This window comes from Pseudomonas sp. PICF141 (genome assembly GCF_002286815.1).
Taxonomy (GTDB): Bacteria; Pseudomonadota; Gammaproteobacteria; order Pseudomonadales; family Pseudomonadaceae; genus Aquipseudomonas.
Genome location: NZ_MUNM01000055.1, coordinates 111,520 through 168,533, shown reverse-complemented (window position 1 = coordinate 168,533; position 57,014 = coordinate 111,520). Strand labels below are relative to the sequence as shown.

General features: G+C 59.2%; 53 protein-coding genes (2 of these 53 only partly in view). 25 read left to right on the top strand and 28 right to left on the bottom strand.

The features are described from left to right. From BZL43_RS16125 to BZL43_RS16110, 4 genes are all read left to right on the top strand, one after another. Window positions 1–422, top strand: the end of a protein-coding gene (locus tag BZL43_RS16125; protein WP_095633236.1) for a pitrilysin family protein. The gene continues 934 nt to the left of window position 1, outside the view; the window shows 422 of its 1,356 coding nt (coding positions 935–1,356); the start codon falls outside the window, past its left edge; it ends in the stop codon at window positions 420–422. Beyond that, on the top strand, window positions 415–1,905 hold the full coding sequence (locus BZL43_RS16120; RefSeq protein ID WP_095633235.1) for a pitrilysin family protein: 1,491 nt from the start codon (window positions 415–417) through the stop codon (window positions 1,903–1,905). Before BZL43_RS16125 ends, BZL43_RS16120 begins: the two co-directional genes overlap by 8 nt. Continuing rightward, window positions 1,905–2,522, top strand: coding sequence for a 16S rRNA (guanine(966)-N(2))-methyltransferase RsmD (gene rsmD, locus BZL43_RS16115; protein WP_095633234.1), 618 nt, complete (start codon window positions 1,905–1,907; stop codon window positions 2,520–2,522). Before BZL43_RS16120 ends, rsmD begins: the two co-directional genes overlap by 1 nt. A gap of 73 nt (window positions 2,523–2,595) precedes the next feature. Continuing rightward, window positions 2,596–3,612, top strand: a complete 1,017-nt coding sequence (locus tag BZL43_RS16110; protein ID WP_095633233.1) for a hydrolase — start codon at window positions 2,596–2,598, stop codon at window positions 3,610–3,612. A 73-nt stretch (window positions 3,613–3,685) separates the two neighbouring features. On the opposite strand, the gene BZL43_RS16105 is transcribed toward BZL43_RS16110, so the two are convergent. Next, on the bottom strand, window positions 3,686–4,540 hold the full coding sequence (locus BZL43_RS16105) for a sulfurtransferase (RefSeq protein ID WP_095633232.1): 855 nt from the start codon (window positions 4,538–4,540) through the stop codon (window positions 3,686–3,688). 44 nt (window positions 4,541–4,584) lie between these two features. Beyond that, complete coding sequence (locus BZL43_RS16100; protein WP_095633231.1) at window positions 4,585–5,256, bottom strand: TetR/AcrR family transcriptional regulator; 672 nt, start codon at window positions 5,254–5,256, stop codon at window positions 4,585–4,587. Between the two features lie 146 nt (window positions 5,257–5,402). Between BZL43_RS16100 and BZL43_RS16095 the strand changes: the two genes are divergently transcribed. The 5 genes from BZL43_RS16095 (at window position 5,403) to BZL43_RS16075 (ending at window position 10,119) form a co-directional block, all read left to right on the top strand. Continuing rightward, window positions 5,403–6,833 carry a coniferyl aldehyde dehydrogenase gene (locus BZL43_RS16095; RefSeq protein ID WP_095633230.1) on the top strand — a complete coding sequence of 477 codons (1,431 nt, stop codon included), beginning with the start codon at window positions 5,403–5,405 and terminating at the stop codon, window positions 6,831–6,833. 28 nt (window positions 6,834–6,861) lie between these two features. Continuing rightward, window positions 6,862–7,407: a twin-arginine translocation pathway signal protein gene (locus tag BZL43_RS16090; RefSeq protein ID WP_095633229.1), complete on the top strand. Its 546-nt coding sequence runs from the start codon at window positions 6,862–6,864 to the stop codon at window positions 7,405–7,407. A 156-nt stretch (window positions 7,408–7,563) separates the two neighbouring features. Then, the gene (locus BZL43_RS16085) at window positions 7,564–9,159 is read left to right on the top strand and encodes a GMC family oxidoreductase (RefSeq protein WP_095633228.1); all 1,596 of its coding nucleotides are present in this window, start codon (window positions 7,564–7,566) and stop codon (window positions 9,157–9,159) included. A gap of 115 nt (window positions 9,160–9,274) precedes the next feature. Beyond that, window positions 9,275–9,754 (top strand): pantetheine-phosphate adenylyltransferase, encoded by a 480-nt coding sequence (coaD, locus tag BZL43_RS16080; protein ID WP_007897855.1) that lies wholly within the window; start codon window positions 9,275–9,277, stop codon window positions 9,752–9,754. Between the two features lie 113 nt (window positions 9,755–9,867). Next, entirely contained in the window at window positions 9,868–10,119 is a 252-nt protein-coding gene (locus tag BZL43_RS16075; protein WP_046487844.1) for a YfhL family 4Fe-4S dicluster ferredoxin, read from the top strand. A 92-nt stretch (window positions 10,120–10,211) separates the two neighbouring features. On the opposite strand, the gene BZL43_RS16070 is transcribed toward BZL43_RS16075, so the two are convergent. From BZL43_RS16070 to BZL43_RS16060, 3 genes are read right to left on the bottom strand one after another with little or no spacing between them, the layout of a single operon-like run. After that, window positions 10,212–10,535 carry a hypothetical protein gene (locus BZL43_RS16070; RefSeq protein WP_007897853.1) on the bottom strand — a complete coding sequence of 108 codons (324 nt, stop codon included), beginning with the start codon at window positions 10,533–10,535 and terminating at the stop codon, window positions 10,212–10,214. A 54-nt stretch (window positions 10,536–10,589) separates the two neighbouring features. After that, a complete protein-coding gene (mutM, locus tag BZL43_RS16065; protein ID WP_095633227.1) occupies window positions 10,590–11,402 on the bottom strand; it encodes a bifunctional DNA-formamidopyrimidine glycosylase/DNA-(apurinic or apyrimidinic site) lyase in 813 nt (270 codons plus the stop codon). Window positions 11,403–11,432: 30 nt separating this feature from the next. Further along, a complete protein-coding gene (locus BZL43_RS16060) occupies window positions 11,433–12,245 on the bottom strand; it encodes an HDOD domain-containing protein (protein ID WP_168185102.1) in 813 nt (270 codons plus the stop codon). Between the two features lie 354 nt (window positions 12,246–12,599). On the opposite strand from BZL43_RS16060, the gene BZL43_RS16055 reads away from it, so the two are divergent. From BZL43_RS16055 to BZL43_RS16030, 6 genes are all read left to right on the top strand, one after another. Further along, entirely contained in the window at window positions 12,600–13,796 is a 1,197-nt protein-coding gene (locus BZL43_RS16055; protein WP_095633225.1) for a class I SAM-dependent rRNA methyltransferase, read from the top strand. Window positions 13,797–14,232: 436 nt separating this feature from the next. After that, window positions 14,233–15,312 carry a SagB family peptide dehydrogenase gene (locus tag BZL43_RS16050; RefSeq protein WP_095633224.1) on the top strand — a complete coding sequence of 360 codons (1,080 nt, stop codon included), beginning with the start codon at window positions 14,233–14,235 and terminating at the stop codon, window positions 15,310–15,312. Continuing rightward, complete coding sequence (locus BZL43_RS16045) at window positions 15,309–16,283, top strand: diiron oxygenase (RefSeq protein ID WP_095633223.1); 975 nt, start codon at window positions 15,309–15,311, stop codon at window positions 16,281–16,283. The genes BZL43_RS16050 and BZL43_RS16045 overlap by 4 nt, the downstream gene beginning before the upstream one ends. Then, on the top strand, window positions 16,276–17,496 hold the full coding sequence (locus tag BZL43_RS16040) for a multidrug effflux MFS transporter (protein WP_095633222.1): 1,221 nt from the start codon (window positions 16,276–16,278) through the stop codon (window positions 17,494–17,496). Before BZL43_RS16045 ends, BZL43_RS16040 begins: the two co-directional genes overlap by 8 nt. 258 nt (window positions 17,497–17,754) lie before the next feature. Next, on the top strand, window positions 17,755–19,596 hold the full coding sequence (ilvD, locus tag BZL43_RS16035) for a dihydroxy-acid dehydratase (RefSeq protein WP_095633221.1): 1,842 nt from the start codon (window positions 17,755–17,757) through the stop codon (window positions 19,594–19,596). A 450-nt stretch (window positions 19,597–20,046) separates the two neighbouring features. Continuing rightward, window positions 20,047–21,801 carry an anti-phage dCTP deaminase gene (locus tag BZL43_RS16030; RefSeq protein WP_177409338.1) on the top strand — a complete coding sequence of 585 codons (1,755 nt, stop codon included), beginning with the start codon at window positions 20,047–20,049 and terminating at the stop codon, window positions 21,799–21,801. A 344-nt stretch (window positions 21,802–22,145) separates the two neighbouring features. Here the strand turns inward: BZL43_RS16030 and BZL43_RS16025 are convergent, their stop codons facing one another. After that, window positions 22,146–23,207, bottom strand: coding sequence for a phosphorylcholine phosphatase (locus tag BZL43_RS16025; protein WP_095633220.1), 1,062 nt, complete (start codon window positions 23,205–23,207; stop codon window positions 22,146–22,148). A gap of 238 nt (window positions 23,208–23,445) precedes the next feature. Here BZL43_RS16025 and BZL43_RS16020 point away from each other — a divergent pair, with 238 nt between their 5' ends. Further along, window positions 23,446–24,837 carry an L-cystine transporter gene (locus BZL43_RS16020; RefSeq protein ID WP_095633219.1) on the top strand — a complete coding sequence of 464 codons (1,392 nt, stop codon included), beginning with the start codon at window positions 23,446–23,448 and terminating at the stop codon, window positions 24,835–24,837. A 110-nt stretch (window positions 24,838–24,947) separates the two neighbouring features. Here BZL43_RS16020 and BZL43_RS16015 read toward each other — a convergent pair whose 3' ends face one another. Further along, window positions 24,948–25,460: a dihydrofolate reductase gene (locus BZL43_RS16015; protein ID WP_038980923.1), complete on the bottom strand. Its 513-nt coding sequence runs from the start codon at window positions 25,458–25,460 to the stop codon at window positions 24,948–24,950. A gap of 85 nt (window positions 25,461–25,545) precedes the next feature. On the opposite strand from BZL43_RS16015, the gene BZL43_RS16010 reads away from it, so the two are divergent. Both BZL43_RS16010 and BZL43_RS16005 read left to right on the top strand, forming a co-directional pair. Further along, window positions 25,546–26,925: a DUF2868 domain-containing protein gene (locus tag BZL43_RS16010; RefSeq protein WP_095633218.1), complete on the top strand. Its 1,380-nt coding sequence runs from the start codon at window positions 25,546–25,548 to the stop codon at window positions 26,923–26,925. Beyond that, window positions 26,918–28,294: a GTPase/DUF3482 domain-containing protein gene (locus BZL43_RS16005; RefSeq protein ID WP_095633217.1), complete on the top strand. Its 1,377-nt coding sequence runs from the start codon at window positions 26,918–26,920 to the stop codon at window positions 28,292–28,294. The genes BZL43_RS16010 and BZL43_RS16005 overlap by 8 nt, the downstream gene beginning before the upstream one ends. 145 nt (window positions 28,295–28,439) lie before the next feature. Here BZL43_RS16005 and BZL43_RS16000 read toward each other — a convergent pair whose 3' ends face one another. The 7 genes from BZL43_RS16000 to BZL43_RS15970 form a co-directional block, all read right to left on the bottom strand. Next, the gene (locus BZL43_RS16000) at window positions 28,440–28,997 is read right to left on the bottom strand and encodes a phosphonate degradation HD-domain oxygenase (RefSeq protein ID WP_095633216.1); all 558 of its coding nucleotides are present in this window, start codon (window positions 28,995–28,997) and stop codon (window positions 28,440–28,442) included. After that, entirely contained in the window at window positions 28,997–30,130 is a 1,134-nt protein-coding gene (locus BZL43_RS15995) for a TIGR03364 family FAD-dependent oxidoreductase (protein WP_095633215.1), read from the bottom strand. Before BZL43_RS15995 ends, BZL43_RS16000 begins: the two co-directional genes overlap by 1 nt. Before the next feature lie 70 nt (window positions 30,131–30,200). Beyond that, window positions 30,201–31,226 carry a putative 2-aminoethylphosphonate ABC transporter substrate-binding protein gene (locus BZL43_RS15990; protein ID WP_095633214.1) on the bottom strand — a complete coding sequence of 342 codons (1,026 nt, stop codon included), beginning with the start codon at window positions 31,224–31,226 and terminating at the stop codon, window positions 30,201–30,203. Window positions 31,227–31,263: 37 nt separating this feature from the next. Further along, window positions 31,264–32,988 (bottom strand): putative 2-aminoethylphosphonate ABC transporter permease subunit, encoded by a 1,725-nt coding sequence (locus BZL43_RS15985; RefSeq protein ID WP_095633213.1) that lies wholly within the window; start codon window positions 32,986–32,988, stop codon window positions 31,264–31,266. Beyond that, a complete protein-coding gene (locus BZL43_RS15980) occupies window positions 32,988–34,064 on the bottom strand; it encodes a putative 2-aminoethylphosphonate ABC transporter ATP-binding protein (protein WP_095633212.1) in 1,077 nt (358 codons plus the stop codon). Before BZL43_RS15980 ends, BZL43_RS15985 begins: the two co-directional genes overlap by 1 nt. A 235-nt stretch (window positions 34,065–34,299) precedes the next feature. After that, window positions 34,300–35,163, bottom strand: a complete 864-nt coding sequence (locus BZL43_RS15975) for a LysR family transcriptional regulator (protein WP_095633211.1) — start codon at window positions 35,161–35,163, stop codon at window positions 34,300–34,302. Between the two features lie 16 nt (window positions 35,164–35,179). Continuing rightward, window positions 35,180–37,426 (bottom strand): heavy metal translocating P-type ATPase, encoded by a 2,247-nt coding sequence (locus tag BZL43_RS15970; protein WP_095633210.1) that lies wholly within the window; start codon window positions 37,424–37,426, stop codon window positions 35,180–35,182. Between the two features lie 85 nt (window positions 37,427–37,511). Here BZL43_RS15970 and cadR point away from each other — a divergent pair, with 85 nt between their 5' ends. Further along, entirely contained in the window at window positions 37,512–37,961 is a 450-nt protein-coding gene (gene cadR, locus BZL43_RS15965) for a Cd(II)/Pb(II)-responsive transcriptional regulator (protein WP_095633209.1), read from the top strand. Window positions 37,962–38,123: 162 nt separating this feature from the next. Here cadR and BZL43_RS15955 read toward each other — a convergent pair whose 3' ends face one another. From BZL43_RS15955 to BZL43_RS15945, 3 genes are all read right to left on the bottom strand, one after another. Then, on the bottom strand, window positions 38,124–39,095 hold the full coding sequence (locus BZL43_RS15955; RefSeq protein ID WP_095633207.1) for a thymidylate synthase: 972 nt from the start codon (window positions 39,093–39,095) through the stop codon (window positions 38,124–38,126). Window positions 39,096–39,159: 64 nt separating this feature from the next. Further along, window positions 39,160–39,966, bottom strand: a complete 807-nt coding sequence (gene lgt, locus BZL43_RS15950; RefSeq protein WP_095633206.1) for a prolipoprotein diacylglyceryl transferase — start codon at window positions 39,964–39,966, stop codon at window positions 39,160–39,162. 82 nt (window positions 39,967–40,048) lie between these two features. Continuing rightward, on the bottom strand, window positions 40,049–40,831 hold the full coding sequence (locus BZL43_RS15945; protein ID WP_095633205.1) for a sulfite exporter TauE/SafE family protein: 783 nt from the start codon (window positions 40,829–40,831) through the stop codon (window positions 40,049–40,051). A gap of 134 nt (window positions 40,832–40,965) precedes the next feature. On the opposite strand from BZL43_RS15945, the gene BZL43_RS15940 reads away from it, so the two are divergent. Beyond that, window positions 40,966–41,712, top strand: coding sequence for an NRDE family protein (locus tag BZL43_RS15940; protein WP_095633204.1), 747 nt, complete (start codon window positions 40,966–40,968; stop codon window positions 41,710–41,712). A gap of 129 nt (window positions 41,713–41,841) precedes the next feature. On the opposite strand, the gene ptsP is transcribed toward BZL43_RS15940, so the two are convergent. Further along, the gene (gene ptsP / locus BZL43_RS15935; protein ID WP_095633203.1) at window positions 41,842–44,121 is read right to left on the bottom strand and encodes a phosphoenolpyruvate--protein phosphotransferase; all 2,280 of its coding nucleotides are present in this window, start codon (window positions 44,119–44,121) and stop codon (window positions 41,842–41,844) included. Between the two features lie 22 nt (window positions 44,122–44,143). Beyond that, window positions 44,144–44,623: an RNA pyrophosphohydrolase gene (locus BZL43_RS15930; protein WP_007897732.1), complete on the bottom strand. Its 480-nt coding sequence runs from the start codon at window positions 44,621–44,623 to the stop codon at window positions 44,144–44,146. Between the two features lie 143 nt (window positions 44,624–44,766). Here BZL43_RS15930 and BZL43_RS15925 point away from each other — a divergent pair, with 143 nt between their 5' ends. After that, window positions 44,767–45,423 carry an HAD family phosphatase gene (locus BZL43_RS15925; protein WP_095633202.1) on the top strand — a complete coding sequence of 219 codons (657 nt, stop codon included), beginning with the start codon at window positions 44,767–44,769 and terminating at the stop codon, window positions 45,421–45,423. A 118-nt stretch (window positions 45,424–45,541) separates the two neighbouring features. Here the strand turns inward: BZL43_RS15925 and BZL43_RS15920 are convergent, their stop codons facing one another. After that, window positions 45,542–45,970, bottom strand: a complete 429-nt coding sequence (locus BZL43_RS15920; RefSeq protein ID WP_095633201.1) for a DUF2269 domain-containing protein — start codon at window positions 45,968–45,970, stop codon at window positions 45,542–45,544. Window positions 45,971–46,009: 39 nt separating this feature from the next. Continuing rightward, on the bottom strand, window positions 46,010–47,524 hold the full coding sequence (gene ilvA / locus BZL43_RS15915) for a threonine ammonia-lyase, biosynthetic (protein WP_095633200.1): 1,515 nt from the start codon (window positions 47,522–47,524) through the stop codon (window positions 46,010–46,012). A 277-nt stretch (window positions 47,525–47,801) separates the two neighbouring features. On the opposite strand from ilvA, the gene rpiA reads away from it, so the two are divergent. Beyond that, on the top strand, window positions 47,802–48,476 hold the full coding sequence (gene rpiA / locus BZL43_RS15910; protein ID WP_095633199.1) for a ribose-5-phosphate isomerase RpiA: 675 nt from the start codon (window positions 47,802–47,804) through the stop codon (window positions 48,474–48,476). Window positions 48,477–48,602: 126 nt separating this feature from the next. On the opposite strand, the gene BZL43_RS15905 is transcribed toward rpiA, so the two are convergent. The 4 genes from BZL43_RS15905 to BZL43_RS15890 all read right to left on the bottom strand — a co-directional run bounded on the left by BZL43_RS15905 (window position 48,603) and on the right by BZL43_RS15890 (window position 52,844). Beyond that, complete coding sequence (locus BZL43_RS15905; protein WP_095633198.1) at window positions 48,603–49,520, bottom strand: SdiA-regulated domain-containing protein; 918 nt, start codon at window positions 49,518–49,520, stop codon at window positions 48,603–48,605. 97 nt (window positions 49,521–49,617) lie between these two features. Further along, a complete protein-coding gene (locus BZL43_RS15900; protein WP_095633197.1) occupies window positions 49,618–50,547 on the bottom strand; it encodes an SdiA-regulated domain-containing protein in 930 nt (309 codons plus the stop codon). Between the two features lie 213 nt (window positions 50,548–50,760). Beyond that, on the bottom strand, window positions 50,761–51,426 hold the full coding sequence (locus BZL43_RS15895; RefSeq protein WP_095633196.1) for a fumarylacetoacetate hydrolase family protein: 666 nt from the start codon (window positions 51,424–51,426) through the stop codon (window positions 50,761–50,763). A gap of 23 nt (window positions 51,427–51,449) precedes the next feature. Next, window positions 51,450–52,844: an FAD-binding oxidoreductase gene (locus tag BZL43_RS15890; RefSeq protein ID WP_095633195.1), complete on the bottom strand. Its 1,395-nt coding sequence runs from the start codon at window positions 52,842–52,844 to the stop codon at window positions 51,450–51,452. A 204-nt stretch (window positions 52,845–53,048) separates the two neighbouring features. Between BZL43_RS15890 and serA the strand changes: the two genes are divergently transcribed. Then, the gene (gene serA, locus BZL43_RS15885; protein WP_095633194.1) at window positions 53,049–54,278 is read left to right on the top strand and encodes a phosphoglycerate dehydrogenase; all 1,230 of its coding nucleotides are present in this window, start codon (window positions 53,049–53,051) and stop codon (window positions 54,276–54,278) included. A 119-nt stretch (window positions 54,279–54,397) separates the two neighbouring features. On the opposite strand, the gene BZL43_RS15880 is transcribed toward serA, so the two are convergent. Further along, a complete protein-coding gene (locus BZL43_RS15880) occupies window positions 54,398–54,823 on the bottom strand; it encodes a DUF4399 domain-containing protein (protein WP_095633193.1) in 426 nt (141 codons plus the stop codon). A gap of 138 nt (window positions 54,824–54,961) precedes the next feature. Here BZL43_RS15880 and BZL43_RS15875 point away from each other — a divergent pair, with 138 nt between their 5' ends. Further along, the gene (locus BZL43_RS15875; protein WP_095633192.1) at window positions 54,962–55,540 is read left to right on the top strand and encodes a transporter substrate-binding domain-containing protein; all 579 of its coding nucleotides are present in this window, start codon (window positions 54,962–54,964) and stop codon (window positions 55,538–55,540) included. Window positions 55,541–55,668: 128 nt separating this feature from the next. Here BZL43_RS15875 and BZL43_RS15870 read toward each other — a convergent pair whose 3' ends face one another. Beyond that, window positions 55,669–56,154, bottom strand: a complete 486-nt coding sequence (locus BZL43_RS15870) for a DUF523 domain-containing protein (RefSeq protein ID WP_095633191.1) — start codon at window positions 56,152–56,154, stop codon at window positions 55,669–55,671. Between the two features lie 2 nt (window positions 56,155–56,156). Further along, the gene (locus tag BZL43_RS15865; RefSeq protein WP_095633190.1) at window positions 56,157–56,789 is read right to left on the bottom strand and encodes a 2OG-Fe(II) oxygenase; all 633 of its coding nucleotides are present in this window, start codon (window positions 56,787–56,789) and stop codon (window positions 56,157–56,159) included. Window positions 56,790–56,922: 133 nt separating this feature from the next. Here BZL43_RS15865 and BZL43_RS15860 point away from each other — a divergent pair, with 133 nt between their 5' ends. Next, window positions 56,923–57,014 carry the 5' portion of a DUF2059 domain-containing protein gene (locus tag BZL43_RS15860; RefSeq protein ID WP_095633189.1) on the top strand. The gene runs 661 nt beyond the window's last position, so only the first 92 of its 753 coding nucleotides appear in the window; it begins with the start codon at window positions 56,923–56,925; its stop codon lies beyond the right edge, outside the window.

Here is a 57,014-nt window from a genome sequence, read left to right as displayed (position 1 = left end):
GCGGCGAAGAGCTGGTGTCCGGCGGTTCGTCGAGCTACAACGCTTATACCCGCGGCGACAGCCTGTTTACCCTGTCGGCCACGCCCAACACCCAGAAAAAGAAAACCATGGCCCAGGCGGAAGCCGGCCTGTGGAAACTGCTTGAGCAGCTGAAAACCACGGCGCCGTCCAATGAAGAGCTGGAGCGCGTGCGGGCGCAGGTCATTGCCGGCCTGGTCTACGAGCGCGACTCGATCACCAGCCAGGCCACTGCCATCGGCCAACTGGAAACCGTAGGGCTGTCCTGGAAACTGATGGACACCGAGCTTGCCGATCTGGAAAGCGTGACCCCGCAGGACATTCAGAAGGCTGCCAAGCAGTATTTCACTCGCGCACGTCTCAGCGTCGCCCATGTACTGCCACAGGAGACGACTCATGAGTGAGCGTAAAACATCGCGCCTGGCCCTGATCGGCCTGATCGTCATTGCTTTGCTGGGGGCTGGCGTCTTCTATTTCTTCCAGTCTGACAAAACCAGCGCCAGCGAAGCCCTCGACAAGGCCAAGGCCAGCCAGAAACTGCAATCGTTGGCAGAACTCGACGGCAAGGCCCCAAGCCATCGCTCGCTGAACGTGCAAACCTGGAACACCGCCGAAGGCGCCAAGGTATTGTTCGTCGAAGCCCGTGAGCTGCCGATGTTCGATATGCGCCTGATCTTCGCTGCCGGTAGCAGCCAGGATGGCGATGCTCCCGGCCTGGCACTGCTGACCAATGCCATGCTCAATGAAGGGGTGGCCGGCAAGGATGTCAGCGCTATCGCCCAGGGCTTCGAAGGCCTGGGGGCCGACTTCGGCAACGGCGCCTATAAAGACATGGCGATTGCCTCGCTGCGCAGCCTCAGTGCCTTGGATAAACGCGAGCCTGCGTTGAAGCTGTTTGCTGAAGTGGTCGGCAAACCGACCCTCCCCGCCGATTCCTTTGCCCGTATCAAGAACCAGATGCTGGCCGGCTTCGAATACCAGAAACAGAACCCCGGCAAGCTCGCCAGCCTGGAGCTGATGAACCGCTTGTATGGCAATCACCCGTACGCGCATTCCAGCGACGGCACGGCGAAAAGCATTCCACCGATTACCCTGGCGCAGTTGCGGGCCTTCCATCAGAAAGCCTACGCCGCCGGTAACGTGGTGATTGCACTGGTGGGCGACCTGTCCCGCGCCGAGGCCGAGGCGGTTGCCGCACAAGTGTCCGCCGACCTGCCCAAAGGACCGGCCCTGGCGAAAATCGAACAACCGATCGACCCTAAGCCCAGCATCGGCCACATCGAGTTTCCGTCCAAGCAGACCAACCTGATGATCGCGCAACTGGGCATCGACCGTGACGATCCGGATTACGCAGCGCTGTCGCTGGGCAATCAGATCCTTGGCGGTGGTGGCTTCGGCACCCGGTTGATGAGCGAAGTGCGCGAGAAACGTGGCCTGGCCTACGGCGTGTATTCGGGTTTCAGCCCGATGCAGGTTCGCGGCCCGTTCATGATCAACCTGCAAACCCGCGCAGAGATGAGCGAAGGCACGCTGAAACTGGTGCAGGACGTACTCGCCGACTACCTTGAAACCGGCCCCACCGAGAAAGAACTCGACGACGCCAAGCGTGAACTGGCCGGCAGCTTTCCGTTGTCCACCGCCAGCAACGCCGATATCGTCGGGCAGCTCGGCGCCATGGGCTTTTACAACTTGCCGCTGAGCTACCTGGAAGACTTCATGCAACAATCCCAGAGCCTGACCGTCGAGCAAGTCAAAACCGCACTGAACAAACACCTGAGCACGGACAAACTGGTCATCGTCAGCGCTGGCCCGACCGTGCCACAAAAGCCGTTGCCGGCCCCTACTGACAAACCTGCCGAGCAACCGCTCGGGGTTCCGGAGCATTAATGGCCCGCCCATCGCGTCCAAAAAAACCTGTTCACAACGTGCATAACGGTGTGAACCAACTGCGCATCATCGGTGGCGAATGGCGCAGCCGAAAGCTGAGCTTCCCCGATGCGCCCGGTCTGCGCCCAACGCCGGACCGAGTCCGTGAAACCCTGTTCAACTGGCTCGCGCCCTATGTCGCCGGGGCCAAGGTACTCGATCCATTTGCCGGTAGCGGCGCGTTGTTTCTCGAGGCTTTGTCCCGTGGCGCAGCAATGGGCCAGGCACTGGATGCCAGCAACATCGCGGTAGCGAGCATCAAGGAACATCTGGGCACCCTGCGCTGCACAACCGGTCAGGTACAGACTGCCGATGCCTTGCGCTATCTCGAAACCCAACCGGCCACGGCGTTCGATCTGGTGTTTCTCGACCCGCCGTTCAATCAGAATCTGTTGCCTGCCGTTTGCACCTTGCTCGAGGGGCGTCAGTGGCTGAGTGACGATGCGTGGGTCTACACTGAAAGCGAAACGGCACCGTCGATATTGGGTTTGCCAGAAAATTGGCGCCTGCATCGGGAGCAAAAATCAGGACGGGTGTACTACGCGTTATGGCAACGTATGGCAGGGATCGCCGGTTAGTCCGGCCTGTAAAAACGGTGCGAAGCTCAGTCAGTTAACGCTGCGGGTAAGCACCGCTGCATCGAGAGCAATCGTGTCCCATCTGCCAGAACGTTTCACCCCCCAATTCAGCCCCGCCTACGGCCTGGGCAATCCACACTTACAAACCTTGTGGGGACCGCTATGGCGCAAAACCACGCATATCGACCGCGAACGCGAACGCTTGTGGCTCGAGGACGGCGACTTCCTTGACCTGGACTGGCACGGGCCCCACAGCACGAATGCGCCATTGGTGCTGGTGCTGCATGGCCTGACCGGCTCATCGAATTCGCCTTACGTGGCCGGTGTGCAGAAGGCGCTGGGCGCCCAGGGTTGGGCCAGCGTTGCGTTGAACTGGCGAGGCTGTTCCGGCGAACCCAATCTGTTGCCACGCAGTTACCATTCCGGGGCCAGTGAAGACCTGGCCGAAACCATCAAGCACTTGCGAACCCAGCGCCCTCTCGCACCGCTATACGCGGTCGGTTATTCCATGGGTGGCAACGTGTTGCTCAAGCACCTGGGCGAAACTGGCAGCAACAGCGGCGTACTCGGTGCAGTGGCGGTGTCAGTGCCGTTTCGGCTCGATCAGTGCGCCGATCGTATCAGCCAGGGTTTCTCCAAATTCTATCAAGCGCATTTCATGCGGGAGATGGTCGCCTACATCAAGAACAAGCAGCGCAGGTTCCAGCATGAAGGGCATCAGGATGGCTTGGCGGCATTAGCGGCGCTGGGCTCGCTGGAGAATATGCGCACCTTCTGGGATTTCGATGGCCGGGTCACCGCACCGCTCAATGGGTTCGCCGATGCAGCCGATTACTATCGCCGCGCTTCGAGTCGTTATTTCCTTGGGGAGATTCGCACACCGACCCTGATTATCCAGGCGGCCGACGACCCGTTTGTCTTTCCGCATAGCCTGCCGCAAGCCGACGAATTGTCTGCCTGCACCCAATTCGAGTTGCAGGCCAAGGGTGGGCATGTCGGCTTCGTCGAGGGCACGTTCCGGCAGCCGGGTTACTATCTGGAACGGCGCATTCCCCAATGGCTCGCCACCACAGGGCGCAGTAACCGATAGGGGTGGATCGGGCCTGGAATAACAATGTGCCGCTAAAAGATCGCAGCCTCGAAAGCTGCGATCTTTTGATCTTTCATTCGCCCTTGGCGACGCCTCGCGCAGGATCGTTGATCCACTCGCTCCACGACCCGGCATACAACGCTCCCAACGGATAACCCGCCAGGCACAGGGCGAACAAGTTGTGGCAAGCGGTCACACCGGAACCGCAATACGCGACCAACTCCGTTGGCGAACGATCACCGAGCTTGGCGGCAAAGCGCTGCTTGAGCTGTTCGGCTGGCAGGAATCGACCGTCGCTGCCCAGGTTGTCGGTGAACGCGGCACATTGTGCGCCGGGTATGTGCCCGGCAACCGGATCGATCGGCTCCACTTCGCCCTTGAAGCGCGGCAAGCCACGGGCGTCGAGCAAGGTCAACGCAGGCTGGCCGAGACGTTGCTGAAGTTGTTCGGCGCTGAGCACCAACGAAGCATCCGGCGTCCCGGTGAAGGTGCCGCGGGTGATCGACGGAGGATCAAGACTCAGGGGCAATCCGGCGGCGTGCCAGGCTTTCAGCCCGCCATCGAGAATGAACACGCCATCGCGCTTGCCCAGCCACGCCAGCAACCACCAGGCCCGCGCGGCGTAAGCGCCGGGACCGTCATCGTACAAAACCACTTCGCTGTCGGCATTGATGCCCCAGGCTTGAAAGCGTTCGATCAAATCGGCGGGCTTCGGCAAGGGATGACGTCCGGTAACCCCCTTGACCACTGCCCCGCTCAAATCACGCTCAAGATCGGCAAAGCTTGATCCGGCAATGTGCCCTTCGGCGTAGCTGCGCTGACCGTAATCAGGGTCTTCCAGGGCAAAACGACAATCCAGAATCACCAGCCCCGGCGTCTCCTTTTTCAGGTCCAACGCTTGCGGGCTGATCAATTGCGCAATGGGCATAACGGGCTCCTGTGATGTTGTCGGTTTCTGTCCTGCTGCACGCTTTATCTCACTTCTTCCAGCGCCTGGGCCAGCGGCACATAAAACTCCTGGAACAGCGCATTCACTGCCTCGCGAGCCTGATCGGTAACGAATCCAGCCTCGAGCACCAGCACCTGGTAAACGCCCCGCTTGATGGCCTGTTCACTCAGATGGTTGGAGTTTTCCCGCGTCGTGCACAGAAAGCGCACCCACGAGGTGAGGATGATCCAGGCGTTGAGGGTCAGGGATTCGATCTGAACCTTGTCCATGCACAGGATGCCGGCCTCAACGAAACCCGCATAGATGTGTGTGCCCTGGATCAGGCAGCGCTGGGAAAAACGCCGGTAACGGGCAGCCAGCTCAGGATCGCTGTCGAGCAAGTGCTCGAGGTCGCGATGCAGAAAGCGGTATTGCCACATGGCGGCGAGCAGTTCCTTGAGATAGAAGCGCTTGTCTTCGACCGTCGCGGCGCGGCCCTGGGGCGGGCGCAAAAAACTGTCCACCAGGTTTTCGTACTCACTGAACAACACAGCGATGATCGCCTGCTTGTTGGGGAAGTGGTAGTACAGGTTGCCCGGGGAAATTTCCATGTGGGCAGCAATGTGGTTCGTGCTGATACTGCGCTCGCCCTGTTGATTGAACAGCTCCAGGCTGTTCTGCACGATGCGCTCGCTGGTTTTGATCCGAGGGGCCATGGCTTGAGCTTTAATTCAGAGTGCGATGAGGGGCATCTTACGACCTATCCGCATGGGGTTAAAACAAAGCTGCACCAAAGTGTCATTTGACTTTCTAGAGCATAGACTCTAAAAAGTCCCTCATTCCAATAAATCCGGTGCCGACCATGCCTGCTGACATTGCTTACCTGAAGAACCTGCAGCAGCCCCTGGACGAGCTCCAATCTCTGTTCGATGCTCAGCGCGCAGCGTATGCCGCCAACCCGATGCCGCCCGCAGCTCAACGCCTGCAATGGCTAAAGGCGCTGAAGGCGTTGTTGAGTGATGAGCGCCAGGCCCTGATCAAGGCGATCAGCCAGGATTTCAGCCACCGCAGCGCCGATGAAACCCTGCTCGCCGAACTGATGCCCAGCCTGCACGGCATTCACTACGCCAGCCGGCACCTCAAAAGCTGGATGAAAGCTTCGCGGCGCAACGTCGGCCTCGCCTTTCAGCCAGCGTCGGCCAAAGTGGTGTATCAGCCGTTGGGCGTGGTCGGCGTGATTGTGCCGTGGAACTACCCGCTTTTCCTGGCCATCGGGCCGCTGGTGGGGGCGTTGTCGGCGGGTAACCGCGTGATGCTCAAACTCAGCGAATCGACCCCCGCCACCGGTTTGCTGCTCAAGGAATTGCTGGGGCGAATCTTTCCCCAGGACCTGGTCTGCGTGGTGCTGGGCGAGGCTGATATCGGTGTGGCGTTCTCGCGGTTGCGTTTCGATCACTTGCTGTTCACAGGCGCTACCAGCATCGGCAAACATGTGATGCGCGCGGCGGCCGAGAACCTGACCCCGGTGACCCTCGAGCTGGGCGGCAAGTCCCCGGCCATCGTTTCCCGCGATGTGCCGCTCAAGGACGCCGCCGAACGCATCGCTTTCGGCAAAACCCTCAACGCCGGGCAAACCTGTGTCGCGCCCGACTACGTACTGGTGCCGGAAGACCGCGTCGGCTCTTTCGTCGAAGCCTATCGCCAAGCGGTTCGCGGGTTTTATCCAACCCTGGCCGACAACCCGGACTACACCGCCATTATCAACGACCGGCAACTGGCGCGGCTCAATGGCTACCTCAGCGACGCCACCAGCAAGGGCGCGTTGCTGATTCCGCTGTTCGATAAGGGCCAGGGTCGGCGCATGAGCCATAGCCTGTTGCTCAATGTCAGCGACGACATGACAGTGATGCAGGATGAAATCTTCGGCCCGTTGCTGCCGATCGTGCCGTACAAGGATCTCGATGAAGCGTTTGCCTACATCAACCAACGGCCTCGCCCGTTGGCGCTGTATTACTTCGGCTACGACAAACGCGAGCAAAATCGCGTTCTCCACGAAACCCATTCCGGTGGTGTTTGCCTCAATGACACCTTGCTGCACGTTGCTCAGGACGATATGCCGTTCGGCGGCATCGGTGCCTCGGGCATGGGCCACTACCACGGCCACGAAGGCTTCCTGACCTTCAGCAAGGCCAAAGGCGTGCTGATCAAACAACGCTTCAATGCCGCGAAATTGATCTATCCGCCCTACGGCAAGGCTATTCAGAAACTGATCCAGAAGCTGTTTATCCGCTAAGCATCCTCACCGCCGGGTAATAACAATAATGAGCCCAAGCCTGTCCGATACACCCGCACTGTCACGGCGCGGCCTGCTCAAATTCAGCCTCGGCGCCAGCGCCTTTCTGGTCACGGCCGGATTCGGCGCGAGCCTCAGCGGCTGCTCATCGAGTACGCCGGCCAGCGGTTTCGCAATTCTGCGCAGTGACGACCTGCTGTTTCTGCGGGCAGTGATTCCGGTGATGCTCGACGGCGCCGTGGCCGTCGAAAAAATCCCGACCGCCGTCGCCCAGACCCTGCACAGCCTGGATAACGGCCTGAATCACCTGTCACCGGAAATGCTCAAACTGACCCTGCAATTGTTCGATGTGTTGGGGATGGCCGTGACTCGCGGACCACTGACCGGGATCTGGGGCAGTTGGGAGAACGCCAGCAGCGACCAGATCCGGCACTTTCTCGACCGTTGGCAAAACAGCTCATTGAGCCTGCTGCGCATGGGCCACAGCTCATTAGTGCAAATGGTGATGATGGCGTGGTACAGCCGGGCGGAGTCGTGGGCACATTGTGGGTACCCGGGGCCGCCTACGGTTTGAGACCGAGTCGACCCCTATCGCGGGCAAGCCACGCTCCCACAGGTTTTGAGTCGCTCACAAAAGGGTGGTCCATCTCAGAACCTGTGGGAGCGTGGCTTGCCCGCGAAGACGTCAGCCGCCTCACCACAGAACCCAAAATAATAAGAGAACCCAAGCATGCCCGTACCCGATCCATTCCGCGAAGGCCTGGCCCGAGGCTGGAAAACCTTCAATGGCGCCCGCCTGACCCAGGACCTGACCCTCGAAGCAGACGTGGCGATCATCGGCAGCGGGGCCGGCGGCGGGACCACCGCCGAAATCCTCAGCGCTGCCGGCTACAAGGTGTTGCTGATCGAAGAAGGCCCGCTCAAGACCAGCAGCGACTTCAAGATGCTCGAAGACCAGGCCTACACCAGCCTCTATCAGGAAGGCATCGGGCGCATGAGCAAGGACGGCGCAATTACCATCCTTCAGGGTCGGGCGGTGGGCGGCACTACGCTGGTCAACTGGACCTCAAGCTTTCGCACCCCGGACCCGACGCTGGAACATTGGGCCAAAGAGCACGACGTCATCGGCCACTCGCCCGCCGAGATGGCGCCCTGGTTCGAGAACATGGAACAACGCCTGGGTGTCGCCCCGTGGAGGGTGCCGCCCAATGCCAACAACGACGTCATCCGCAAGGGCTGCGAAAAACTTGGCTACGCCTGGCATGTGATTGCGCGCAATGTGCGCGGTTGCTGGAACATCGGCTACTGCGGCATGGGTTGTCCGACCAACGCCAAGCAATCGATGCTGGTCACAACCATCCCGGCAACCCTGGAAAGAGGTGGCGAGCTGCTCTATCTGGCCCGCGCCGAAAGGCTGTCGATCAAAGACGGCAGGGTTACGCAGCTGCAATGTGTAGCGATGGATGAGCGTTGCGTTGCACCCACCGGACGCATGATTACGGTCAAGGCGCGGCATTACGTACTGGCCGGCGGCGGGATCAACAGCCCGGCGCTGCTATTGCGCTCCGAGGCGCCGGATCCTCACGAGCGGCTGGGTAAACGGACCTTCCTGCACTTGGTGAACATGTCCGCCGGATTGTTCGATGAGGTAATCAATCCGTTCTACGGCGCACCGCAATCGATCTATTGCGACCATTTCCAATGGCAGGATGGCACCACCGGCAAGATGTCCTACAAACTGGAAGTCCCGCCATTGCACCCGGCACTGGCCAGCACCCTGCTTGGCGGCTTTGGCACGCAAAACGCCCGGCATATGGAAAACCTGCCGCACACCCACGCCATGCTGGCATTGCTGCGCGACGGTTTTCACCCGGACAGCCCTGGCGGCAGCGTTGAATTGCGCGGTGACGGCACACCGGTGCTCGACTATCAGGTTTCACCGTATGCCTGGGACGGGTTGCGCCGGGCTTTCCACAGCATGGCCGAGATCCAGTTCGCCGGTGGCGCCAACGCCGTGATGCCGGTGCACGCCGACGCGCGCTACGTGAAAACCCTGGCCGAAGCACGCACACTGATTGATGGCCTGAGCCTTGAGTTGTATCGCACACGTCTGGGCAGTGCCCATGTGATGGGCGGTTGTGCCATGGGTGAAGACCCGAAAAATGCCGTGACCAACAGCCTCGGCCAACATCACCAGCTCACCAACTTGTCGATTCATGACGGCTCGCTTTTCCCCACCAGCATTGGCGCAAACCCGCAATTGTCGGTCTACGGGCTGACGGCGCAATTGGCCACTTCGCTGGCCGAACGTTTGAAAAACCCATGAAAAGGCGGAATATTCCCATCGTCTATAGTGCTTTCTTACCCAACAGGCGACTTGGCCGACCGGGAAGGCTGCGATACCATCCGACTCCCCAACGGACTCCCGCCAGGACGACGCGATGAACCGAGTGTTGTACCCAGGTACCTTCGACCCTATTACCAAGGGCCATGGCGATCTGGTCGAACGCGCCTCGCGCCTGTTCGATCACGTGATCATCGCCGTCGCCGCCAGCCCGAAAAAAAACCCGCTGTTTCCTCTGGAACAACGTGTGGAGCTGGCTCGCGAGGTCACTAAACATTTGCCGAACGTTGAAGTCGTCGGTTTCTCGACGCTGCTCGCGCATTTCGCCAAAGAGAAGAACGCCAACGTGTTCCTGCGTGGTTTGCGCGCGGTATCGGACTTCGAATACGAATTCCAGCTGGCCAACATGAACCGTCAATTGGCGCCGGATGTGGAAAGCCTGTTTCTTACGCCGTCCGAGCGTTATTCGTTCATTTCCTCGACGCTGGTTCGTGAAATCGCAGCCTTGGGCGGCGATATCACCAAGTTCGTCCACCCGGCGGTGGCCGACGCCCTCACCCTACGCTTTAAAAAGTAGGAGCTGCCGAAGGCTGCACTTGATCGCGCCCGCGTGCACTGCGGGCGCCAATGCGGCACAATTGTGCGCATTGATTTATTGCGCCCGGGCCTGTCGCCCTGGCTGGAGTTAGCATGTCCCTGATCATCACCGACGATTGCATCAACTGCGACGTCTGCGAACCCGAGTGCCCGAACGCCGCCATCTCCCAGGGCGAAGAGATCTACGTGATCGACCCGAACCTGTGCACACAATGTGTCGGCCACTACGACGAACCGCAGTGCCAGCAGGTCTGCCCAGTGGATTGCATCCCGCTGGACGAGGCTCATCCAGAGACTGAAGAACAGTTGATGGCGAAGTACCGCAAGATTACCGGTAAGGCTTGAAAGCCTGAAAAGATCGCAGCCTTCGGCAACTCCTACCCTGTAATGCGTACACCAGTAGGAGCTGCCGAAGGCTGCGATCTTTTGATTCTGCCTCACTCCCGCTGCTCAAACCCCTCCCCGATACACCCCAAACACCGCACAAATGCGGCTTTCGCCGGGTCGACCACCAACGCCTGCCCCGCATCGCCAATGCCGCCGCCCAGCGCGGTAAACGGCAACGACAGCACAAATGCCCCGGCACCGATAACTGTCGCCGCCACTAACAAAGGTCGAGCAATCAGCAAGTCGCCAAGCATGGCGTAGGCCGGTGGGTTCTGGATGGTGTAACGCGGATCGCCGCTGCCGTTCTCAGCCGCCAGCGCGGATGCACCGACGCTCAGCAGCAGCGCAACAACAAGGGTTCGAAACAGATTCATGGCACGGTCCTTCGGCAAGGCAGTGAGAACACTGACTATAGACCGTAGCCGGTATCAGCTCTGACAACGCGGACAAAAGACGCTGGCGCGCTGCCCAAGCTTGATTTCCCGCAACCCTGTGCCACAGACCTTGCAGTGCTCACCACCACGGCCGTACACGAACAGTTCCTGCTGAAAGTAACCCGGTTGTCCGTCGCCACCGATAAAGTCCCGCAATGTAGTGCCGCCACGTTCGATGGCATGGGCAAGGATGCGCTTGATCTCGATTCCCAGCTTCAAATAGCGTGCCCGGGAAATGCTCTTGGCTTCGCGGCGCGGGTCGATGCCCGCCGCAAACAATGCTTCTGTGGCGTAGATATTGCCGACGCCGACCACCACCGCGTTGTCCATGATGAACGGTTTGACCGCCATGGAACGCCCGCGGGATTGCTCGAACAGCCGCTGGCCGTCAAACAGGTCGGTCAACGGCTCTGGCCCGAGGCGAATCAGCAGTTCATGGTTCAACGGGTCCAGGCTCCAGAGCATTGCGCCAAACCGTCGCGGGTCGGTATAGCGCAGGGCCAGGCCCGATTCCAGCTCAATGTCCACATGCTCATGCTTGGCCGCCGGCAGGCCGGCTTCCACCAGCCGCAGATTGCCCGACATCCCCAAATGACTGATCAGCGTGCCGACTTCGGCGTTGATCAGCAGGTACTTGGCGCGTCGTTCCACCAACACGATGCGCTGGCCGGACAGCCGCACATCCAGGTCTTCGGGGATCGGCCAGCGCAGACGGCGCTCACGCACGATCACCCGGCTGACGCGCTGGCCTTCCAGGTACGGTGCAATCCCGCGGCGGGTGGTTTCGACTTCCGGCAGTTCAGGCATGGGGCTCTCGAATCAGGCGAGGTTCGACACTCAACGCGTGGCGAGGTCGCGAATCTCTTGTTTCTGGGTTTCGAAATCGTATTCCGATAGACCGATGTAATCGAGCACAAGGGGCCCGACACTGTTCCACTCGTGGTCTTCGGACTGGTTGCCTAATACCCGGAAGGAGGCACAAATGTGTTCAGCCATCTTCAGGATCGCCAGCAAGTTTTTCAGCGGCGTGTTGCGTGACGATTCATCGCTGAAAATGGCCAGGGCGTTGTGATGGTTGGCAATGGCCTGGGTGACATGTTCCGGCAGGCGCCAGGACTTGGCGGTGTAATACCCGACCACGGCATGGTTGGTGTTGTATTGCCTGTTTTCGGTATCCACCACCCGGCATTCGACGCTGGCATTGGCATAGGCCTGTTCCAGCACTCTCATGTAGTCGGGGAATTTCTTGATCATCAACGGGATGCCGCAATCGTGGAACAGGCCCAGCGCATAGGCTTCATCACCGGCCTGGACACCGACACGCTTGGCCAGGGTCAGGCACGTCATCGCCACGTCCTGCGCCGTGTCCCAGAAACGGTTGAGTGTGACGATGGCATCGTCGCTCAGCTCGCCCTTGATCGACTGCGCATTGATCAGGTTGATGATCGAGCGGCTGCCCAACAGATTCACGGCTCGCTGGATTGCGGTGATCTTGTTGCTCAAGCCGTAGTACGGCGAATTGACGATTTTCAGCAAGGCGCCGGACAGGCCCGGGTCCTGGGAGATCAGCTTCGCGATCACTTCCAGATCCGGGTCGGGCATGTACTGCTCCATCTGCAGATCCACCATGATCTGTGGTTGGGGCGGCACACTGATGCCTTGCAGGGACTGTTGAATCTGTTCGGTCGTCAACTCTTGGGACATAAGTGCACACTCCGGGTCAGGCGGGGATTCTAACCTTTAAGAAGATGGGTCTGACACATCTGCCGGTGAGCCATCGACATTTCATTTATTGTCAGACAGGGACGCGCCCTGGTGGCGAAGGGGTTTACCCCCGTTGGGGCGCGAAGCGGTCTTGAAAGACTCAACAGACAAGCCGCATTGGGCGAATCTACGACTGCTTCGCAGCCGAACGGGGGTAAACCCCCTCGCCACATGTCCACTCGCCGGCCTATCCGGGATCTCAACACGCTATACTCCCGCTCTTTTTTCCGGAGCGACGTCATGTCCCTGCCTAGCCTGCGCCTCAAAGCCAACGCCGACCGTCGCCTGCGAAACGGCCACCTGTGGGTGTACAGCAACGAAATCGATGTAGCCGCTACGCCTTTGCACGGTTTCAAGGCCGGTGACCAGGCGATCCTCGAAGCCGCCAGCGGCAAGCCGCTGGGCATCGTTGCCATGAGCCCGAACAACCTGATCTGCGCCCGCCTGCTATCGCGCGATATCAAGTTGCCGCTGGACAAGTCGCTGCTGGTGCACCGCCTGAACGTTGCCCTGTCCCTGCGCGATCGCCTGTTCGACAAGCCGTTCTATCGCCTGGTCTACGGCGACTCCGACCTGCTGCCAGGCCTGGTGGTCGACCGTTTCGGCGACATCCTGGTGGTGCAGATTGCCTCCGCGACCATGGAAGTTCACAAAGACGACGTGATCGCGGCACTGACCCAAGTGCTCAAGCCAAGCGGCATTCTGTTCAAGAACGACTCCGCCGCCCGTGACGCCGAAGGCCTCAATCGCTACGTCGAAACCGTGTTCGGCCTGGTGCCGGAATGGGTCGCTCTGGAAGAGAACGGCGTGAAATTCGAAGCGCCCGTTATCCAGGGGCAGAAAACCGGCTGGTTCTACGACCACCGCATGAACCGCGCGCGCCTGGCACCTTATGCCAAAGGCAAGCGTGTCCTCGACCTGTACAGCTACATTGGCGGCTGGGGCGTGCAAGCGGCGGCGTTCGGCGCCAGTGAAGTGTTCTGCGTCGACGCTTCGGCCTTCGCCCTCGACGGGGTCGAGCGCAACGCCGCACTGAATGGCGTCGCCGAAAAAATGACCTGCATCGAAGGCGACGTGTTCGAAGCCCTGAAGGAGCTGAAAGCCAGCGAAGAGCGTTTCGACGTCATCGTGGCCGATCCTCCTGCCTTCATCAAACGCAAGAAAGACATGAAAAACGGTGAAGGCGCCTACCGTCGCCTGAACGAGCAAGCCATGCGCCTGCTTACCAAGGACGGCATCCTGGTCAGCGCTTCGTGCTCGATGCACCTGCCGGAAGATGATCTGCAGAACATTCTGCTGACCAGCGCCCGTCACCTGGACCGCAACATCCAGATGCTGGAACGTGGCGGTCAGGGCCCGGATCACCCGGTACACCCAGCGATTGCCGAGACTCGCTACATCAAGAGCATCACCTGCCGTCTGCTGCCAAACAGCTGAGTACGCCGGTTTGACGGGGAGCCAAGGCTCTCCGTCAGCCGTTTCAACGCCACAACATCCTCTCTTCTGGCTCTGCTTCTTACTCTTGCGGTCCTACAAACTTGCAGGACGTTTCCCTGCATCTCTTACTTAAAAGAATATAACTTACAACCTTTCCCCCAGCGCCAGATCGCTCCGACAAAATTACTAGAATATTCCTACTTAATATCCCCTTGATAAGGACTCATTACCGCCTATGATTGAGTTGTCACCGCGAAGTGACACTCACTATCAATGACAAGGAGTCAAAAAACATGAAAGCAATTACTCTGGAAACAAACAAAATCGCCAACCTGGCTTTTCTGGTTGCGCCAAAAACCCGCTAAGTAAATGAAGCGCTGGGGAGTGCCGGCTACCCAGCGTTTTCTATGGCATTACCCAGAGCGAACTGTCCATCATGCAGATAAATCCATATTTATTCATACTTCCCCGTACGCCAGGTCAAATAGTCTGGGATTATAAAAACCACAAACAATTTGAACTTAACCTTGAATATTCAACCCGGCTCGCACAACTTATCAACAACCCCAAACTGTATAACGACAGCAACAGCGTAGACACCCAACTTCTGAACTCAGGAATATTAACCCACTCTAAACAAAACACTGTTGAATGGGGCTGGGACGAACTGTCGAAGATATTCCATATCGGCACCAAGAACATTCCCTGCGAACATGTCCCTCAGAATGTTCATGAATGGTCGAAGCACTATCTGGACCATTGCAGCGAAGTACTGGCAACACCCGCGCCGGGCAACAGGCCCGCTGAATACCGGGCACGGGAGCTGATTGTCCTGCCAAAACCCTCCTGCCTGCCGCAAGGCTCGCTTGCCAACGTCCTGATCGGCCGCAAAACCTGCCGCACGTTCACAGATGCAGCGGTTTCACTGGAAGATCTTGGCACACTGCTTTACCTGTCCCTGGGCTACCTGCATGAACGGGAAAATGACGTCGATGATGGCCTCGTCGAAGGTCTCGATGCCCGGCGCAGCAGCCCCTCCGGTGGCGGGCTGAATGCCTGTGAAGGCTTTCTTCACATACGAAACGTCAGCGGCCTTGAGCCCGGGTTCTACGCCTATCATCCTGTCGACCACGCACTGAGTTTCGTCAACCCGGCACTTGATTCGTCACTGGGCCAATTGCTGTGTGGGCAGCACTTCATCAATAACCTGCCTGTGGGCCTGTTCATCACCAGTCGATTCGACAAGCTGTGGTGGAAGTATCAACACTCGCGAGCCTACCGAATGGCCTTCGTGGAAGCGGGGCACATTTCCCAGACATTCCAGCTGGTAGCCACTGCGCTGGGGCTGAACACCTGGCTGACGGGCGCACTGGCAGATGATCAGGTCGAGGCGTTGCTGGGGCTTGAAGACAGTGCAGAGCAACCGTTGTTTTTTGTCGGCTGTGGCAAAAGCGACGGTCAGGTCATGTGCAAGGAATTGAAGGCGCTGCTCAGCAGCCAGGAGCTGGCGCAATGAATGCCATCATCGAGCCCTCGGAGCGCCCCGTCTCCTGGGCCCTGCGTTTCACCCTCGGCGACTGGAATGCCCGCGCTTCGGTGCGAACCAGCGAGCACGACTATCTGTTGCCGCCAGACCTGGAACAGCAACTGGAAACACGCCACTGGTTTCCCCCGGCCTTCCTCGCTTATCTGAAGCACCCGGCGATCGAAGCGCTGGGCCAAACCGTCATTCATCGGCTGTCGGCCAATCACCTGGTGTATTTCCTCGACTACACCACCTTGCTCGAACACCGCATCGTCAACCGATCCGTGGAAACCATCATCCACGGCGAGCTGAAGGCCTACGTCTCCCCACGGATGAAGACCGCCGCACTTCAGCTTTATACCGACGAGGGTTATCACGCCCTGTTCTCCAACAGTCTTGCCGAACAGGTTGCCGGGGTTTACGGGATCAGTTCGCGCCCAGCCATGCCTCACCGCATCACGCGATTGAACGCCTTGCTCGACCACACACCTGAAAAAAACAGGGCACTGGCCTGGTTTCTCGTCGGATTCGTGTCGGAGACGATCATTGCCAAGGAGCTGCTCGACATCTGCCGTGATGAGCTGGTGTCCAGCGTGCAGGCAATGCTCAGGGATCATCTTTCGGACGAGGCGCTTCACAGCCGCTATTTCGCTGAAGTGTTCCATTACTTGTGGTTGACCCTGAACAGCCGCCAACGCACGTTCGCCAGCAGGCTCCTGCTGGACAGCATGCGGATTTTCTTCGAAACCGATGAGCGATGGTTGCGGGAAAGCCTGCACAGCGAGGGTGTTAACGAGACCGCCGTCACAGAAATTCTCGGAGAACTCACCAGCCGCCAAGCCACCCTTCAGCGTGCCCGAGCCGGCAGTGGCGCGACACTCGATGCGTTGAAAAAAGCCGGATTCTTCGCCCTGCCCTACAACCAGCAGCTGTTCGTGAAGGCAGGACTTATCGATGAATGAAGGACATCCTGCGGCAACTGCCAGACAGCGTCGTGGGGCGGTCAGCCTGTTGTTGGCGATGGTGCTGCTTGGCGTATTCCCGCTGGATGTCCTGCTTCCCTCATTCCCTGCACTGGCCGAACACTTTCGCAGCCCGCCCGCCGACATTGCGCTGTCGATCAGTCTGTTTGCCGTCGGTATCGCGGCCTCTCAATTGCTGATCGGGCCGCTGTCGGATGTGATCGGGCGCAAAGGGCTTTTGCTCGCCGGAATCACCGTTTCGATGCTGGGCGCGGTGGGCTGCGTACTGACCACCGACTATGTCCATTTTCTGCTGCTGCGTGTCGTTCAGGCGTTCGGCTGCGGATGTTTCGTGCTGTCACAAGCACTGATTCAGGATCTGTTCGGGGGTGAGGAACGTGACCGGTTGCGGATTCTGATGGTCACCGCCACCGGCATTTTCATTTCGGTTTCGCCGTTGGCCGGTGCATTCCTGCAAGCCACACTCGGCTGGCAGGGCAGCTTCTGGGTGTTTACCGCATTGGCCGGCGTGGTGCTGCTCAAAGCCTGGCTGTTTCTCGACAATACCCGCCCGCCAGCAACCCGCCCGCGACCAAACATCCTCCAGTCCTACCGTCGGGTCCTGCAGGATGCCGACTTCCTGCCTTACTGGTTGATTTCAGGCTTTGCGTTCGCCTGCCATTTCTCGTTCATCGTGATTTCGCCGCTGATCTTCATGGACCAACTCCAGTTATCGGCCCATGACTACGCGCTGATCCTGCTGGTATACGGCGGCGCCTACATCGTCGGCGGCATGGCTGCGGTTATGTTGGGCCAACATATCAGCCCCCGTCATCAGATCATCAGCGGGCTGAGCCTGATCCTGGTGTCCGGTCTCATCATGCTTTACCTCTCAAAGCATGTTGCACTGTCACCGGTCACCGTGCTGGTACCGATGCTCATCTGCACCGCAGGCACTACCATTGTCCGACCGGCCGCCACGTCCAAAGCCATGAGCCTGTTCCCCGAAAATTCGGGAACCTCGGCGTCGGCCGGCAGCACGGTGATTTTCATCTGCGGCGGGTTGATCAGTGCCCTTATCAGCTTGGGGCCGGGCAACCTGCAATCCACCCTTGGATACAGTTTCGTCATCCTGAGCAGCGTGGCGCTGGTGCTCAACCGTCGTATCAATCAACGAGCCAAAAGCCCAAAAGCCAACCCGGGCATCGAATAACGCCGCCGATCGTCACCCCATGCGCTTCATCGGCGCTGGATCAACGTTTTCCGGCATTCCCTCCTGACGCCAGCGGTGTAGAATCGCGAGATTCATCGCCAGTCATCCCCCGGCGGGTTTATGAGCTCAAGCTGAAGCGCGCGGCGATCCCGCAAAGTTATCGGCAACTTCCGGACACACGGCCATTTCTGAGTGTTCCAGACGTCAATAGAAGCTCACTTCCCTTTTTGATACCTGATTAGCCGCCCGGAGTGCTTCATGCCTGATTACCGCTCGAAAACATCCACCCACGGCCGCAACATGGCCGGTGCCCGCGCATTGTGGCGCGCCACGGGGATGAAAGATGACGACTTCAAGAAGCCGATCATCGCCATTGCCAACTCCTTTACCCAGTTCGTACCGGGCCATGTGCACCTCAAGGACCTGGGGCAACTGGTCGCTCGCGAAATCGAGCGGGCCGGCGGCGTCGCCAAAGAATTCAACACCATCGCCGTGGACGACGGCATCGCCATGGGCCATGACGGCATGCTCTATTCGCTGCCGAGCCGCGAGATCATCGCCGATTCCGTCGAATACATGGTCAACGCCCATTGCGCCGATGCTATCGTCTGCATCTCCAACTGCGACAAGATCACCCCCGGCATGCTGATGGCCTCCTTGCGCCTGAACATCCCGGTGATCTTCGTGTCCGGTGGCCCGATGGAAGCCGGCAAGACCAAACTGGCCAGTCACGGTCTTGACCTGGTCGACGCCATGGTGATTGCCGCCGACTCCAGCGCATCTGACGAGAAAGTCGCCGAGTACGAGCGTAGCGCCTGCCCGACATGCGGCTCCTGTTCCGGTATGTTCACCGCCAACTCGATGAACTGCCTGGTTGAAGCCCTGGGCCTGGCATTGCCGGGCAACGGTTCGACCCTGGCCACCCACAGTGATCGCGAACAGCTGTTCCTGCAGGCCGGCCGCACCATCGTCGAGCTGTGCAAACGTTATTACGGCGAGAACGACGAGTCGGTGTTGCCGCGCAACATCGCCAACTTCAAGGCATTCGAAAATGCCATGACCCTGGACATCGCCATGGGCGGTTCCACCAACACCATCCTGCACTTGCTGGCCGCGGCCCAGGAAGCCGAGATCGATTTCGACCTGCGCGACATCGACCGCCTTTCCCGTCACGTACCGCAACTGTGCAAAGTCGCGCCGAACATCCAGAAGTACCACATGGAAGACGTGCACCGTGCCGGCGGGATCTTCAGTATCCTCGGCTCCCTGGCCCGTGGCGGTCTGTTGCACACCGACCTGCCGACCGTGCACAGCAAGAGCATGGCCGAAGGTATCGCCAAGTGGGACATCACCCAGACCACCGACGAAGCCGTGCATCACTTCTTCAAGGCCGGCCCGGCGGGCATTCCGACGCAAACTGCGTTCAGCCAGTCGACCCGTTGGGAAACCCTGGACGACGACCGTGAAAACGGCTGCATCCGCAGTGTCGAACACGCTTACTCGAAAGAAGGCGGCCTGGCCGTTCTGTACGGCAACATCGCTCTGGACGGCTGCGTGGTGAAAACCGCCGGCGTCGACGAGTCGATCCACGTCTTCGAAGGCAACGCGAAGATCTTCGAAAGCCAGGACAGTGCCGTACGCGGCATCCTCGCCGATGAAGTGAAGGCCGGCGACATCGTGATCATTCGTTACGAAGGCCCGAAAGGCGGCCCGGGCATGCAGGAAATGCTGTACCCGACGTCTTACCTGAAATCCAAAGGCCTGGGCAAAGCCTGCGCCCTGCTCACCGATGGCCGTTTCTCTGGCGGCACTTCGGGCCTGTCCATTGGCCATGCTTCGCCAGAAGCCGCTGCCGGCGGCGCAATCGGTCTGGTGCAGGATGGCGATAAAATATTGATCGACATTCCTAACCGCTCGATCAACCTGTTGATCAGCGATGAAGAACTGGTCGCGCGCCGTGCCGAGCAGGACAAGAAAGGCTGGAAACCGGTGGAAGTGCGCCCGCGTAAAGTGACCACGGCGCTCAAAGCCTATGCCCTGTTGGCCACCAGCGCCGACAAGGGTGCGGTACGTAACAAGGCGATGCTCGACGGCTTGTAATCCTTAACCGTCGAACAAAAAAATGCCCCGCCAAGTGCGGGGCATTTTTTTGCTCGCAAAAACGATTTAGTCGACTTTACTACTGAATGCTATGTCCCATCGCGAGCAAGCTGAAATGATTAAGTAATCTGGACACCAGTTACGTATTACGCTGCCATGGCGTGAAAAAAACGCTAGCTATTACGGCCAGTCTCAGATCGAAAAATCAGGCCGCTGTGATCTCACACCAAACTCCGTCGAGACAACAAGAACTATCCTACGCATACGAAGTCCGTTTCCCAATCCGAACGCAGCCGCAGAGTACAAAAAGTGATGCAAAAAGCCATATAAAAAAAGTACGGTTCAACACCTAGCCAGTGAGTACATTCAGGGCTATCTTGATCAAATTGGCATACAACGCCATGACGGTTATCACCATCTATTAAAAGTTCTTCTTAAAAGGGATTTAGTATGCGCTTTGACGGAAGCATAGATGAGTTAAAGAAAAAACTTGAGCCAATCTCATCAGCCGGCGAATGGATAGAGATAAATAGAAACCAATACCAATTCAAGACAAAAAGCAAAGGCATCTTAAACTGGTACCCGTCGACGGGGGGAATTCACTTTCAAGGAAAAGCTCATTCCTCACAAAAGCTAAAAATATCAGTAGAGCCACTTTTGAATACTGAAACACAAAGCGAAGCCGAGGCCAGAGACATCTCTGGGAACACAAAAAACATAGTTGACGAGTTATCAATTGAAGACACCTCAGAAAATGCCTATTTCATTAATGACACCTACTCCGACTCAGAATTAATAATAGGCCTTGTTGGAACAATCGGAACGGATCTTCCGGAAGTATCAAAACTCATAACAGACAGATTGAAAACCTTCAAATATGAAACACGAAACATAAAAATATCCACCGATATAATTGCAAATATTGGGAACCCATCAAAAAGCACTCACGAATTTGATAGAATCAGCTCATACATGGAGGAAGGTAACAGACTGCGAAAAGAAAGCCAGGACAATTCAATTCTAGCTCTAGGCGCAGCGGCCCAAATAAATAAATCAAGGGGAACACAGGAGCCACTTCGCCGAAGCGCGTTTATTATAAACTCTTTAAAGAGCCCAGCCGAAGTTCAGAAATTGAGAAAAATATATTCAGACGGATTTTTCTTGATCGGAGTTCATGCTGACCATACGCGCAGACATGAATACTTAACAAAAGACAAATCTATGTCACAGGAGCAAGCATCACGATTAATTGAACGAGACGCTGATGAGAGAGAAGAATATGGTCAGCACACGCGCGACACTTATCACCTCTCAGATTTTTTTATTGATTACAACGGAAACTCAGACTCTCTAAAAAAACAAATATGGAGAATACTGGATCTACTTTTTGGAAAACCATACATAACACCAACATTTGATGAATACGCTATGTTTATGGCTTTCTCTGCCTCTTTAAGGTCTGCAGATTTATCGCGCCAAGTCGGCGCCGTACTTACAAAAAGTCGCTGTATAATTTCAACAGGAGCCAATGACGTTCCTAAAGCACATGGAGGGCTATACTGGCCAGATATCGACGAGAAGACACAAGAAATAGTAGATATTGCCGATGGTCGCGACTACATGAAAGGGGAAGACTCTAACGCAATTCAAAAAAGATTAATTATCGAAGGAATAATAGAGGCTGTTCCAGAACAATATCGAGAAGAACTAGGCCCACTTATCAAGAATAGCAAAATAAAGGACATTACGGAGTACGGGCGCGTTGTTCATGCTGAAATGGAGGCTCTGCTCTCTAGCGCGAGATCCGGGACAAGTACGGCTGGCAGCCACTTATATTGCACAACCTTTCCTTGCCATAATTGTGCAAAACACATAGTTGCAGCTGGAATCAAAAGAGTCGTGTACGTAGAACCCTACCCTAAGAGCAAAGCTCTGGAGTTCCACTCAGACTCAATATCCCTAGATAAAGACAGTAACAATGTTGTTTTCGAACCTTTTATTGGAGTTGGACCTAGGAGCTTTTTTAACCTATTCTCAACAAATCTCGGTAGCGGGTATCCGGTAATTCGGAAATCCGACCAAGGTGAAATCATTGACTGGAAAGAATCAGATGCTAAATTGCGCACCCAGATGTTGCCTTGTTCGTACATGGAACGTGAAACCATAGCTGCAGCTCTGCTATCAAGGTACATAGAGGAAAACTAATATGAATAGCAATAAGCAAGATTTTATCAATCATCTCAATGAGTCTCGCCGTGTCGTAGACCAGTGGCCCACATGGAAGCAAGAGTCCTTGAAAGCTGCGCAGGGAAGCTCACGTTCGCCATCACCTCCTACTCGAGAGCGTGAAAAAAGCTGAGCCTAATTTGAAACAGAGGCGAATTTTCTATCAGATCGACATTGGCATCAGATAGAAATTGTCTGCGTTCATCCCTTAGCTTTACAAAGCAAGTGGATAGACGTAGATCAGGCACCAACACTTCAGCGCATCATCTCGATCAACTGTAGGAGCGGCCGAAGGCTGCTCCATAGTTGAATCTCGGCTAGGCCTACTGAATCTCTTCAGGCTTGACGATCACCCAGTTCTTGTCCGCCGTCACCGCTAACCCTTCTTTCGCCTGGGCTGCTGCGTTTTTGGCCATCATGCCGTTAATCTGGGTCATGTACTTGTCTTTGCGGTTGACCCACAAATGGATGCCGCCCTTGGACACGTCGACACTGTGGAACAGCATGTAGCCGTCGCTGGTCGGAGTGTCGCCGCCCACCAGGACCGGTTTCTTCCACTCATCAATGTAGGTCAGGATCGCCGCCTGCTTGCCGGCCATCCAGGTTGCCGGAGTCCACAGGTACGGCGTCAGTTCGAGGCCCAGGTTAGCCTTCTCGTCATACTTGCCCGCGGTGACTTGCTTGCGTGCAGTGGTCAACTCGCCGGTCTTGCGGTCCTTGAGCAACAGGCTCACGCCAATCACGTTCTGCGGTTTGACGTTGTAGCCGTACTTCGGATCGGAGGCGACCATGCGCACCAGTTCTTCGGAGGCGGCGGTCATCACGTAGACCTCGATGCCGTTCTCCATCAGCTTGGTGTAGAGCTCTTTCTGACCGGTGAAGATTTTCGGTGGATTGACATCGATGGTCTTGACCACGTCGCCGTCGTAATAAGTGCTAGGCACTGGTTTGCCTGACGCCATCAGCTCGTCAACGTTGGCCTTGAGTTCCTGAAGCGTGAAGCCGGAAAACACTTGGGCGACCCATGGATAGCAAACCATGTCGTCTAATTCGCAGAGGCGATAGTAGTAGCTGAACAAACTTTCCTTGTGGTCGGCGGTGTCCTTGAACGGCATCAGTTTCAGGGAGGGATCGAGGCTCTCGCGGGTGATCAGGCCCTTGTTTTCCATGAACGGCAGCAACGATTCTTCAAGGTCGTAGCGATAACTGGTGTTGTCCATGTCGAACACCGCGAAGTTACCTTTGTTGGCATTGGCCGCGATCATGGCGTCCAGCGCCTTGGCCTGATCGGCTGGCCAGTGCTTCAAATCCGTGGCGAAAACCTGGCCGGCAAGGCCCAGTCCCAAACTCAGTGCGGCAGCCAGAAATTTCGGTGCGAGCTTCATCGGCGTTTCTCCCTGATTTAAAGATATCGACGCTAACAAATCCGTATGACAGTCCCCGCTTCCCCGCGACCGCTTGCATCCTGATTCCGCCAACTGCATTCCTCACAGCGGCATCGGCTTATTCCAAAAACGACAGTCCACCGCTGTTTTTGATATTAATTCATTACATTTCAAGCTGTTAGGCTTTCCGGTTCGCAGTCACACACGAAGGTGGCTGGCACACGTCTATGGAGCTTCTATGAATCTGCCGCTGATTCTCAATCTGCTGGTGTTCCTCGCCTTGCTCTTTGGCTTGGCGCAAACCTGTCACACCACCTGGAGCCTGGCCAAAAAAGTGCTGCTGGCGCTGGTCCTGGGCGTGGCATTTGGTGTCGCTCTGCACACGATTTATGGTGCGGGCAACCCGGTACTGAAATCCTCGATCAGTTGGTTCGACCTGGTGGGCAACGGTTACGTGCAGTTGCTGCAGATGATCGTGATTCCACTGGTATTCGCCTCGATCCTCAGCGCCGTGGCACGCCTGCATAACGCTTCGTCGCTGGGCAAGATCAGCTTCCTGACTATCGGCACATTGCTGTTCACCACCGCTATCGCAGCGTTGATCGGCATCGGCCTGACCAACCTGTTCGGCCTGACCGCCGAAGGCCTGGTCGCCGGCACCCAGGAAATGGCTCGTCTGCAAACCATCCAGAGCGATTACGCGGGCAAGGTTGCTGACCTGAATGTGCCGCAGTTGCTGCTGTCGTTCATCCCGCAGAACCCGTTCGCCGACCTCGCTCGCGCCAAGCCGACCTCGATCATCAGCGTGGTGATCTTCGCAACGCTCCTTGGGGTCGCAGCGCTGCAACTGCTCAAGGATGATGTCGAGAAAGGTCAGAAAGTGATCAACGCCATCGACACCCTGCAAGCCTGGGTGATGCGTCTGGTGCGTCTGGTGATGAAGCTGACCCCGTACGGCGTATTGGCGCTGATGACCAAAGTGGTCGCCGGCTCCAACCTGCAAGACATCCTCAAGCTCGGCGGTTTTGTGGTGGTGTCCTACATCGGCCTGGGCTTGATGTTTGTGGTCCATGGCTTGCTGGTGTCGGCGGCCGGGATCAACCCGCTGCGCTTCTTCCGCAAGATCTGGCCGGTGCTGACGTTTGCCTTCACCAGCCGCTCCAGCGCCGCCACCATTCCACTGAGTATCGAAGCCCAGACCAGCCGCTTGGGGATTGCGCCATCCATCGCCAGTTTTGCTGCCTCGTTCGGCGCGACCATTGGCCAGAACGGTTGTGCCGGTCTGTACCCGGCAATGCTGGCGGTGATGGTCGCGCCGACCGTGGGCATCAACCCGCTGGACCCGCTGTGGATCGCGACGCTGGTGGCGATTGTGACGCTGAGTTCGGCCGGTGTGGCCGGGGTGGGTGGCGGCGCGACCTTCGCCGCGTTGATCGTGCTGCCGGCGATGGGTTTGCCGATGTCACTGGTGGCGTTGCTGATTTCGGTTGAGCCGTTGATCGATATGGGTCGTACGGCGTTGAACGTGAGTGGTTCGATCACGGCGGGTGCGATTACCAGCCAGATGATGCAGCAGACGGATAAAGCGTTGCTGGATGCGGATGAGCATTCGGAGTTGGCTCACGCTTGACCCGTACTGATCGTTCCCACGCTCCCGCGTGGGAATGCCTCAAGGGACGCGGAGCGTCCAGTGACGCGGAGCGTCACGGGCTGCATTCCCACGCAGAGCGTGGGAACGATCTACGTGCGCTCCCAAACCTCGAAACTGTACGCCGGCTTGTCGCCCTCCGCCGGATTCGGAACATTCGACACCAGCTTCCACTGGTTCAAATCAAATTCCGGAAACCACGCATCCCCTTCAGGGCTGAGCGCCACGCGGGTCAGGTACAGCCGATCAGCCTGTGCCAACCCTTGGGCATACAACTGCGCCCCGCCAATCAGCATCACTTCATCAACGCCCTGCTCGTTCGCCCATTGCTGAGCGCGAACCACCGCTGCCTCCAGCGACGGATAAACCTCCGCGCCTTCCAGCTGCAGATCCGCCTGACGGCTGACCACAATGTTTAAGCGGCCGGGCAGCGGACGACCGAGGGAATCCCAGGTCTTGCGACCCATGATGATCGGTTTGCCGAGGGTGGTGGCCTTGAAGTATTTGAAGTCCCCCGGCAAGTGCCAGGGCATGCTGTTGTCGACGCCGATCACACGGTTTTCACCGAGGGCTGCGATCAGGCTGAGGGGGAGTGATTTAGTCATGTCGGCGAGGATACCAGAGCCTCCCTTACCCCGATAAGCGTCACAGCGGTTATGCTCACCGCTCAATTAAGCGACGGGAAGCCGCGTGACTGAACTGACTCCACTGCAAAACCTCTGGCTGAGTGAAACCATACGCCTGCGTGAAGAACACGCCGGCCCCTTGGACGATCTGGAAGCCAATCGAATCGCCCGCAGCGCCGGCGGCGACCTGCCAATGCGCATTCACCGCCGCGCCTTGTGGCTGGCCGAGCGCGATGGACAGGCCCTCGCCCTCAAACACTGGCTGCAAGGCGCGCGCCTTGCGCTGATAGTACTGGCCGTTCTCGCCGTGATCAGCGGCGCCGGCCTGGCGTTTGCCGCATTGGGCGACGGCCAGAGCCCGGTCAATGTGTTCTGGGCATTGGGCAGCCTGCTCGGGCTGAATCTGATTCTTTTGCTGAGCTGGGCCCTGGGTCTGGTGTTCGCCGGTGAACAAGGCGCCGCCCTCGGGCGCTTATGGCTGTGGCTCAGTGAAAAACTCGCCCGCGACGCCAATGCCGCGCAACTGGCGCCGGCTCTGTTGCTGTTGCTGCAACGGCACAAACTCAATCGTTGGGCGCTGGGCGTGCTGGTCAACGGGTTGTGGTTGCTGGCGATGCTCAGCGCCTTGGTGATGGTGCTGACGCTGATGGCGACCCGGCGCTACGGTTTCGTCTGGGAAACCACCATTCTGGGCGGCAACACCTTCGTCGCCATGACCCAAGCCCTCGGCGCCCTGCCGGCCTTGCTCGGTTTCAGTGTGCCCGGTGTGGAGATGATCCGCGCCAGCGGCGATGCCGCGCTGAACATCGAAAGTGCCCGCCAGGCTTGGGCGGCGTGGCTGGTGGGGGTGCTGCTGGTGTACGGCGTTTTGCCGCGATTGCTGCTCGCATTATTCTGCCTGTGGCGCTGGAAAACCGGACAAGCAGCCCTGCATCTGGATTTGAACCTGCCCGGCTACGCCCAACTGCGCGAACGGTTGATGCCCACCAGCGAACGCCTGGGCATCAGCGACGTCGCGCCTGCGCAACTGCATCGGCTTGAAAACGCTGCCAGCGATCTGCAAAGCGATGGCGCACTGTTGGTGGCCATCGAGCTGGACGATCAACGTCCCTGGCCGCCGCCGTTGCCGAAAAACGTCAACAACGCCGGCGTCCTCGACAGCCGCGAATCCCGGCACAAGCTGCTCGAACAACTGAGTCGCTTCCCACCGGCCCGTCTGGCCATCGCCTGCGATCCACGGCGTTCGCCAGACCGTGGCAGCCTGGCGCTGATCACCGAACTGGCCCGCAGCGCCAGCGCCACCCGTGTGTGGTTGTTGCAAGCGCCGCCTGGCGAAGCGCTGGATGCCGAGCGCTTGGGCGACTGGCATGTTGCGCTACAACAACTGAACCTGCCTTTCGCCGATTGCGCGCCGTTGAACTGGCTGGAGACGGGTCATGACTGATGCCTGGAAACAGCCGTTGAAGCTCGCCGTGGTCGGCCACACCAACGTCGGCAAAACCTCGTTGCTGCGAACGCTGACGCGGGACGTCGGCTTCGGCGAAGTGTCCCATCGCCCCAGCACCACGCGGCACGTCGAAGGCGCGCGCCTGTCGGTGGACGGCGAGCCGTTACTTGATCTGTTCGACACGCCGGGCCTGGAAGACGCCATCGCCCTGCTCGACTACCTCGAGCGCCTGGAACGACCCGGCGAACGCCTCGACGGCCCGGCACGATTGGCGCGTTTTCTGGAGAGCAGCGAAGCCAGGCAGCGCTTCGAACAGGAAGCCAAGGTGCTGCGGCAACTGCTCGCCTCGGACGCCGGGCTTTATGTAATCGATGCCCGGGAGCCGGTGCTGGCCAAGTACCGCGACGAATTGGAGGTGCTGGCCAGTTGCGGCAAACCGCTGCTGCCGGTGCTGAATTTTGTCAGCAGCGCCCAGCATCGCGAGCCCGATTGGCGTGAAGCCCTGGCGCGTCTCGGCTTACATGCCTTGGTGCGTTTCGACAGCGTCGCGCCACCGGAAGATGGCGAACGTCGACTCTACGAAAGCCTGGCGCTGCTGCTGGAAAACGCCCGCGAACAACTGGAGCGTTTGATCGCTGATCAGCAGGCCCAACGCCTGGCCCGTCAGCAGAGTGCAGCGCGACTGATTGCCGATTTATTGATCGATTGCGCCGCCTGTCGCCGCAGTGTGGTCAGCGAGGCGGCGCAAGAACAGCAAGCGATCAGCGAACTGCGCAAAGCGGTGCGACAACGCGAACAACGCTGTGTCGAAGCGCTGCTCAAGCTTTACGCTTTCCGCCCGCAGGATGCGGCGGCCAGTGACTTGCCGTTGCTCGATGGTCGCTGGGGCGATGACCTGTTCAACCCCGAAACGTTGAGGCAGCTCGGTGTACGGGTGGGCGGCGGTATCGCAGCCGGCGCGGCGGCCGGGGCCGGTGTTGACTTGCTGGTGGGCGGCCTGACCCTCGGCGCGGCGGCGCTGGCCGGTGCGATTGCCGGCGGCGCCCTGCAAACCGCTCGCAGTTACGGCAGCCGATTGCTGGGCAAGATAAAGGGGCAGCGAGAACTGACCGTCGACGACAGCGTTCTGCGGCTGTTGGCGTTACGTCAGCGGCAATTGCTACAAGCACTGAGTTCCCGGGGCCACGCAGCGATGGACAGCATTCAGGTCGCCACGCCGCAGGACAAAACCTGGCGCGAAGGCAAACTGCCCGAAGCGCTGAACAAGGCCCGGGCCCATCCGCAGTGGTCGTCGCTCAATCCGAATTCGAAGTTGAGTCAGGCGGAGCGCCAAGAGCAGGTTGAGGTGTTGGCACAGCAACTTTAAAGACCCGCAATCTGCGGTGTCAGCGCTGGCCTCATCGCGGGCAAGCCACGCTCCCACAGGGATCTTCGGTGTTTATACGATCTCTGTATCACTCAACCTGTGGGAGCGGGCTTGCCCGCGATGGGCGCGACTGGGTTATCGAACTTTACTCAGCCAGCAGCCGCAACGCCTTTGCCTTCAAGATGCCCAGATCCATCACCGGCAGCCACTTCTGCTTGGCCAATTCATCCCACTGGCGCATCCGCAAGCTGACGGCACACAACGGATCTCGCTCGAACGCCTCGGCCTCGGCAGCCGTCATCATCCCGCCCTGATACGCCAGCGTCCGCCGACTGGCTTCGCTCAAGCGCTCGTAGTACCCGGGCGCTTTGAGCGTCAGATAACGCTTGGCCTGAACGTGGTATTCCACTAACTGCGCCAGGCGTTCGCTGAAGCCGGCGCGACGCAAATAATCGGCGCCCAAACGCTCATGGCTGACCACTCCAAAGCCACCCATGCTCTCGGCACCCTTATGACACAGATGCCCGATATCGTGAAAGAACGCCGCCAGCACCACTTCATCATCGAACCCCTCGGCCATCGCCAGTTCCGCCGCCTGCGACATGTGCTCGATCTGTGATACCGGTTCACCGATGTAATCGTTGCCGCCAAATCGCTCGTACAGACCGAACACTTCGGCGATCACCTGCTCATGGCGGTCCATCAACTGTCTCCCAATAAAGACGCGACGTTACGTTCGGCCATCGCCGGCCCGACGCTCATGCCGACGCCGGTGTGCATCAGCGCCACGCTCACCCCTGGCATCGGACGCAAAAAGGAGAACGGCCCCGGTCCGCGTGAACCATAGACGCCCTGCCAGCGTTCGACCACTTGCACCTTGCAGCCCAAGGTCTGCTCGGCCAGTTCAATCATCCAGTCATCCACCTGCTCGGCATTGAATGGTGATGGATCGCTGCCGTAATGGTGGGAATCGCCGATGATCAACTCACCGTAAGGCGTCGGGCTGATCAGCAGGTGAATGCCGTTTTCATGCAGATGGGGTGCCTCGCGCAGAATCTGCGCCTGCACCGCGGCGGCTTCCGGCAGATCGGCGAAGGCGCCGTAATGGACGCAACTCAGACCGGTGAGCAGCGCGTGTTGCAGGTTGAGGTTGATCCGCGGGCGGGCGCGGAGCATTTGCAGGCGGCAGATTTGCGGATTGAGTTCGGCAATCGGCTCGGCCAGCAGCGTCTGATAATCGTGGCCGGAGCAGACAATGATCTGCTCGGCGCTAAAGGTGCCGGCGGTGCTGTGCAAGCGGCCGGGCTCGATGTCACGCACGAGTGTGGAGAAGTGAAACGTCACGCCGAGTTCGCGGCGCAGGTAGTCGATCAGCGCTGGAATGGCTTCGCGGGAATACAGTTGCTGATCGTCCATGCCGTGCAACGCGGCGCGGTGATGGCTGAACTGGCCGTTGTACAGATCACGCAATGGCGCACCGCGCAGCAGTTCGACGCGATAACCATGCTGCACGGCGCGGCCGGCGCAGAAGGCTTCCAACAGGTGTTCTTCGGCTTCGGTGCGGGCGAACAGGTACGAGCCGTTGCGCTTGAGTTGCAAGCCAGCGAGCTGGGCCCATTGGCTCCAGATGTCGCGGCTGGACTTGGCCAGTTCAAGCATTGGGCCGGGAGGCTGGCCGGTGACCAGTGCCTGGCCGAAGTTGCGGACCGAGGCGCCCAAAGGGGTTTCGCTGCGTTCGAAAAGGGTGACTTTCAGACCGCGCCGGGCGGCGGCATAGGCGTGGGACAGACCGAGGATGCCGGCGCCGACGATCAGCATGTCGTTGTGATGAGTCATGGAGTTCTCCAATGACGCGGAGCGTCCTTTGCTGCATTCCCACGCAGAGCGTGGGAACGATCGGTGGTGCTTACTTGGCCGCCACTTTCTCGGACTTGCCGTCATAACGCTTGCGCCATTCAGTCAGGATCTGGTCGCGATTCTTCGAGGCCCAGGCAAAGTCGTTCTTGATCAGGCGCTGCTCGTAATCCGCCGGCAGTTCGGTTTGCGGCTTGGCGATACCCGGTTGCGCGAGCACGGCGAAGTTCTCTTTATAAAGCTCCATCGCCGCCGGGCTCGCCGAGAAGTCCGCCAGCTGCTTCGCCGCGTCTTCATGGGGCGTGCCTTTGATCACGGCGGTGGCTTCGATCTCCCAGCCCAGGCCTTCCTTCGGCAGGATGATGTCCAGCGGCGCGCCCTGGCGTTTCAATTGAACAGCCGGGTATTCAAAGGAAATGCCGATCGGGAATTCACCGGCGGCCGCAAGCTTGCACGGCTTGGAACCAGAGTGAACGTACTGGCCGATGTTCTGGTGCAGGTCGTCCATGTACTGCCAGCCCTGCTTCTCGCCGAAGGTTTGCAGCCAGGCGCTGACGTCGAGGAAACCGGTGCCGGACGAGGCCGGGTTAGGCATGACGATCTTGCCTTTGTACTCAGGCCTGGTCAGGTCCTGCCAGCTCACGGGCTTGTTCAAACCCTGCTTTTCGGCCTCGATGGTGTTGAAGCAAATGGTCGCCGCCCAGACGTCCATGCCGACCCAGGCTGGCGGGTTGGCCGCGTCACGGTAGTTGCCACCGATCTTGCCCAGGTCTTTCGGTGCGTAGCGTTGCAGCATGCCTTGATGGTCGAGAATCGCCAGGCTCGACGCCGCCAGGCCCCATATGGCGTCAGCCTGCGGGCGGGCTTTTTCGGCCAGGAGTTTGGCGGTGATGATGCCGGTGGAATCGCGCACCCACTTGATCTCGACGTCCGGGTTGGCCTTTTCAAAGGCTTCTTTGTAGGTCTTCAGTTGTTCGGCTTCGAGGGCGGTGTACACCGTCAACTCGGTTTTCGCCGCAAAGGCATTCAGGCTGAAAGCGGTGAGGACAGCAGCGGCCAGGGCCAAAGGCTTGAACATGATCTTTTCCTGTTTGAGTTGAGGTGTGGGGGGCAAATCAATGACTGGGCGCGGTCTGCCGCCAGGCCTGGGAGCGGCGCAACAAACCGCGCGAAGCCCAGGCCAGCAGCAGGGACACCCCCGCCGAGGTGAACAGAATCAGGGTCGACATCGCCGCCGCGCCGCCGACGTTGCCGGCATCGTCCATGTTCAGCACCGCCACCGCCGCGAGGATGGTGTCGGGGCTGTAGAGGAAGATCGCCGCCGAGACGGTGGTCATGGCCGAGACGAACAGGTAGCGCACGATGTCCAGCAATGCTGGCAGGCAGATCGGCACGGTGACCCGCAGGTAGTGCCGGTACAGGGGCGCTTTGAGCGACAGCGCGGCGGCTTCGAATTCGGCATCGAGTTGACGCAGCGCGGTGGTGGCGGTCATTTGTGCGGTGGTCAAATAGTGAGCAATGGTGCAGACCACCAGCAGGGTCATGGTCCCGTAGAGCACATGCAGCGGGTTGCCGGTCAGATTGAAGAAGAAGACATAACCCAGGCCCAACACCAGACCCGGCACCGCCATCGGTACGAAACTGAGCATGCGCAGTGTCAGATTCAGTCCGCGCTGGCCACGGGTTTTCTCCATCAGGTAAGCACCGGTGAAGATCAGCACACTGCCGATCAACGCCGTACACAACGCCATCTTCACGCTGTTGCCGTAGGCCAGCCAACCGCCGCCCGCCGTGTCGTTGAACTGGTAATGGTTGAGTGACAACGACAGGTTGTATGGCCAGAACTTCACCAGTGATGAGAACACCGCCATGCCGAACACCAACAGCAACACCGCGCAGATCAACAGCACGATGGCCAGATAACAACTGTCGCGCAGCATCGATGGCGCCGGTTGAAACACTTGCGTCCGACCACTCATGGAATCGCCATGACGCCGACGCAGCCAAGCATCGACGCCAAAGCTGAACAGCGCCGGCAGCAGCAGGACCATGCCGATCAACGCGCCGCGACCGAATTGCTGCTGGCCGACCACGGCTTTGTAGGCCTCCAGCGCCAGCACTTGATAGTCGCCCCCGACCACCACGGGCACGCCGAAGTCGGTGATGGTCAGAGTGAAGACAAGGCAGAACGCCGCGAACACCGCCTGACGGGTCGCTGGCCAGGTGATGCTACGGAAAGCTTTCGCCGGACTGGCGCCCATGCTGGAAGCCGCATCGAACAATCGCGCATCCGCCAGGGACAGGGCCGACAGCAAAATCATCAAGGCGTGTGGGAAGGTGTAGATGACCTCGCCCAGAACAATGCCCCAGAAGCCGTAGATATTGTCCGAAAGCAAACCGCGCAGCATGCCCTGATTGCCGAACAGGTAAACCAGCGCAATCCCCGGCAGCATCGACGGCGCCATCAGCGGCAACAACGACATGCCGCGCCAGATGCCTTTACCGGGAATCAATGTACGTTGCAGCGCGTAGGCAAACAGATAAGCCAGCGGTACGACGATGGCCGCGACACTGACAGACACTTTCAGGCTGTTGCCCAGCAACCAGTGGAAATTGGCGCTGCTCAGCAGTTCGCTGGCAGCCAGCAGACCGCCGCCCTGCCCGGCTTCGGAACTGAAGCCGCGCCAGAAGATCGCCAGCAATGGCATCAACACCGCCACGCCGAGCAACACCAGCAGCAGGACTTTGCCACCGACCACGAATAGCCGGTCGCCGATCTCGGCACGGGAGGCCTGCCGAACCTGCTTGTGCGGTATCGGCAGCGCGACGTTCGCGCTCATCAGGCAAACACCTGCAGGCTGCGCGGCGGCAAGGCGACCATGATTTGCTGCGCGCCTAAACGCGGCATGGCTTCCGGCGCCAGTTCCGCCAGTAGTGCATGGCCCGGCAGCTGATCGAGTTCGAAGCTCATGCGGCAGCGGTTGCCGAGAAAAGTGATTTCGCGAACCTTGGCCGGGAACAGGTTTTCTTCATGCACCGGCGGGTTGACGTTGATCGCCTCAGGGCGGCAGAACAAACGGCCCGAGGCAGTTTTAGCGCTGCCTTCGGCCAGGCGCATCTTCATCCCGCCGACCTGAGCATGACTGTCGCTGCTACGGCGGAACGGCAGCCAGTTGCCCTGACCGACGAACTCCGCCACAAACGGTGTGGCCGGGCGATCGTAGATGTCCTGCGGCGTGGCGTACTGCTCGACCTTGCCGTTGTTCATCACGGCGATGCGGTCGGCCATCAGCATGGCTTCGTCCTGATTGTGGGTGACCATCAAGGTGGTGACGCCGAGGTTGCGCTGCAATTGGCGCAGTTCGGTGCACAGGTGCTCGCGGACCCGGGCGTCGAGCGCCGACATCGGCTCGTCCAGCAGCAACAACGACGGCGCCGGCGCCAAGGCTCGCGCCAGGGCGACCCGTTGCTGCTGACCACCGGACAATTGGCCGGGGTATTTTTTCTCACTGCCGGTCAGGCCGACCAGCTCCAGCATCTGACCGACACGCTGGCGCACTTCATCGCGACCGCTGCCCGCGAGGCCGTAGGCAATGTTCGCTTCGACGCTGAGATTGGGAAACAACGCGTAGGACTGGAAGAGAATGCCGTAGTCCCGAGCCTGAGGTGCCAAGTGGGAAACGTCGCGATCGCCCAGGTACAACTCGCCGCTGTCCTGCTTCTCGAGGCCGGCGATGCAGCGCAACAAAGTGGTTTTGCCACAGCCCGACGGACCGAGCAGACACACCAGCTCACCCGCCGCCACGTCGAGGGAAACGTTATCCAGCACGGTGAAGGCGCCGAAGCGTTTCTGCACGCCGCGCACTTTCATCGGTGCGCCGGGGTTGGTCAGGGCAGTTGCAGTCGAGTGGTTCATGGACAGACCTCATCAAGCAGATGAGTGCCATCCTAGGTTTGTAATGCGTCCGTCATGTGGCAACGAGGCAAAAACGGCCGATAGTGGTATTCGGGGATTTGGGTTGGGGGTTCAGGTTCTGTGTTGATCGTTCCCACGCTCTGCGTGGGAATGCCTCAACGGACGCTCCGCGTTCGGCTCTTGGAACCCAGAGCGTCCCGGGCTGCATTCCCACGCGGAGCGTGGGAACGATCATCTACGCCGGGGCCATTTCCTGCGCCAACCCGAGAAACGCCGCCGGCAGCCGCGCACCTTTTCGCTCCTTGAGGCAGTACAGGTACTCGGGAATCTGCGGCGCATTTTCGAGGGTCAGCACCCGCAATTGCGGATCGTGCGGCACTTCCTGGCGGGCAATGATGCTGATGCCGATGTTGCGCAATACTGCCTCACGGATCGATTCGCGGCTGCCAATCTCCAGCCACGGCCCGAAACTCACCCCGGCGCTGGCCAGCAATTCTTCGGTCAAGCGCCGAGTGGTCGAGCCCGATTCGCGCATCAACAAGGTATGCCCCGCCAGCGCACTGAGCGGCACATGATCATGCACCGCCAGCGGATGATTGCGGTGCACCGCCAGCACCAGCGGATCACTGCCGAGCACCCGGCGGATCAACCGCGCATCGTCCAGCAACTGCGAGGACGCCGCGACATCGACCCGGTAATCCTCCAGCGCTTCGAGCACTTGTTGGGAGTTGCCGATTTCCACCGACACCTCCACCTGCGGCAAGCGCTCGCGAAAGGTTTTCACCAGATCAAGGATGTAATACGGCGCGGTGGCGGCGATGCGTAACGCGCCCTGGACTTGACCGCTGTTACGCAGGAAGAACTCGATGTCGGCTTCTTGTTGCAACAGCGCTTTGACCATCGGCAACAACCGCGCGCCTTCATCACTGACACTGAGGCGACGGCCGCCACGGTAGAACAGCTCCACCGAATACTGGCTTTCCAGATGCCGGATCTGGGTCGTCACCGTCGGCTGGCTCAGGCCAAGCTTTTTCGCCGCCAGGGTAATGCTGCCCAGCCGGGCCACCATGTAAAACGCCTTCAGCTCGGCACTCAGCACACCCTTGCCTCATCGTCTATTTGCGCAACAGGCGCAAACCGTTGAACACCACCAACAGGCTTACGCCCATGTCGGCGAACACCGCCATCCACATGGTGGCGATCCCGGCGAAGGTTACCCCAAGAAAGATCACTTTGATGACCAATGCGAGGGCAATGTTCTGTTTGAGGATATTCGAGGTCTGCCGCGACAGCCGGATAAAAGCCGGAACCTTGCGTAGATCGTCATCCATCAGGGCGACATCAGCGGTTTCGATGGCGGTGTCGGTGCCAGCGGCTGCCATGGCGAAACCGATCTCGGCCCGTGCCAGGGCCGGGGCGTCGTTGATGCCATCACCCACCATTCCGACCCGATAGCCCTGGGCATACAGCGCTTCGATGGCTTGCAGCTTCTCGGTCGGCAACAGATCGCCCTGCGCCTGATCGATGCCCACGTGGGCGGCGATGACTTGAGCGGTGTGAACGTTGTCGCCGGTCAGCATCAAGGTTTTGATGCCCAACTCATGCAACTGCTCGATCGCTTCGCGACTGGACGCTTTCACGGTGTCCGCGACGGCAAACAATGCCAACGGACCGGATTTATCGAGCAACAGCACCACCGATTTGCCCTGTTTCTCCAGAGCAAACAGCTGCTCTTCCAGCGCTGGCGAACACAGGCCCAGATCTTCCACCAGGCGGTGGTTGCCCAAGTGGTAGAGCTCACCGTTGATCTCGCCGCGTACACCACGCCCCGCCAGTGCTGCGAAGTTATCCACAGTCAACGGCACCGGATGCTTATCCACAGCCTCGCTGGCGATGGCCAGCGACACCGGGTGATCCGAGCGACCGGCCAATGCCGCGGCAATGGCTGGCGCCGTTTCAGCAACGGTTGGATCGAGGGACAAATAGTCGGTCTGCACCGGTTTGCCGTGCGTGAGGGTGCCGGTCTTGTCGAGGGCCAGGTAATCGAGTTTGTAGCCGTGCTCCAGATAAACGCCGCCCTTGACCAGAATCCCTTTGCGCGCCGCTGCCGCAAGGCCGCTGACGATGGTCACCGGGGTGGAAATCACCAAGGCACACGGGCAGGCGACCACCAGCAACACCAGCGCCCGGTAGATCCAGTCGAACCACAGCGCATCCATGAACAGCGGCGGGATCACCGCCACGGCCAGGGCCAGGATGAACACCGCCGGGGTGTAGATTTTCGAGAAGCTGTCGACGAAACGCTGGGTCGGAGCGCGCGCGCCCTGAGCCTGTTCCACGGCGTGGATAATCCGCGCCAGGGTCGAATTGTTTGCCGCAGCGGTTACCGTGTATTCCAGCGAACCGGACTGATTGATGGTGCCGGCGAACACTTTGTCGCCGATGGCTTTCTCCACCGGCAGGCTTTCACCGGTGATCGGCGCCTGATTGATGGTCGAGTTACCGGACAGCACTTCGCCGTCCAGACCAATCCGCTCGCCGGGACGCACCCGCACCCGCGCACCCAGTTCGATGTCTTTTACCGGTTGCGCGACCCAACTGCCGTCGGCCTGCTGCACCGTGGCTTGCTCGGGGGCCATCTGCATCAGCCCACCGATGGCGTTGCGCGCCCGGTCCAGAGACCTGGCTTCGATCAACTCGGCCACGGTGAACAGGAACATCACCATCGCCGCTTCCGGCCATTGGCCGATCAGAATTGCACCGGTCACCGCGATGCTCATCAGCGCGTTGATGTTCAGGTTGAGGTTTTTCAGGGCAATCCAGCCCTTTTTGTAAGTGCTAAGGCCACCGCTGAGGATCGAGACCAGCGCGATCACCGCCACCACCCAGTTCGGCGCCGCACTGGTGAAGTGGATAAGTTCGGCGGCCAGCGCCGCGACACCGGACAACGCCAGTGGCCACCAGGGCTTTTTCCCTGGCGCAGGGCTCGATACCGGTGCTTCGACGCCCTGCTCCATGGGCTCGGCGTGCATGCCCAGGGACTTGATCGCGTCGATGATCGGCAGGGTGTCTGGCAGGTCATGGGTCACGCCCAACACCCGATTGATCAGGTTGAACTCCAGCTGATGCACACCCGACAGCTTGCCGAGTTTGTTCTGGATCAGCGTCTGTTCGGTCGGGCAGTCCATGGCCTCGATGCGAAAGCTGCTCAAACGGGCACTGGCCGTCGGCGCTTCACTGAGTTTGATCAGTGATGGCGCTGCTGCTTTGGAGGAACAGCAGGAATCGCCATGGCTGCCATGCTTATGGCTTGCGTGGTCGTGCCCGGTCTCGGGTTTGTGGGTGTGAAGAGAATCGCTCATTGGTCGCGTCCATGAAGGTGCCTGTTGCCAAGTAAAGACCCTGTAGCCACTATAGGGTCAAGCAACCTTTTGGGAGATTGTCGCGATGAAAATCGGAGAACTGGCGAAACTCACCGACTGCGCCGTAGAAACCATCCGCTACTACGAGCGCGAAAACCTGCTGCCGGAGCCGGCCCGCAGCGACGGCAATTACCGCGTCTACACCCAGGCCCACGCCGAGCGCCTGACCTTCATCCGCAACTGCCGCACCCTCGACATGACCCTCGAGGAAATCCGCAGCCTGCTGGCCCTGCGCGACAGCCCGCAGGATCAATGCGAAAACGTCAACGCGTTGATCGACGAACACATCCACCATGTAAAGGCTCGGATCGATGGCTTGCTGGCCTTGCAGACACAACTGCTCGACCTGCGCCAACGTTGCAGCGAAGGGCCGGATATCGATCAGTGCGGGATTTTGCAGCGGCTGGAAGTGAGCGGCGGGGTTGTGGCGACGGAAGTTGAGCCCTCCCATGTCGGGAGAAGTCATGGTCATTGAGGACGCCTTCGCGGGCAAGCCTCGCTCCTACGGGATTATGATCGTTCCCACGTTCTGCGTGGGAATGCAGCCATGGACGCTCCACTGTGACGCAGAGCGTCACGGGATTCATTGCCACGCGGAGCGTGGGAACGATCAGGTACAGGGGATTGGCGTGATGCTTCAGACCGCCATCGGCGCGGTCATCGGCGCGTGGTGTTCATAGCCTTCCAGCGAGAAATCGCCCGGCTCGATCAACTCCAGCCACTCCGGCTGATACACGCCGGTCTTGGCGAATTCCGGCACGCGGTCGGATATCTTCAGCTTCGGCATGGCGAACGGCTCGCGCTTGAGCTGTTCGTTGAGCATGTCCAGGTGGTTTTCGTAGACGTGGGCGTCGCCGATGAAATAGGTGAACCAGCGCGGAGTGTATCCGGTCAGGCGACCGATCAGGCTCAGCAACGCGGCGCCTTCGGTGAGGTTGAACGGCGTGCCCAGGCCCAGGTCGTTGGAACGGATGTAGAGGGTCAGGGAGATTTCCCTGGTCTCGACATTCGGGTGGAACTGGTACAGCAAGTGGCAGGGCGGCAGGGCCATTTCGTCGAGCTGTGCAACGTTCCAGCCGTGGAACAGAATGCGACGGCTGCCCGGATCCTTGATGATGGTGTCGACGCACTGACGGACCTGGTCGATCGCCTTGTACAGCACAACGTAGGCCTGACCCTCTTCTTCGCCTTCGGCGATCTGACGATAACCCTGGCTCAGCGTCTGCTCGATGGCCGCCTGGTTGCTGACCGGGATCTGCTTGTACGCCGGCCATTTGCGCCATTGCACGCCGTAGATTTCGCCGAGGTCGTCTTCACCCTGACGGAAGGGGTTGGCCAGCCATTGGGCGTTTTCGTTGGCGTTCTGGTCCCAGACCTTGCAGCCCAGCGCACGGAATTGGGCGGCGTTGTTCACCCCGCGCAGAAAACCGCACATCTCGCCGATGGCGGATTTGAAGGCCATCTTGCGAGTGGTGATCGCCGGGAAACCTTCCTGCAGATCGAAGCGCAGCATCGCGCCCGGAAAGCTGATGGTGCTCACGCCGGTGCGGTTGGCCTGTTTGGTGCCGTTCTTGATGACGTGGGCGACCAGTTCGAGATATTGCTTCATGAATTACCTGTGTCCTTGAACCCGGGACCGTCGCCCCGGGGTTCGAATTTATAGCGCCTGCTTCTTATACAGCAGCTGCGGGGGCCGCCGGGGCGCGTCGATAAGCCAGCCAGATCAGGAACAACCCGCCGACGATCATCGGCAGGCACAGTACCTGACCCATGGTCAGCCAGTTCCAGGCCAGATAACCCAGTTGCGCATCCGGTACGCGAACGAATTCGACGATGAAACGGAAGATGCCATAGAACAGCGCGAACATCCCGGACACCGCCATGGTCGGCCGCGGCTTGCGCGAGAACAGCCAGAGAATCGCGAACAGCGCCACGCCTTCCAGCGCGAACTGGTACAGCTGCGAGGGATGACGCGCCAGTTGCGCCGGATCGGTCGGGAAGACCATCGCCCACGGCACATCGGTCGCTTTGCCCCACAACTCGGCGTTGATGAAGTTGCCAATGCGCCCGGCGCCCAGGCCGATCGGCACCATCGGCGCGACGAAGTCCATCAGCTGGAAAAACGACTTGTCGTTCTTTTTACCAAACCACAGCGCCGCCAGCATCACACCGATAAACCCGCCGTGGAACGACATGCCGCCCTTCCACACTTCGAAGATCAGGGTCGGGTTGGCCAGGTAGGCGTTCAGATCGTAAAACAGCACATAACCCAAACGGCCACCGACGATGACGCCCATCGACATCCAGAACACCATGTCGGAGAGTTTCTCCTTGGTCCAGGTCGGGTCGAAGCGGTTCAGCCGGCGTGATGCCAGCCACCACGCGCCGCCGATGCCGATCAGGTACATCAGGCCGTACCAGTGGATTTTCAGCGGACCGATGGCCAGGGCCACCGGGTCGATCTGCGGGTAAGGCAGCATTGCGACTCCTCGTTAGAGTTGAAACCTTCAAATTCCCGGGCGACGCTGTCACGCCAGGATTAAGCCAGGATTGCGCTATGCGTCAGAGCAAGAAGCTCAAGCCGACGCAAAACAGCAAAGCGGCAAACAATCTTTTCAGCAAGCGCGGCGACAGCCTGTGGGCCAGTCGCGCACCGAGGCGGGCGAACACCATGCTGGTCAGGGCAATCCCCAGCAGCGCCGGCAAATAAACAAAACCGAGACTATGGGCCGGCAGCAGTGGATCGTGCCACCCCAGAATCATGAAACTTAATGCACTGGCCAAGGCAATTGGCAGGCCACAGGCCGACGAAGTGGCTACCGCCTGCTGCATCGGTACGCTGCGCCAGGTCAGGAACGGCACGGTCAACGAGCCGCCGCCGATGCCGAAAATCGCCGAGGCCCAGCCAATCACACTGCCGGCCACGGTCAGACCGACTTTACCGGGCACTGTTCGGCTGGCCTTGGGTTTGAAGTCCAACGCGAGCTGAACGGCGATGACCAGCGCAAATACCCCAATGATCTTCTGTAAATTCGGCCCGGAGATCGCTTCTGCCGTCAGCGCACCGAAACCGGCACCGATCAGTATGCCGAGGGTCATCCAGGCAAAAATCGGCCAGCGCACGGCGCCGCGGCGATGGTGCTCGCGAACCGCATTGATTGACGTAAAGATGATCGTCGCCAGGGAGGTGCCGACGGCCAGATGCGTCAGGATCGACGCATCAAATCCCTGCAAGGTGAAACTGAATACCAGCACCGGGACAATGATAATCCCGCCACCTACCCCAAACAGCCCGGCCAGCACGCCCGCACAGGCGCCCAGCGCCAGATAGAGCAGAAATTCCATGGCCACATCCCCAAGCATCCCGAATCAGGAGCGGCATGGTAACGGATGCATGGCCTCAGGCTCCACTGCGGATGGCGATGGATCGATGAGCGATGTCTGCGTAGAGTGAGCAAAAAACACACAAGGACCACCTTATGTGCCTGATTGTTTTTGCCTGGCGGCCAGGTCATGCCCAGCCGCTGGTCGTGGCGGCCAACCGCGACGAATTCTATGCCCGGCCCAGTCTGCCTCTGGCGCAATGGTCAGACGCCCCGCACGTGTACGCCGGTCGCGACCTCGAGGCGGGAGGCACGTGGCTCGGTGTCGGCGCCAACGGGCGCTTCGCCGCACTGACCAACATCCGTGATCCCCTTCAACCGCCGGCGCGCAAGTCGCGAGGTGAACTGGTGGCGCAATTTCTCAGTGGGGACAGGTCGATTGCCGACTATTTAAAGGACGTTGTCGGACGTTCGCCTGAATATGCCGGTTTTAATCTGTTGGTTGGCAATGCCCATGAGCTCTGGCATTTCAATGCCCGGGAGACAGAGGCGGTCATGCTCCAACCGGGCATTTATGGGTTATCGAACGCGGGCCTGGATACGCCGTGGCCGAAAGTGCTCAAGGCCAAGGCAGCATTGAGCGAGGTATTGGGCGATCCACAGCCGCAAGCGCTATTGGCCCTGCTCAGCGATCCGCAGACGGCGCCGCTTGCCGAATTGCCGGACACCGGCGTGGGACAGGCTACCGAGACGTTATTGTCGAGCGTGTTTATCAAGAGCCCGACTTACGGGACACGGGCGAGCACGGCGTTGATCGTTCAGGCGGATGGGCAGCGGCATATGGTTGAACGGAGTTTCGGGCCGTATGGGGGGCATTTGGGGGAAGTTGAAGTCAGGATTTGAAGATGTGGTGTGTTTGCGGCCGCCTTCGCGGGCAAGCCTCGCTCCTACAGGGTTTGTGTTGGTCGCCGGAATGGACACGACGCGTCATCTGTAGGAGCGAGGCTTGCCCGCGAAGAGGCCATCAGCCTTTTAAAGAGTCTTGACCGAAGCCGGATTAATCATCCGCGCCAACCCAAGGTTCTTCAGCGCCAGTTGCAGCGAGCTGTGGATAACTTGCGGGTTGTCGATGGTCATCAGCTCAGCCAGTAACTCCTTGGCCTTGCTCAGGTTGATCTGACGCAGCATCCACTTCACTTTCGGCAAGTTGGTGGCGTTCATCGACAGGCTGTCGAAGCCCATCGCCATCAACAGCACCGCTGCGGCCGGGTCACCGGCCATTTCGCCACAGATGCTCACGGGCTTGCCTTCGGCATGGGCGTCGCGCACCACGTTCTGCAAGGCTTGCAACACGGCCGGATGCAGGTAGTCGTAGAGATCGGCCACCCGCGGGTTGTTGCGGTCCACGGCCAGCAGGTACTGGGTCAGGTCGTTGGAGCCGACTGACAGGAAGTCCACTTGTCGCGCCAGTTCCTTGGTTTGATACACCGCCGCCGGAATTTCGATCATCACGCCAATCGGCGGCATTGGCACATCGGTGCCTTCATCGCGAACTTCGCCCCAGGCTCGATGGATCAGGTGCAGGGCTTCTTCCAGTTCATGGATACCGGAAATCATCGGCAGCAGAATGCGCAGGTTGTTCAGGCCTTCGCTGGCCTTGAGCATGGCGCGGGTCTGCACCAGGAAGATTTCCGGGTGGTCGAGGGTCACACGAATGCCGCGCCAGCCGAGGAACGGGTTGTCTTCCTTGATCGGGAAGTACGAGAGCGCCTTGTCGCCACCGATGTCCAGGCTGCGCATGGTCACCGGTTGTGGATGGAACGCGGCGAGCTGCTCACGATAAATCGCCAACTGCTCTTTTTCGCTCGGGAAGCGCTGGTTGATCATGAACGGCACTTCGGTGCGGTACAAACCCACACCCTCGGCACCGCGCTTCTGCGCCCGGGCCACGTCCGCCAGCAGGCCGGTATTGACCCACAGCGGCATCCGGTAACCGTCGAGCGTCACACACGGCAAGTCCCGCAATGCATCCAGCCCGAGGGCCAGTTGTTTCTCTTCCTCGACCACATCGGCGAACTGCTTGCGCAGCACGTCACTGGGGTTGGTATAGACCTCGCCGTGGTAGCCGTCGACGATCATCTGGATGCCGTCGACCTTGGAGTACGGCAAGTCGACCAGGCCCATCACCGTCGGAATACCCATGGCGCGCGCCAGGATCGCCACGTGGGAGTTGCCGGAACCGAGTACCGACACCAGACCGACCAGCTTGCCTTCCGGCACCTCGCCGAGCATCGCCGGCGTGAGTTCTTCGCTGACCAGAATGGTGTTGTCGGGGTAGACCAGGGTCTGCTGCCGCTCTTCCTGCAGATAAGCCAGCAAGCGCCGACCGAGGTCTTTGACGTCCGAGGCGCGCTCACGCAGGTAGGCGTCGTCCATCAGTTCGAATCGGTTGACGTGTTCGGTGACCACTTGGCGCAAGGCGCCCTGAGCCCACTGGCCGGTCTTGATCACCGTGGTGATTTCGCTGCCCAGCGAGGCATCGTCGAGCATCATCAGGTAAACGTCGAACAGCGCCCGTTCTTCAGGCCGCAGCTGGGTCGCCAGCTTGGCGGACAACGCCCGCATGTCGGCGCGCACGCCTTCGATGGCAGTCTTGAACAGGCCAAGCTCGGCGTTGATGTCGGTGATGGTCTTGTCCGGCACCACATCCAGATCCGCCGGCGGCAGCATGACGACCGCGGTTCCGACCGCCGCGCCCGGCGAACCTGGTACCCCGACGAACTTTGCTTCCTGGATACCTTTGCCCTGCCGGCCCAGGCCACGGATCGAACCGGTGGCCTCGGCGTGGGCGATAACGCCGGCAAGTTGCGCGCTCATGGTCACGAGGAAGGCTTCTTCACCCTCATCGAACTGGCGGCGTTCTTTTTGCTGAATGACCAACACGCCGACGACGCGACGGTGGTGAATGATCGGTGCCCCCAGGAATGAGGCGTAGCGTTCTTCACCGGTCTCGGCGAAGTAACGATAGCGCGGGTGATCCGCGGCGTTTTCGAGGTTCAGGGGTTCTTCACGCGTGCCGACCAGGCCGACCAGACCTTCGTTGGGCGCCATGCTGACTTTGCCGATCGAGCGCTTGTTCAAGCCCTCGGTGGCCATCAACACGAAGCGGTTGGTCTCCGGGTCAAGCAGGTAGACCGAGCAGACCTGGCTGCCCATGGCCTCTTTGACGCGCAACACAATAATCCCCAACGCCGCCTTGAGATCCTTGGCGGAGTTAACTTCCTGGACGATCTTGCGCAGCGTATTGAGCATGGCTCGGGGTCGAACTCCGTCGTCAGTCGCGCGCTAAAAGGCGCGGGGCAAGCTCTTTGAGAGCGCGGCGATAAACCTCGCGCTTGAATGTCACCACCTGGCCCAACGGATACCAATAACTGACCCAGCGCCAGCCATCGAACTCCGGTTTACCGGTCAAATCCATCCGCACCCGCTGCTCGTTGGAGATCAGGCGCAAGAGAAACCATTTCTGCTTCTGGCCGATGCACAGCGGTTGGCTGTGCGTTCTTACCAGACGTTGCGGCAAACGATAACGCAACCAGCCCCGGGTGCAGGCGAGTATTTCAACATCTTCGCGCTCCAGGCCCACTTCTTCGTTCAACTCGCGGTACAAGGCGTCTTCCGGCGTCTCCTGAGGGTTGATCCCTCCCTGTGGAAACTGCCAGGCATCTTGATTGATACGGCGAGCCCATAGCACCTGGCCGGCATCATTCGTCAGAATGATCCCGACATTGGGGCGGAAACCATCGGGGTCGATCACGGCAACAACCTCGCAAACGCATGTCGTCGCATTGTTCCACAAAGGTTGTGAAAGCAGCAACGAGCCGACCTACCTTATGTGCACTCTTGTGAAAAGTCCGTATTCTGGACACCTTTCTACAGACTTTTCAGCGAGTAACTGCAATGCGGCTGGCTTTATTCGACTTGGACAACACACTTCTGGGCGGTGACAGTGACCACGCCTGGGGCGATTATCTGTGCGAACGCGGTTTCCTCGACGCCGTCGCCTACAAGGCACGCAACGACGAGTTCTATCAGGATTACCTGGCCGGCAAACTGGATAACGACGCCTACCTGAACTTCTGCCTGGAAGTGCTCGGCCGCACCGAGATGGCCACGCTGGATCAGTGGCACCTGGACTACATGCGCGACTGCATCGAACCGATCGTGCTGCCCAAGGCGATTGAACTGCTGACCAAGCACCGTGAGGCCGGCGACAAACTGGTGATCATCACCGCCACCAACCGCTTCGTGACCGGGCCTATCGCAACACGTTTAGGCGTTGAAACCCTGATCGCCACGGAATGCGAAATGATCGACGGCCGTTACACCGGCCGCAGCACTGATGTCCCGTGCTTTCGCGAAGGCAAGGTGACCCGGTTGAATCGTTGGCTGGAAGAAACCGGCCATAACCTGGAAGACAGCTATTTCTACAGTGACTCGATGAATGACTTGTCGCTGCTGGAACAGGTGGCGAATCCGATCGCTGTCGACCCGGATCCCAATCTGCGGGCCGAGGCCGAGAAGCGGGGTTGGCCGGTGATCAGTCTGCGCGATTGATTAAGCCTGTAGCAGCTGCCGAGGTACGAGGCTGCGTTGCGGTCCGCAGGACCGCCCTTTGGGGCCGCTTCGCAGCCCATCGCAGCCTCGTACCTCGGCAGCTGCTACAGATTCCGCGCTATACCGGCTTGGCCCCCATTAACCCCGCAATGGCGATAAAGCAGACAAAGCTGAACAGCGCCAACGCAAACGTAAACTTCCCATTCACCGCCGCGGGTGCCTTGCGCAACCGATTGAGCCGCACCACCAGCCAGAACCAGCCCAACGCCGCCACGGTGTAGAGCACACTGGAAGCCAGCAGCCAGGTCTGCCCCAACGGCCAGCCCACCAGATGCACCATCCACCAACCGGTGAACGGCATGCTCAGCAATGCCAGGCCCATCAATAGCCAAATGAACACCAGCGGTCGCTGCACGGTACGAGTGTGAGCGCTCGCATCGCCGTTACGGCGTGCGCGCCAGACCCAGATCGCCAGCCCCAGCGCACTGATCAACAGCAATATCGTCGCCACGCTATGAGCGATTTTCAGGGCGGTTAACGTTTCCATTGTTCGATTTCCTTATGGCCTGCCGATCAGCGTAGCCGCTCAGCCGAGAAACAGCAGATAGGCCGGGTTGTCGCTTTCGTCCCAGTACGGGTAACCGATTTCCTCCAGCGCGGCCGGTACCAGATGCCGCTCGTCGTGCGGCACTTGCAGCCCCGCGACCACACGGCCATCGGCCGCGCCGTGGTTACGGTAATGAAACATCGAAATGTTCCAGCGCCCGCCGAGTTTGTTGAGGAAGTTGAACAACGCACCCGGACGCTCCGGGAATTCGAAGCGCAGCACCACTTCATCGACCACATGGACAGCACGCCCGCCGACCATGTGGCGAATGTGTAACTTGGCCAGTTCGTTGTCGGTCAGGTCGAGCACCGGAAAACCCTGTTCGGTGAGGCTGGCGAGCAGCGCACTGCGCGGGTCGCTTTCCGGATGCGTCTGCACGCCGACAAAGATGTGCGCTTCGCTGCCGGTGTTGTAGCGGTAGTTGAATTCGGTGATCTGGCGCTTGCCGATGGCTTCGCAGAACGCCTTGAAGCTACCCGGTTTCTCGGGAATGGTCACGGCGATGATGGCTTCGCGGCCCTCGCCCAGTTCAGCGCGCTCGGCCACGTGGCGCAAGCGGTCGAAATTGACGTTGGCGCCGGAGTCGATGGCCACGAAGGTATGCCCCGTGATACCGCGTTGCTCAACGTACTTCTTGATCCCGGCTACGCCCAAGGCACCGGCGGGTTCTGTGATCGAGCGGGTATCGTCGTAGATATCCTTGATTGCCGCACAGATCTCGTCGGTGCTGACAGTGATCACTTCATCTACATAGTCTTTGCAGATATCAAACGTGTGCTGGCCAATCTGCGCCACTGCGACGCCGTCGGCGAAAAGACCCACGGTCGGCAAAACCACGCGCTCGCCGGCCGCCATCGCGGCTTGCAGGCAGTTGGAATCATCCGGTTCGACACCGATGATTTTGATCTCCGGGCGCAGGTATTTCACGTAGGCCGCGATCCCGGCGATCAGCCCGCCGCCGCCCACCGGAACGAAGATCGCATCCAGACGCCCCGGGTGCTGGCGCAGAATCTCCATGGCCACCGTGCCCTGCCCGGCAATGGTGTGGGGATCATCGTAAGGGTGAATGTAGACATAGCCTTTTTCGTCGACCAGTTTCAGCGAGTAGGCCAGGGCTTCCGGGAACGAGTCCCCGTGCAGCACCACTTTGCCGCCGCGCGAGCGCACGCCTTCGACCTTGATTTCCGGAGTGGTCTTGGGCATCACGATGGTCGCTTTCACGCCCAGAACCTTGGCCGCCAGGGCCAGGCCTTGCGCATGGTTGCCCGCCGATGCGGTGACCACGCCACGAGCACGCTCTTCATCGCTCAGTTGCGTGAGCTTGTTATAGGCGCCGCGAATTTTGAACGAGAACACTGGCTGCAAGTCTTCACGCTTGAGCCAGATATCGTTGCCCAGCCGCTCGGAAAGCTGGCGGGCAGTCTGCAATGGGGTTTCTACGGCAACGTCATAAACGCGCGAGGTGAGGATCTTTTTGACGTACTGTTCGAGCATCGGAAAGCATCACTGAGCGGGTTGGGCAGGGCCAAGGAGTCTAACCCGGCTTTTGGGCGGGCGACCACACTTGTAGGAGCGAGGCTTGCCCGCGAAAGCTATCTTACTGCCAATATTTATGCTGGATATGACAACCTCTTCGCGGGCAAGCCTCGCTCCTACAGTTAATCAGTTGTCTTGCGCGTGCATTTGACCCGCCAATCGGGCAATGACCTTCCCCATCGCGAGGCCTATAATGCCGGCCTTTCGTCCCCCTTTTCGGCACTTCGGAGCCCGCATGACCCAGGATCAACTCAAACAGGCAGTGGCTCAGGCCGCCGTCGACTTCATCCTTCCGAAACTCGATGACAAGAGCATCGTCGGGGTCGGCACCGGCTCCACCGCCAATTGCTTCATCGATGCCCTGGCCAAGCACAAAAGCGCGTTCGATGGCGCGGTCGCCAGCTCCGAAGCCACCGCCGCCCGCCTCAAAGGCCACGGCATTCCGGTGTATGAGCTCAATACCGTCAGCGACCTGGAGTTCTACGTCGATGGCGCCGACGAAAGCGATGAGCACCTGCACCTGATCAAGGGCGGTGGCGCGGCCCTGACCCGCGAAAAGATTGTTGCAGCCGTGGCCAAGACCTTCATCTGCATCGCCGACGCCAGCAAACTGGTGCCGGTGCTCGGTGCGTTCCCGTTGCCGGTGGAAGTGATCCCGATGGCCCGCAGCCACGTCGCCCGCCAACTGGTGAAGCTCGGCGGCGACCCGGTTTACCGTGAAGGCGTACTGACCGACAACGGCAACATCATCCTCGATGTGTTCAACATGCAGATCACCAATCCGGTGGAGCTGGAAACTCAGATCAATGCCATCGTCGGCGTGGTCACCAACGGCCTGTTCGCGGCCCGCCCGGCTGATTTGTTGCTGCTGGGCACGAGCGAAGGCGTGAAAACCCTGCGCGCCGAGTAAGCCAAACACAAAACCCCTGTAGGAGCGAAGCTTGCTCGCGAAGGCGGCGTATCAGTCGACGTCTCTATTGACTGATGCGCCGCCTTCGCGAGCAAGCTTCGCTCCTACAGGGGGTATGGGTGCTGATCAGGGTTGCGTTGGTTTTTTGAAGACGTAGAACAGGTTCGGCTCGCTGACGAGGTACAGGGTACCGTCGTCGTCCATGGCGATGCCTTCCGCTTGCGGCACCGTTTTCTGCAACCCTTGACGCCCCTTGCTCAGTGACAGGGTGGTCAGTGGTCGCCCGTCGACGTCCAGCTCCAGAATCAACCGCGATTCATCGGACAGCGCCAGCAAATGGCCGCTACGCTCGTCGTATTGCAGGCTCGACAGGTCTCGCACGAACATCCCGGCATCGCGCTTGGGGTTGTTCACCACATGCACCGCGTAGGACTTCTCCGGGTTGTAGTGCGGAAAACCCTGCACTTCGTAGATCAGCATCGGGTCGCGTTCCTTGGCGACGAACAAGCGCTTGCCCACCGAGTCATAGGCCAATCCTTCGAACCCCTTGTTGCCACGCATGTGCACACCGAGCGTGATCTGTTCAGCATCAGCAGCATCGAGGAAGGTCGTGTCCGCCTCCAGATGAATCTTGATCAACCGTTGCTGGCGTTCGTCGGTGATCACGTACGTGTCAGCGCTGATGAACTCCACCGCCTCCGGATCGCCAAACCCGATCAGCGCCACACGCCGCAGGATTTTGCCTTCCAGGGACAATTCGATCAGCTCGGCATTTTTGTTGGTCACCGTGAACAGGCTTTTGCGCACGGGATCGAAAGTCAGTGCCGAAACATCATCGTCCAGCCCCTCGATGGCTCGCGCCTCGACCACGACCTGATATTGATCCAGGCCAATCGACTGGGCATTCATCGGCTGCCATAGCGTTTGCACATTGAACCAGGTGCGCTCGAACAGGCGCAGGTATTGGCCAATGGCAATCAGCACAATCAGCGCAATGACCGACAGGATCAGCATCAGGGGTTTGGGGCGGGCAAGTCGGCGCATTCAGGCGGGCTCGGAAACAAGACGGGCGAATGAAATACCACGGCAGTATGAATTCAAGCTTAATGGCCAATGGCCTTTGACCACAATTACCGAACGCCTACCGTTGTTTTTCGAAGCGATAGAACAGGTTCGGCTCACTCACCATGTACAACGTGCCCGCCTCGTCCACGGTCACGCCTTCGGCTCGGGGAATGGTTTTTTTCAAGCCATTGAAACCACCCAACAGGGTCATGAAACTGACCTGCTCGCCATTCTCGTCCAATTCCAGCAACAGATGCGAATCGGCGGACAGTACGAGGGTATGGCCCGTGCGCGGATCAATCGCCAGGGCCGACAGGTTGCGGATATCCAATGCATCGCCGGACAGCTTTTGCTTGTCGCCCTTGAGGATTTGACTGCCATCGCTTTTCCAGCTGAACAATGCTGGCGGACGCTCTTCGCCCAGCAGCAGTCGCTGGTTAGGCGCATCCCAGACGATCGCCTCGAAGGCTTTATTCTGATCTTTCGACGGGCCCAAATCGTATTTCGGGAAACTGTCGATATTCAGTTCTCGAGTATCGGCCTCAACCTTGACGATGGAAAGCAAGTGTTTGCGCTCATCGGTGATTGCCAGCAAACCATTGCCCATGGCCGCCACGCCTTCCGGGTTACCCCAGCCCACCAATGGCATTTTGCGCAACACATCGCCCTGTAATGTCAGCTCTACCAGAAACGGCTTCTTGCCCATCACCGCAAACAGGGTTTTGGTCTGAGGGTCATAAGTGACGTCTGACGCTTCGTCCCTTTCCATGCCCGGCAGCAACTTGGCGTCGATCACTGCCCGGTAATCCGGCAGCCAGATACTTTCTTTTCGTTCAGCCGGGCTTTCGAAACGCTCCATCACCCAGAGCACGCCGCGATCATCCCAGTGCATCGCAACGGCGAGGCCATACACAGCAGCCGCCACCAGCAAAAGCCAGGAATACCAACGCATGACAAAGCGCGAGCGGCGAGCAGTTTTCAGCTTGGACAGCGGTTGGGTGGCCATGCGGGGGTGCGTTCCAGAAATTCAGGCTTGGGTAATAGCACATTGGACTGGCTCAGACGCCAGAAGCCTGGGAATTATCCGGAAAAGATGTGAAAAAAACGGGAAATGGCGGGATTGCCCTGTGCGGGCGGCCAAGATCAAAAGATCGCAGCCTTCGGCAGCTCCTACAGAGATTGGTGTAGGAGCTGCCGAAGGCTGCGATCTTTTGCTTTTTTAGCGCACGCTGCTGGTGAAGCGGCTGACGCCTGGCAGCTCGAGCACCAGTTCGTCACCGACATTCAACGGGCCAACGCCCATCGGCGTACCGGTGAGGATCACGTCACCGGCCTGCAGCGAAAAGCAGCCAGCCATGTACTGGATCATCGGCACGATCGGATTGAGCATGTCCTTGCTATTGCCGTCCTGGCGCACTTCACCATTGATGGTCAGGCGGATGCCGATGTCGGCCAGATCGGCGAAGGTGCTGCTTGCCACGAACGGCGCAATCACTGCCGCTCCGTCGAAGGACTTGGCGATTTCCCACGGCAGGCCCTTGGCTTTCAGCTCGGCCTGCTTGTCGCGCAGGGTCAGGTCCAGCGCCGGAGCGATGCCCGAGATGGCATCCAGTACTTCTTCACGGCTCGGTTTGGTCGACAGTGGCTTGCCGATCAACACAGCGATTTCCGCTTCGTAATGCACCGAGCCACGTTCGGTCGGAATGCTGAAACCGCCTTCCAGCGGCACCACGCAACTGCCCGGCTTGATGAACAGAAGCGGTTCAGTAGGCACCGGGTTGTCCAGTTCCTTGGCGTGTTCGGCGTAGTTACGGCCGATGCACACCACTTTGCCCAACGGGAAGTGAATGCGCGTGCCGTCGACATACTGGTGCTGATAGCTCATTGACCGACTCCTGATTCAGTGATTCAAACAGCGAAAATCTTGCCCGGGTTCATGATGCCGTTCGGGTCGAACACCGCTTTGACGGCTTTCATGTACTCGATCTCAACCGGCGAGCGACTGTAGGTCAAGTAATCACGCTTGGTCATGCCCACGCCGTGTTCGGCGGAAATCGAACCGTTGTACTTCTCCACGGTTTCGAACACCCACTTGTTGACGGTCGCGCACTTGGCGAAGAACTCGTCCTTGCTCAGGTTGTCCGGCTTAAGGATATTCAAATGCAGGTTGCCGTCGCCGATGTGACCGAACCAGACAATTTCGAAATCGGGGTAGTGTTCGCCGACGATCGCGTCGATTTCTTTCAGGAACGCCGGGACTTTCGACACAGTGACCGAAATGTCGTTCTTGTACGGCGTCCAGTGGGAAATGGTTTCGGAGATGTACTCGCGCAATTTCCATAGATTGTGCAACTGGGTTTCGCTCTGGCTCATCACGCCGTCCAGTACCCAGCCTTGCTCGACGCAGTGCTCGAAGGTTTCCAGGGCATGATTGGCCACTTCTTCGGTGGTCGCCTCGAATTCCAGCAGCGCGTAGAACGGGCAATCGGATTCGAATGGTGCAGGCACATCACCGCGGGCCATGACCTTGGTCAGCGCTTTATCGGAGAAAAATTCGAAGGCGGTCAGGTCAAGCTTGCTCTGGAATGCATGCAACACCGGCATGATCGAATCGAAATCGGCGGTGCCAAGGACCATCGCGGTGAGGTTTTTCGGTGCGCGGTCCAGGCGCATGGTGGCCTCGACCACAAAGCCCAGCGTGCCTTCGGCGCCGATGAACAGCTGACGCAGGTCGTAGCCCGTGGCGTTCTTGATCAGGTCTTTGTTCAGTTCCAGCAGATCGCCCTTGCCAGTGACGACTTTCATGCCGGCCACCCAGTTGCGGGTCATGCCGTAGCGAATGACCTTGATCCCGCCGGCATTGGTGCCGATATTGCCGCCAATCTGACTGGAGCCTGCGGACGCGAAATCCACGGGATAGTACAAACCGTGCTCTTGGGCCTTGTTCTGCAATTGCTCGGTAACCACTCCCGGCTGACACACGGCCGTGCGGTCGGTCAGGTTCACGTCGAGGATCTGGTTCATGTAATCGAAAGACACGACTACTTCGCCATGGGCTGCCACGGCGGCAGCCGAAAGCCCGGTACGACCGCCGGACGGCACCAGCGCCACCTTGTGTTCATTAGCCCAACGGACAATGGCCTGGACCTGTTCGGTAGTCTTGGGGAACACAATGGCCGTCGGGGCCGGGGCGAAATGCTTGGTCCAATCCTTGCCGTAAGCATTCAGGGAGTCGGCGTCGGTCAGGACCTTGCCAGGCTCAACCAGGGTCTTCAGCTCATCAATCAGCGCAGGATCGGTCATCGACAGAACTCTCGAACAATTCATGGTCATCCTGAGAACGCTTCACGTCGCAGGAATGAGTGTTTAGCGGGGTGCATATGCTAGCATACCGACCCCGCAGGATAGTGCCCAACGGCTGTTCTGCGGTGACGGCTTTCCTGCCGTCCAGGTCAGCGTCTGCTGGCTATTTCCTGCCAATTTTCTCCGGGATACAGGTTTACGCAGATGAGCAAGACTTCTCTCGATAAGAGCAAGATCAAGTTCCTTCTTCTCGAAGGCGTCCACCAATCGGCTGTCGACGTCCTCAAGGCGGCGGGCTACACCAGCATCGAGTACCTCACAGGTTCTCTGCCGGAAGCCCAGCTCAAGGAAAAGATCGCTGATGCGCACTTCATCGGCATTCGCTCCCGCACTCAACTGACCGAAGAGATCTTCGATCACGCGAAGAAACTGGTGGCTGTCGGCTGTTTCTGCATCGGCACCAACCAGGTCGACCTCAACGCGGCTCGCGAACGCGGCATCGCCGTATTCAACGCTCCGTACTCCAACACTCGTTCCGTAGCCGAGCTGGTATTGGCCGAGGCGATCCTGTTGCTGCGTGGCATCCCTGAGAAAAACGCTTCCTGCCACCGTGGCGGCTGGATCAAGAGCGCAGCCAACTCCTTCGAGATCCGTGGCAAGAAGCTGGGCATCGTCGGTTACGGCTCGATCGGTACTCAGCTGTCGGTCCTGGCTGAAGGCCTGGGGATGCAGGTGTATTTCTACGACACCGTGACCAAGCTGCCACTGGGCAACGCGACCCAGGTGGGCAACCTGCACGAGCTGCTGGGCATGTCCGACATCGTCACCCTGCACGTTCCGGAAACCGCAGCGACTCAGTGGATGATCGGCGAGAAGGAAATCCGCGCCATCAAGAAGGGCGGCATTCTGATCAACGCTGCTCGCGGCACCGTGGTTGAACTGGACGCCCTGGCGGACGCAATCAAGGACAAGCACCTGATCGGCGCGGCCATCGACGTCTTCCCGGTGGAGCCACGCTCCAACGAAGAAGAGTTCGAAAGCCCGCTGCGAGGCCTGGACAACGTGATCCTGACCCCGCACATCGGTGGTTCTACCGCTGAGGCGCAAGCCAACATCGGTCTGGAAGTGGCGGAAAAACTGGTCAAGTACAGCGACAACGGTACATCGGTATCGTCCGTGAACTTCCCGGAAGTGGCCCTGCCGGCTCACCCTGGCAAGCACCGTTTGCTGCACGTCCACGAGAACATTCCGGGTGTGATGAGCGAGATCAACAAGGTCTTCGCCGAAAACGGCATCAACATTTCCGGTCAGTTCCTGCAGACCAACGACAAAGTCGGCTACGTCGTGATCGACGTCGATGCCGAATACTCGGAAATGGCGCAAGAGAAGCTGCAGCACATCAACGGCACCATTCGTTGCCGAGTGTTGTTTTAACAGCAGCTTCGAGCGGCAAGCTACAAGCGGCAAGCCGAGTCAGCGTTGGCTTCTACTTGAAGCTTGCCGCTTAAACCTTGCCGCTATAAAAAAACGGGAGCCCCTGAGGCTCCCGTTTTTTATTTCACATTCACGGTGATTTTCTTCGAAACAATAGGCGGCTCGAACGGCATGTGCCCGGCATCGCCCAATTCCAGCTGCAAGGTGTGCTTGCCCGGTGCCAGTTTTATTTCAGCCTGGGTCTGCGCTTTGCCGAAATGCATATGGTTGGCATCCGTCGGGATCGGCGCACCGGCCGCAGGCAGTTTGTCGGCATCGATCAGTAGGTGATGATGCCCCGTGTTTTTGGTGACATCACCGGCAGGTGCCAAGGCTATGTTTTTCACAGCGAATTTGACGATGAAAGTCTGGGGTACCGTGGCACCGTCCTCAGGAGAAACGATAAACACTTCGGCACCCTTGGGGGCCGGAGTCGCAGCCGTTGCCAGCATCGAAGCACTCAGTAATAGGCCAGTCCATGCTGCACGTGACACAAAGCTTTTCATTCTCTTCTCCATTTTTTCCGTAAAATTCGCTCGGCCGTGACAACTTAACGGCCATTCGTTGTCGAAGGCACACGACAACAACCATAGCAAAGCGAGCCTGAACAGCGCATCGCGATAAATGAATTCAAAGGAGTGACCATGCGCTTTTTGCCTGGCCTGATCTGCCTGCTACCCCTTTTGAGCCCTTTGGCTCATGCCGAACTGATTGACGATGTTAACGACCGCGGCGAATTGCGCATTGCCCTTGAGGCTAATACCCCGCCCTTCAATTTCAAGGATGACGGCAAACTGACCGGCTTCGAGGTGGAATTGGGCCAAATGCTGGCCAATGAACTGGATGTAAGGGCCGACTTCGTCGTCACCGATTCGGTCGACCTGCTGGCCGGCGTCGAAAGCGGCAAGTACGACGTCGCCATCAATCACATAGCACAGACCCCGGAGCTGAAGGATCGTTTCGACTTCAGCGAACCTTACATTCACACCAATTCACAATTGATCGCGCAGAAAGAAGAGCCGCCGCGTTCAATCCTGTTGGTGCAGTCGCTGACGGAAGAAAAGCCCAAAGCCGCCCCGGCTGTGAGCCTGGCCATTCCGTTTCAGAAGGGTAACCCGGCATTTCAAGCCAGCCTGGAAAACGCCTTGCAGCGGATCAAGGCTGATGGCCGGCTGGAGACGCTGGAGCAGAAATGGTTCGGGGCGGATGCGCCGAAACCCTGATTCAAGGTTGATGAATAACCCCTGCGGGAGCGGGCTTGCCCGCGATGAGGCCCTAACATCCAACATCGATATTGAATGTTGAACCGCCATCGCGGGCAAGCCCGCTCCCACAGGTCTTGGGGTGACTGCTAGTCCTGCGCGGCCAACGCTTGCGCCGCTTCAGCCAACTCCAGCTCGCTGAACACTTGCACGCCATGGCGCTTGAGCAATGCCGCGGTGACACCCTCGCCACTGACCTTCACGCCACTGAACGTTCCGTCATAGGTCAACAGATTCCCGCACGACGGGCTGTTGGCCTTGAGCACGGCGATGCGAATGCCGTGCCGCTGCACCAACTCTAGCGCCTGACAGGCGCCGGAAAGAAACTCGGCACTGACGTCCTCGCCCTCGGTGGTGATGACCGATGCCAGGCCATCAAGCACTTCACCGCCCTGCCCGCCCGCAATCTCCGCCGCGGCCCTTGGCGTCGGCAAACCACCGGCGACTTCCGGGCAAAACGGCACTACCCGGCCTTCGGCAATCCACTGTTCCAACAGATTGAATGGCCCACTGGCGCCGCCGTCGTAACGGACGCGGTGACCGAGCAAACAACGGCTTACCAGAATCTTATGCATGATCAGAACGGCTCATTGCCACGACGCCGGAACCAGCCCGTCAACGACAGGCGATCCCGGGTCGCGGGCAGCACTTCGTGGGGAACTTCGCCCGACAGGAACACCACCAGGCATCCGCCGGTAGGCACTACATCGTGTTCAACGCCTTCATCCAGGTACATGCGCAACTGACCGCCATGCTCGGGCAGCCAGGCGTCATTGAGGTAGATCACCGCCGAAACCATGCGCCGGTCGTCATCGCGGAACCGGTCGACATGCTTGAGGTAGAAAGCGCCAGGCGGGTACAGGGCGAAATGGCTTTCGAAATCTTCCAGGCCCAGAAACAAACTGCGATTCATCGCCTCACGCAGGCTGTCCATCAACCCCAGATAGCGGTCGCAAGCCTCGGCCTGGCCGGGTTCGAGCCATTGGATATGGTCACCACGAATGCCTTCGCGGATCTCCGAAAACGGCCCGCGCCCCACACCGGCCGGCGCAAGTTCGCCCTCGGCGGCACGTTTTTGGCACTCGGCCGCCAGCGCCCGGGTCAGATCCAGAGGCAGGAAAATAGTCTGCTGCGACCAGCCGCGCTCAGCCAGGTCGTCGACGATACGTAACAGCAGCGGATGATCAGAGGATATTTGCATGGCGCGCATAGTATTCCTGTGCCCGCAAATCCGACAGAGCCGCGCAGCGGAGGATTGGTCGGATAAGGCACGCAACCTGATACGAATTCTCGACAAGTACGAATGCCGCACGGAGAATAGTCGCCTGCTGACAGGAGTCCCTATGCGCCGTTTGCTTTTTTCACTGCTGATGTTCTGTGTTTTGCCCGCCTGGGCGGACGGCCACGACCAGTTGTACAAGGTTGCCGGTTGGCC

Coding starts and splice junctions, on each gene's coding strand:
- BZL43_RS15895 (WP_095633196.1), bottom strand. CDS start 51,426: ATGAGCTATCAGCACCAGTATGTCGACGGCACGCGCATTCACTTCCCG.
- BZL43_RS15925 (WP_095633202.1), top strand. CDS start 44,767: ATGCGGCTGGCTTTATTCGACTTGGACAACACACTTCTGGGCGGTGAC.
- BZL43_RS15985 (WP_095633213.1), bottom strand. CDS start 32,988: ATGAGCGCGAACGTCGCGCTGCCGATACCGCACAAGCAGGTTCGGCAG.
- BZL43_RS15970 (WP_095633210.1), bottom strand. CDS start 37,426: ATGAGCGATTCTCTTCACACCCACAAACCCGAGACCGGGCACGACCAC.
- BZL43_RS15890 (WP_095633195.1), bottom strand. CDS start 52,844: ATGACCGATCCTGCGCTGATTGATGAGCTGAAGACCCTGGTTGAGCCT.
- BZL43_RS16015 (WP_038980923.1), bottom strand. CDS start 25,460: ATGACTAAATCACTCCCCCTCAGCCTGATCGCAGCCCTCGGTGAAAAC.
- BZL43_RS15990 (WP_095633214.1), bottom strand. CDS start 31,226: ATGTTCAAGCCTTTGGCCCTGGCCGCTGCTGTCCTCACCGCTTTCAGC.
- lgt (WP_095633206.1), bottom strand. CDS start 39,966: ATGCTGCCTTACCCGCAGATCGACCCGGTGGCCCTGGCCATCGGTCCG.
- BZL43_RS15905 (WP_095633198.1), bottom strand. CDS start 49,520: ATGCGCCGACTTGCCCGCCCCAAACCCCTGATGCTGATCCTGTCGGTC.
- BZL43_RS15980 (WP_095633212.1), bottom strand. CDS start 34,064: ATGAACCACTCGACTGCAACTGCCCTGACCAACCCCGGCGCACCGATG.
- BZL43_RS15870 (WP_095633191.1), bottom strand. CDS start 56,154: ATGCATAAGATTCTGGTAAGCCGTTGTTTGCTCGGTCACCGCGTCCGT.
- ptsP (WP_095633203.1), bottom strand. CDS start 44,121: ATGCTCAATACGCTGCGCAAGATCGTCCAGGAAGTTAACTCCGCCAAG.
- BZL43_RS16000 (WP_095633216.1), bottom strand. CDS start 28,997: ATGGACCGCCATGAGCAGGTGATCGCCGAAGTGTTCGGTCTGTACGAG.
- serA (WP_095633194.1), top strand. CDS start 53,049: ATGAGCAAGACTTCTCTCGATAAGAGCAAGATCAAGTTCCTTCTTCTC.
- BZL43_RS15900 (WP_095633197.1), bottom strand. CDS start 50,547: ATGGCCACCCAACCGCTGTCCAAGCTGAAAACTGCTCGCCGCTCGCGC.
- BZL43_RS16040 (WP_095633222.1), top strand. CDS start 16,276: ATGAATGAAGGACATCCTGCGGCAACTGCCAGACAGCGTCGTGGGGCG.
- BZL43_RS16100 (WP_095633231.1), bottom strand. CDS start 5,256: ATGGCCCCTCGGATCAAAACCAGCGAGCGCATCGTGCAGAACAGCCTG.
- BZL43_RS15945 (WP_095633205.1), bottom strand. CDS start 40,831: ATGGAATTTCTGCTCTATCTGGCGCTGGGCGCCTGTGCGGGCGTGCTG.
- BZL43_RS16075 (WP_046487844.1), top strand. CDS start 9,868: ATGTCCCTGATCATCACCGACGATTGCATCAACTGCGACGTCTGCGAA.
- BZL43_RS16120 (WP_095633235.1), top strand. CDS start 415: ATGAGTGAGCGTAAAACATCGCGCCTGGCCCTGATCGGCCTGATCGTC.
- BZL43_RS15995 (WP_095633215.1), bottom strand. CDS start 30,130: ATGACTCATCACAACGACATGCTGATCGTCGGCGCCGGCATCCTCGGT.
- BZL43_RS15880 (WP_095633193.1), bottom strand. CDS start 54,823: ATGAAAAGCTTTGTGTCACGTGCAGCATGGACTGGCCTATTACTGAGT.
- BZL43_RS16090 (WP_095633229.1), top strand. CDS start 6,862: ATGAGCCCAAGCCTGTCCGATACACCCGCACTGTCACGGCGCGGCCTG.
- BZL43_RS15920 (WP_095633201.1), bottom strand. CDS start 45,970: ATGGAAACGTTAACCGCCCTGAAAATCGCTCATAGCGTGGCGACGATA.
- BZL43_RS16085 (WP_095633228.1), top strand. CDS start 7,564: ATGCCCGTACCCGATCCATTCCGCGAAGGCCTGGCCCGAGGCTGGAAA.
- BZL43_RS16020 (WP_095633219.1), top strand. CDS start 23,446: ATGAATCTGCCGCTGATTCTCAATCTGCTGGTGTTCCTCGCCTTGCTC.
- BZL43_RS16045 (WP_095633223.1), top strand. CDS start 15,309: ATGAATGCCATCATCGAGCCCTCGGAGCGCCCCGTCTCCTGGGCCCTG.
- ilvD (WP_095633221.1), top strand. CDS start 17,755: ATGCCTGATTACCGCTCGAAAACATCCACCCACGGCCGCAACATGGCC.
- BZL43_RS16025 (WP_095633220.1), bottom strand. CDS start 23,207: ATGAAGCTCGCACCGAAATTTCTGGCTGCCGCACTGAGTTTGGGACTG.
- cadR (WP_095633209.1), top strand. CDS start 37,512: ATGAAAATCGGAGAACTGGCGAAACTCACCGACTGCGCCGTAGAAACC.
- BZL43_RS15865 (WP_095633190.1), bottom strand. CDS start 56,789: ATGCGCGCCATGCAAATATCCTCTGATCATCCGCTGCTGTTACGTATC.
- BZL43_RS16095 (WP_095633230.1), top strand. CDS start 5,403: ATGCCTGCTGACATTGCTTACCTGAAGAACCTGCAGCAGCCCCTGGAC.
- BZL43_RS16105 (WP_095633232.1), bottom strand. CDS start 4,540: ATGCCCATTGCGCAATTGATCAGCCCGCAAGCGTTGGACCTGAAAAAG.
- BZL43_RS16030 (WP_177409338.1), top strand. CDS start 20,047: ATGCGCTTTGACGGAAGCATAGATGAGTTAAAGAAAAAACTTGAGCCA.
- rpiA (WP_095633199.1), top strand. CDS start 47,802: ATGACCCAGGATCAACTCAAACAGGCAGTGGCTCAGGCCGCCGTCGAC.
- BZL43_RS16050 (WP_095633224.1), top strand. CDS start 14,233: ATGCAGATAAATCCATATTTATTCATACTTCCCCGTACGCCAGGTCAA.
- BZL43_RS16070 (WP_007897853.1), bottom strand. CDS start 10,535: ATGAATCTGTTTCGAACCCTTGTTGTTGCGCTGCTGCTGAGCGTCGGT.
- BZL43_RS15875 (WP_095633192.1), top strand. CDS start 54,962: ATGCGCTTTTTGCCTGGCCTGATCTGCCTGCTACCCCTTTTGAGCCCT.
- BZL43_RS16055 (WP_095633225.1), top strand. CDS start 12,600: ATGTCCCTGCCTAGCCTGCGCCTCAAAGCCAACGCCGACCGTCGCCTG.
- rsmD (WP_095633234.1), top strand. CDS start 1,905: ATGGCCCGCCCATCGCGTCCAAAAAAACCTGTTCACAACGTGCATAAC.
- coaD (WP_007897855.1), top strand. CDS start 9,275: ATGAACCGAGTGTTGTACCCAGGTACCTTCGACCCTATTACCAAGGGC.
- BZL43_RS16005 (WP_095633217.1), top strand. CDS start 26,918: ATGACTGATGCCTGGAAACAGCCGTTGAAGCTCGCCGTGGTCGGCCAC.
- BZL43_RS15940 (WP_095633204.1), top strand. CDS start 40,966: ATGTGCCTGATTGTTTTTGCCTGGCGGCCAGGTCATGCCCAGCCGCTG.
- ilvA (WP_095633200.1), bottom strand. CDS start 47,524: ATGCTCGAACAGTACGTCAAAAAGATCCTCACCTCGCGCGTTTATGAC.
- mutM (WP_095633227.1), bottom strand. CDS start 11,402: ATGCCTGAACTGCCGGAAGTCGAAACCACCCGCCGCGGGATTGCACCG.
- BZL43_RS15955 (WP_095633207.1), bottom strand. CDS start 39,095: ATGAAGCAATATCTCGAACTGGTCGCCCACGTCATCAAGAACGGCACC.